Here is a 57,671-nt window from a genome sequence, read left to right as displayed (position 1 = left end):
GGCGACACGCGCGGTGGCTTTCATGCCGCCACCTGTGTCCCGACGAGCGAGCCGGCCTGCATCACCATCGTACGATCACACCAGCGAGCAACTTCGGCGTCGTGAGTGACGACGACCAACGCCGAACCGATCTGTTGAGCCGAATCACGCAACACCCTCATCACTTCCCAGCTTGTCTGTGCGTCGAGCGCACCGGTCGGCTCGTCTGCAAACAGGACTGCGGGTTTGGTCACCAACGCTCGGGCAATCGCGACACGTTGGGATTGCCCACCCGACATCTGACCCGGGCGACGGTCCTGCAGCCCGTCCAGGCCCAAAGGCGCGAAGAAACCGTGCGCCGTCCGCTTGGCTTCCGCGATGGACAACCCGTTGAGCACCAAGGGCAAAGCGACGTTCTCGATCGCCGGAAGCTCCGGCAGCAGCTGACCCGATTGAAAGACGAAACCGTAGGATTCTCGCCGAAGTCGACTCCGATCGTTCTCCCCGAGGTTCTCGATATGCCTACCGCTCAACAGGATCGCGCCCGAATCAGGCTTCACGATTCCCGACATGCAGTGCAGCAGAGTCGACTTCCCCGATCCTGACGGACCCATGATCGCCGTGGCCGTGCCCGCACGGACTTCCAGCGACACACCGCGGAGCACTGGAACGTCGCCGTACGACTTGCCCAGCGAGTGGACCGACAGGACTGCGGGTGATTGTGCGTTGTTCATGAGTACAGCCTCTCGCGTACCCCTCGCATACACATCGGCCCAGCGCACGATCTTCGAACTCACCTCGGTCCTACCGGAGGATGACCGGACCCCGAGCTCTGTCAGGGTCGTCACTATCATCGCTGACATGACCTGGCCCGGCGCCGTCCACATGCAGCCCGGAATTCTCATGTTCACCGGCGCCGTCGGATCGGCGCACACGCATGCTCACGCCGCTGTTCAGATCTTGATCGTCGACGACGGGTCAGTCACGGTCACCGACGGAGAGGGCCACAGTGAAATCGTGGGAGCCGTGATCGTTCCCTCCGGAGCAGTGCACTCGTTGTCCGCCTCAGAGGTCGCGCGGGGGCGGGCGATCTATGTCGATTCTGCCACCGGAATGGGGCGGCGCATCAGGCCGCCTGAATCCGATCACTGCGGTGTGCCCGAATGGTCAACTCGTGGACGGACTGCCGTCGCGATGACGGTCCGTGGCGTTGAGTCGGATCTGGAATACGCAGCGAGGCTGATCGATTCACTGTCCGAAAGTAAGCAGCCGTCGAGCGTACGCGCTCTTCACCCTGCACTCGAGCATGCTCTGACGATACTGCCCGAGCGAATCTCGGGGCCGGTAACGCTGACGGACACCGCCGCGCTGGTCTCCATCTCGCCCGGCCGATTGGGAAGAATCTTCAACGATCAACTGCAGATGAGCTTTTCGACCTACATCCGTTGGCTACGGCTACGACGTGCCATGGAAGTGATGAGCAGCGGCGCAAGCCTGACAACCAGTGCCCACGAGGCCGGCTTCACCGACAGCGCCCATCTCAACCGTATCTGCCACAGTATGTTCGGGCTCACGCCCAGCGCCGCGACCGGTGATCTCACCTGGAATTGACGCTGCTACTCAACTGACGCTGTCCATCGCCGACCTCGCCAGTAGCGACAGACGACTGTAGAGGCGCGCCAACCCGGCCACGTCCCGAAGACTGCCCGCAACGTCCTCCACACCGGCAGCGGCATACACCGTCAGTCGCGCATCGACGTCGTAGAGAACATCGACGACATTTCCGAAACGGCGAAGGGCAAATTCCGAAGCTTCGGCGAGCACCGGTACTCCGAAGATCACCCAGTCGTCGAAGCGGGAGGCGAGCGCGAGATAGTCGGCAGCCGAGGTCGAACCAGCGCACAGCACCTCGAAGTCGAACCAGACGACCCCGTCTCGAATCGCCGAGCATGCCAATGTTCGTGTGCCGATCGTCAATTCGACGTCCTCACCCGAAGGCCTCACGATTTCCGAGTCGACGAGGAATTCCCCTGTCGCAAACCGGTAGTCCCCGGCACTTGGTTGTCCCGCTGTCCGGTAGTCGACGGAGCCACCCAACTCGATCACCTCGAGCCTCTGCTCCATCAACTCGATGGACGGCACGAACTGTTCGTGAAAGAGCGGATTCGGAAGAAGCTCGGTCGGCGGGACATTGGACGTGGCAACAACAGTCACACCTTTCACGACGATCGTATCGAGAACCCTTGCCATGAACATCGCGTCGGCGACGTCGTCGATGTGGAACTCGTCGAAACAGAGCACGCGGATTCCGTCCACCACGTGGTCCAGCGCCGAACCCATCGATCCGAGTTCATGCGCCCGGGCGTGCAGGTTTGCAAAGAACCGATGAAAGTGAATGCGCCGCTTGCCGACCGGGAGCTCGTCGTAGAACTCGTCCATGAGCATCGTCTTCCCGCGACCGACGCTTCCCCAGAGATAGATCCCACCCCCGACCTCACCGTCGGAGATCCGAACCCGCAGTGCATCGAGGGCTTCACGTGCCGCCAACTGCTCTTCGTCCAGTAACATGAGGCTCCTCTACATCTGTAGAGCCGAGGCTAATGACCGAAGACAAATCGAGTCAATGTGACCCTCACGACGCACCATCAGCAACATTCAACTCCGGCAGCATGCAACATCGACAGCAAGGAACGACATGAAGCCCGATCGCAGAGCCCTCATCGCGGCATCCGCCGTCACGATCATCGCCGAGCAGGGCCCGCGTGCACTCACCCATCGGGCGGTTGATCAGTCCCTGGAACTTCCTGCCGGTTCGACGTCGTACTATTTCCGCACTCGCGAGGCACTTCTCGAAGCAACTGCATTGCACATCGTGCACCGGTCACGTTCGACTTTCGACGAACTCCGAGAAGGGCCCGGAAATCCTGCCGCCCTGACGGCCGAGTATCTCGACGATCTTCTCTCGCACCGCAGAAACGAATTGATCGCTCGATACGCACTGCTCGTGGAAACTCCCCGAGATTCGGCATTGCACCAACTCCTCGAAGGCAGCCTGTTTTCACAGGAGAAGGCAAGACCTATCTTCGACACCATTGGCGTTGACGATCCTGACGTCGCCGCCGCAAATTTCCTGAGCCTTCTGGAGGGCTTGATCTTCGACTACTGCCTCGGAGCACGTAGCCGAGATCCTCGCTCCTCCGAAACCGTTCGGCAACTTCGGATCCCGATCGACATCTTTCTGCGCGGAGTTGGCGCCACCTGAAAGACAGTGGTCAGCAGAGGCTTCCGGTGCAGGGCCTTTGACCAGAGAACAGTGCCGCGACAAACGGGGTGCTATCTGGAACCGAAGCCGGGACGGTTCCCAGATGATCAGTGGGATAGGTATGGAATGCAAAATCCACACCGTTGGCAGCGAGGTCAGCCGCGAACTTCAGTGTCAGCGGTGCCGGAACATCGATGTCCGAGAGTCCCTGACCGATGAAGAACGGGCGGTTGTATCCCGAGGTCGGTACCGTGAGCAGCTCGCGCGCAGCGTCCATGAACGTTGGATTGTCCAGCGACTTCGACAGCACCTGACCGAGCGTGACGGTTCCGTATTTGGTGCGCGCCTCGGTGTAACACATGTTGTTCTCGACGTCCTCGAGGATGGTCTTGCCGAGCGGGGTCAGGTACGAGTCGATGTCGATGTCCGGCCGCGAAGCACGCAATCCGTCAAGAACATTCGCAATGTAGACCGTCGTACCCTTGAGTGGAAGTGCCGGGAATGCGGGGCCACCGAGCGGTAGGAGATTTTCGATGTTCGAGGGAACACCAGTGGCGACGGCGCCGCGGTAGTCCAACTCCGGCGCGTAATCGGTGGCAAGAGAAGCAGTGAACATAGTCGCCTGTCCACCCTGTGACTGCCCCATCGCTACCCAGGCGCTCGACAGGTCGTCGTCGACCGCACGAGCGGCACGCACCATGTCGACAACGCTGTGCGCAGCGGAACGACCGTCGAGATACGGATGAACACCGGGTGTTCCGAGCCCCACGTAGTCGGTGGTCACCACCGCATATCCCTGCTCCAGCCAATGCCGGAGATGCGTCGCGGTCCGCTCGAGCGGAACGCTACTGCTCGGCGCACACTGATCCGCGACACCCACCGTTCCGTGCGCGTAGGAAATGACTGGCCAACCACCCTCGGGCGGAGCCCCCTCGGGGCGGTACACCACACCGGTACTCGTCATCGGCGCATCCTTCGGGCCCGTCGACCAGTACGTCACCTTTGTTGCGCTCACAGCGCCGGGGATCACCCGATCGGGGCCGAGCGACTCGTGGCTCACCACGGAGCCCGGAAGATCGTTCTCTTCCGCCGTGGCCGGCACTGTGACGGCCAACGCCACCAATGCGCTCGCACCCAATCCGACGAGCGTCCTACAGAGCCGCTTGCTCACGTGCCTTCTCCTACCGATTGCGTTGACAGCGCCGTATGTGGTGATCAGCCCCACATCAGCCGATCGAGTTCAGACCCTAGAACAGCCCTACCAATTGGTCAACCTAGATTCCCGCTGCACATTCCCCGTCGTCACGCGCCTGCTCCGGTAAGGTGGCGGTGTTCTATACATGCAGGTCCCCCGCGAGATCAGGAGGCCGAAAGGCTCTCTCATGTCAGCGCCTGATCTCCCGACCTCTCCCCCTTCGCAGCAGAATTCGGTGGCCGCGATCCTCCGGGCAGCAGGTTGCGTGTTCGCCGAGGACGAAGCTCGCTTACTCCTCCACGCCGCACGCTCGCGCGACGAACTCGACGCGATGATCTATCGACGAGTTGCCGGCGAGCCACTCGAGCCTGTCATCGGGTGGGCCGAATTTTGTGGCTTGCGCATCCACATCGACCCTGGAGTATTTGTCCCCCGCCGACGCACCGAGCTCCTCGCTCGACAGGCCTGCACACTCGTCGACTCGGGAAGCGTCGTCATCGACATGTGTTGTGGTTCAGGAGCTGTCGGGGCTGTTGTGCAGGCGAAGATCGATACTGTCGATCTCTACGCGGTGGACATCGAACCGGCAGCGATTCGGTGCGCTCGCCAGAACATCGCACCGCCCGAGCGTGTACTCGAAGGCGATCTGTACGGCCCACTGCCGACGAAGTTACGAGGTCATGTTGATGTCGTCGTCGCCAATGCACCTTACGTCCCCACCGATTCAATCCGACTCATGCCGCCCGAAGCGCGACTTCACGAACCGCGAGTCTCGTTGGACGGCGGCCCCGACGGCCTGGACCTGCAGCGTCGCATCATCGCCGATGCTGCGCCGTGGCTACGACCGGGCGGCCATCTACTCGTCGAGACGAGCACGGAGCAGGTCGAGATGACCGTCGAAACATTCACTCGGGGAGGGTTTCTCACTCGTGTGGCAGCCTACAATGAAACCGCATCAACCGTGGTGATCGGTCAGCGTTGACGGCGATCGAATCATGAAGGCACAGACCAGTTCCGAGCGTGGGCGGCAAAGCCGTCGACAAAAAGCCCGAACGCGCGATCGACGCGAGCCCGGTCCCCCGTGGCCAGAAGATCCATCGACAAACCCCGCATTTGCGAAAGCAACAAGGTAGCGACCGACGAAACATCCTCCTCGGGACAGCCCGCTTGCCGTAGTCCGGTTTCCAGAGCTTCGATCCAATCGCCCACGAAACGGTCCAAAAACCGTCCGTAGCGTTCGCGATCGCCGAGCGCGAGGGCGTAGATCTCGACCATCACTCGGAATCGGGGCAGGACCTCCGGTGTCGTACGTTCGGTCCACCACGCGGTCAGCACTGTCGCCGGATCGATCCCCGCTTCCATCGGGACCGCAAACGGAATGGACTCGCTACGCATGTTCTCGATTACCTCGGAGAGCAGATTCTCCTTGCTCTCGAAATGGTTGAGCAACGACGCATGCGACACACCTACGGCTTTGGCGAGCTGCCTCACCGTCAGTTCCCCGACACCGTTGTCGATGACATACCGGGTCAATGCGTCGAGCAACTCCTCACGTCGCCCGGCGTATCTCAGGCTGCGTTTGTCGATGCGTTCAGACTCCGGCACATACCTACCCTACCGACCGGAACCACCAGGTCAGCGGCTGACTGCCTTCTGATAGCGACGAATAGCGAACGGTACGAAGGCGATCAGCAAACCGAAAGTCCACAACAACGACGCGATGACCGGGTTCTGCAGTGGCCACGCATCCGGAACTGTCATCGCAGGGTTGGTGTTGCCGAACAATTCACGCACCGCCTGAGTCACCGCCGACACCGGATTCCATTCGGCGATCACTTTGAGCGGGCCGGGAAGATTGGTGGTCTCGACAAAAGTGTTCGCGATGAACGACAGCGGAAAGATGACGATGAAGCTCGCGTTGTTGAATACCTCCGGCGTCCGGATCCAAAGCCCGACAACAGCCATGACCCATGACAACGCGTACGCGAAGAACAGAAGTAGCGCATAACCCGCCACCGCTTCGAGGAAGCTGGAATGGATACGCCACCCCACCAGAAGACCGGTCAACGACATGACCACCAAACTGATGACGTTGATCAACACGTCACTTGATGTTCGTCCGGTCAGCACGGCGGACGGAGCCATAGGGAGCGATCGAAATCTGTCGATGATTCCTTTCTGGATGTCTTCGACCATCCCCAAGCCAGTCCAGGTAGCACCGAATATGACTGTCTGGGTGAAGATTCCGGCAATCAGAAATTCTCGATACGACGTACCCGGGACGGAGATCGCGCTGCCGAAGACGTATGCGAACAAGAGCACGAACATGATCGGCGACAGAGTGGTGAACACCAGAAGATCCGGAACGCGCTTGATCTTGATCAAGTTTCGCCTGGCGATGGTCAAACCGTCTTCGAGCGCCATCTGCACGGTCATTTCTGATCCTCCAGTTCAGCCTGGTGCCCGGTCAGTGTAAGGAAGACATCGTCGAGAGTAGGTCTGCGCAGACCGACGTCGAACACCCGGATGCCTCGTGCCGACAGAAGATTCAGCGCTGCGACCAACGCATCGGTGCCGTCGTCGACAGGAACGGTGACGCGACGAACATTCTCTTGAACCTGAATGTCCCCGACGGCAAGCGAGCGCAATTCCTCTCGGACGATGTCGAGGTGCTCGACCTCGTGCACGCTCAATTCGATGCGCTCTCCCCCGACCCGCGCCTTCAACTGATCTGCAGTACCGCGTGCGATGACCGAACCGCGGTCGATGACGGCGATCTGGTCGGCCAATCTCTCGGCTTCTTCCATGTATTGCGTCGTGAGCAACAGCGTGGTTCCCTGCGCCACCAACCCTTCGATGACATCCCAGAGACCGAGTCGCGCCCGAGGATCGAGGCCGGTGGTCGGCTCGTCGAGAAACAACACCTGCGGGCGAGCAACCAATGCGCCGGCGAGATCGAGACGGCGGCGCATTCCACCGGAGTAGCCCTTGACCGGCCGATCGCCGGCCTCCACCAGATCGAACTGCTCGAGCAATTCACGCGCTCGGGCCTTACTGCTTCGGGCGCCGAGGTGATACAGCCTCCCGACCATGTCCAGATTCTCGTAACCCGTCAGGTACTCGTCGACCGCGGCGTATTGACCCGAAGCTCCGATCTTGGATCGCAACGCCCGCGCATCCTTGACCACGTCCAGCCCGGCAACCTCGGCGCGACCACCGTCCGGAATGAGCAGCGTCGTGAATATCCTTACCGCAGTGGTTTTTCCGGCGCCGTTGGGACCCAACAAAGCCATCACCGAACCCTCGCGCACTTCCAGGTCGATGCCGTCCAATGCCGTGACCTCGCCGTACTTCTTGACCAGCCCCTCGGCCACAATCGCTTCGGTCATGAGCCCTCCCGCATCGGTAATCCGTCGGTAGTCCGTTCCCCAGTGTGACCCAGGAGGCCGACACATTCCAGGAAATTTCGTCAGTTGACGGGCTGCAATCACCTCGCCGGTTTCGCCGGTGGCTTTCGGTCACGAGGTACGGCACAAGCCGCACGTCCCCGTCCTGTCCAATACAGCCGGTAAACTTCACTAACCTTTCGACCGAAATACACCCGAAAGAAAAACTCGAAATTTCTCGAATAAAGATCATTTTCGGGTATTCACGACAGGCACGGCAGCGTTACACTCGTACCGCAAGTGACACTCGGCCCAATGGCAGCGGCTATCTGGTGTCGAATCTCGAAATGAACCAAGCAGAGGCCGAAAAGAATTGAATCACCGATTCAGTGCACGCGGGGAAGACTCACACTTCGGGGGATCGAGAAAGGCTGACTGCGCCATGAGCGTCCGAACTCCATGCACCAGAACTCAATGCATCCGAAGAACGGCGAAATATTCCTTCGAGACGATCTGCTTCACACTGGCCGTGATTGTCGTGGCCGCACTGATCTCCGCGTACGACACGCAACCACGCTCCGCGCCGACGTACACACCGACTTCGTTCTCTGCGAATCCCGAATCTGCAGCGTTGCCCTTCGACATACCGCCGAAGTCAGCACTCAACGGGAAGTTGGTTTTCGCTCACTACTTCCCGCCATATCCGGTATCGATCGACAATGCGAATCCATCCGGTGATTATTATGCGACACAATATCTTACGGTCAACGGCGAGAACAACAAGCACGTCCGCTACGGAGGATTCCTCCGCGATCGGCCGAGTCCGCGGCAACCCATCGCCGATGCACAGTGGCGCCAACGCGATCTCGAAAACGAGGTTCGTTCGGCGATCGCTGCGGGCATCGACGGATTCTCCGTCGACATCATCGCCAAGGCAACCGACACGAGTTGGTGGGGTTCCACTGTGCCCACTGCACTGATCAAAGCGGCGGCGTCGGTCGATCCGAATTTCAAGATCATGCTCATGCCTGATATGAACGGCGCGTTCAAAAACATGACCGCCGCCCAAATGGCAGCTGAGATGAAACCGTATTCGTCCATGGCTTCATCATTCAAATTGAACGACGGACGGCTCGTGATATCGCCATTTCTTGCCGAAAACAAGACTGCGGGCTGGTGGTCGGAATTCATGACTATAATGAAGAATTCTTACGGAATAAACGTGGCATTTGTTCCGGTTTTCCTCAACGCTGCAGCCAACCGGAATTCTTTTGCATCGATCAGCTACGGAATGTCGAATTGGGGTAATCGAAACCCGGCAGGAAATCCGCTCTCGGCCTCGAACCCGAACTCTCCGATGGGACTTGCCGCTGCCGCTCACTCCTTGGGGAAGATATGGATGCAGCCAGTCGCCTTCCAAGACGTTCGTCCTAGTCAGTCGATCTACGACGAGGCACAGAATTCACAGAATCTGCAGAACATGTGGCAGATCGCGATTGCGTCCAACAGCGAATGGGTACAGCTCGTCACCTGGAACGACTACAGCGAGGGAACGTCGTTCGCACCCAGTGCCGGTCATGGACGCGCGTTGCTCGACATGAGTTCCTACGGGTTGTACAGCTTCCGCACCGGCGCCTCACCCGCGATAGTTCGCGACACCGCCTATCTCATCTATCGCAATCAGTCGGTCTCCGCGGTCCCCACCAACCGTTCTGCCGCCCCTATGACACTGCGCCAATGGTCATCTCCCGCTCGCGATACCGTCGAAGTTCTTTCCTTCTTGACCGCGCCTGCGGTCGTCAAAGTGACAGTGGGAAGCACAACAACCACCTGTAATGCTCCGGCCGGGATGAGCAGCTGCATCGCACCGTTGAAGGTAGGTGCTATCAAAGCCACAGTCGTTCGCGGCTCGACCGAGGTGTCCCGGGTGAGTTCACACGCTGCGGTAACGGCCACACCGTACAACCAGAATCTCGAGTACCTGGTCGATTCCAGTAGGAGATAACGGTGACGAGGATCGGGTGAGTCCCTCGGCTCACCCGATCCTCGTTACGCCGTCGGTTTCTGCTGCAGTAGGCAACTCGGACACAGATACCGCACCCGTCCGATCCACTCTCACTGCCAACGTCACGGCTGCGGCCAATGCCGATACACCCGCTCCGATCCAGTACAAAACCGCGAACGAATGCAGGGTCGGTACAGCGGTCGCACCGATCACCACCGTCGAACTGGCCAATACCGCTGCCGCAACAGCGCTTCCGGTGGAGGTACCGACCGAGCGGAGCAAGCTGTTGAATCCGTTGGCCGACGCAGTCTGATGGATCGGTGCAGATTCGGTGATCAGCGTCGGCATGGCTGCCAGGGAAAATGCAACACCGGCGGACACCACGGCGGCGCCGATCACGATATTGACCAACGTCGGCGTCAACAGCACACGCAAGACGTACCCGATTGCAATGACGATCGCACCTGACGCCAACGTGGCCTTCGCTCCCCATCGCCTCGTCACCTTCGACGACACCGGCGCCAACCCGATCATCAGAACTCCGCCCGGCATCATCGCCAATCCCGCTTCGGCGGCTGAGAGTCCGAGACCGTCAGCCGACGCCAGGGGCAACTGAAGTTCCTGCGTTGCCGCCAACGCACTGATGAACATGGCAAATCCGAGCAACACCGCGCAGACGTTCGAGACGAGAATCGGGGCGCGAAGGGAAGTTCGCAGATCTACCAACGGTGCCGGCGTGTGCAGTTCCCACGGGATCCATCCACAGAGCAAGACAACTCCGGACGCGACCAGAACGAGAACCTGGAGGCTTCCCCAGCCCCATTCGGTTCCCTTCGAAACGGCCAGCAGCAGTGCAGTCATGGCGAATGTGAGGACTGTGGCTCCCAGAAAGTCGAAGCGTCCTCGACTTTTCACAGCCGATTCCGGCACCACCAGCGGCAAGACGACTACCAGTACAACCCCGAACCCGCCGGTGACCCAGAAAAGCGCGGATAATCCCCAATGCGCCGAGATCACCCCCGCCATCGGCATGCCGAACATTCCGCCGATACCCAGCGTTGCGCTCATGAGAGCAACTGCACCACTGAGCTTTTCCGGGGGAAGGACATCGCGCATGATACTGATTCCGACGGGCAGAAGCGCCGTCGCGAACCCCTGCAACGAGCGCCCGAGGATCAGTAACCAGAAACTCTGGCTGAGCGCAGCAACCATGCAGCCGACGATCATCACGGCAAGACAGACGAGCATCATCGCGCGCTTGCCGAACATGTCGGCGAGTCTGCCGATGAGAGGGGTCGCGACGGCACCGGTCAGCAACGTCGAGGTCACCAGCCAGGAAGCGGTGGACGACGATACTCCCGATGCCGTCGCGAACGCAGGCAGGACCGGCACCACCAAGGTCTGTTGCAGCGCGACCACCACACCGCTCAGACTCAGGACGCCGACGACCCACCCGGTCCGCGCTTTCGCGCGAACAGTCTTGTCCGTCAAGCGTTCGAGCGAGCGGCTACTCCGGCGTCGACAGGAACCACGATGCCACTCATGTGGGCACTCGCGTCGGCGGCGAGGAACAGGACGACTCGGGTGACCTCGAAGGGATCCAGCCAACCGATCGGCTGCGCGTGCAAGGTTGCGTACACAGGTTCGACGTCGTCTGCCGTAGGCGATTCGAGGTCCGGCCGCATCATTGCGTACATCATGTCGTTGTGAATCATCGGAGTCGAGATATTGCCCGGTGCAATAGCATTCACGGTCACACCCGAGTTGGCCAGTTCGAGTGACACACTCTTCGTCAAACCGATGACACCCCACTTGGAGGCGCCGTACGCCGCCATCTGGGTGCCACCGGATCGACCCATCATCGAGGAGATCGTGATGATGCGACCGTATCCACGTTCCGCCATTCCGCCCGACACGGCTGCCACGGTGTTGAACACACCGGTCAGGTTCGACGAGATGACCTCGTTCCACTGTGCCGACGTCATCGACGTGATCGGAGCGGGCACGGACACACCGGCGTTCGCGACGGCGATGTCGACATGGCCGAACTCGGCTTCAGCGCGGGCAACCAGCGCATCCATCGCCTCCCGATCGGCTGTGTCAGCCTTAACGGCAATACACCGGCGGCCCGTGGCCTCCACCAACCGAACGGTTTCCTTCAGGTCCTCCTCGGTTGCGAGGGGGTAGGCGACGACATCACTGTTCTCGCACCGATCGCAGATCACGATGTCCGCGCCACGCTCCGCGAATGCGATAGCGTGGGCGCGCCCCTGACCGCGTGCGGCACCGGTGATCAGTGCAACTTTTCCTTCGAAGCTGCCTTCGAGGCTGTTCATGCCGTCTCCTAGTTCGTCGTATGCCAGCGTGCGCTGTACTGCATGCGTACTCCGAACCCACCCGAAAGAAACAGTCGATCCCGGACAGCGGGAATCTAGCCGATCATCGGTAAACGGCGGTCTCGAATTCCAGGTATCCGTTGATGGATCCAGCGTCCGCGAACGGCAGAATCTGCGTTGCCCAGAACCCGCCGACGCCGGTCTGCCGGTCGATCCAGTAATAGAGGTTGGCAAGACCCGCCCAAGCCAGCGATCCGGCCGGCCTACCGGTGGGTGCCACCTCTTCATTTGTCATGAAGGAGTATGCCCATCCCTTGGGTACACCGGGGAAGAATTCCGCATCGTTGGACAGCGTCGGAAGAACTCCGGGCAACAACCCGACGTGCTGGCCTTCGAGTCCGTTCCGTACGGCTGCAGCGACCGTCTCCGGCGCCAACACGCGGCCCGCAGTACCCGCGCCGTCGTTCAGCCACATACGGATGAACTTCATGTAGTCGCCGACAGTGCCGTGCAAACCGTGACCACCCATATGTACCTCGGGCTCAGCCGGAAGTTCGAATCCTATGAGCGGAGTGAGGCTTCCGTCGCTCTCGCGCTGATGGATCGGCGCAAGTCGATCCTTCATCGACGGGCTCATCGTGAATGCCGTATCCGCCATCTCGAGAGGTTCGAAGATGCGCTCGCGCATGACATCGCCGAGTCGCTGACCTCGAATCGACTCGACGACCTGACCTGCCCAGTCGATGTTGGTGCCGTACTCCCACTTCTCACCCGGATCGAAGAGAAGCGGCGTCGTGAGCGCGGCTTTGCTACACGTGATCACGCTGGGCTGCCCGTGCTCCTGCGAAAGCCGATTGTAGGACTCGTTGAAGAAGTCGTACCCGAACCCTGCGGTATGAAGAAGAAGCATTCGAGTGGTGATGTCTCGCTTGGGTTCCCGAAGAACAGGGTTTCCGCCGGCGTCGAAACCGTCCAGGACCTTCAGCTCACCAATTTCGGGAATATAGGTCGCAGCGGGCGCATCGAGATCGAGCAACCCCTCCTCCACACACTGCAGGACAGCGGTACCGGTGATCGCCTTGGTCGTGGAGAAGAGCGCAAAAGTTGTATCTAGGGTCATCGGTTCGCCGTGACCGAGAGTCCGCTCGCCGGCTGTACCCTCGTAGATGTCGCCTTCCCGATCCGTGATCATCGCGACGACACCCGGGACACGGTCAGCCCCCTGAGTTGCTCGCGCCAGCACGTCGTCGAGGCGGGGCTTCGAAAGAGGTTTCCGCGCAATATCTTCGATCGTCACTGCATTTCTCCATCCGACTCGCAACTTGTCTTGTCGAACAGAATGTAACGGCGATCACATACCCGGTTCTGCCTCGAAACGGCAGGAAAACTGTCTCGTTTCGGCAGAACCGGGCAGAGCCTGGAGTCAGCTCTGGGGCGCTCCGATATTCACCAGCCAGGAAATGCCGAATTTGTCTGTACAGGCGCCGAATTCGTCGCCCCACATCTGCTTCTCGAGTGGAACGCTCACCGTTCCCGTTCCCGACAACTGCTCCCAGTACCCGCGCAGCACGTCACCGTCGTCGCCGCTGAGGCTGACCGTGATGTTGTCGCCGGGGTTGTACGGCATGCCGGGCGGAGTGTCGGCACCCATCAGGGTGTATCCCTGATCGGTTTCGAGCATTCCGTGCATGATCTTGTCGCCGCCTTCACCGGGATTGCCGAACTCACCGAACGTGCTCAGCGCCAGCGTGCCACCGAAGATTTCTTTGTAGAACTCCAACGCCTCGCGGGCATTGCCGTTGAAGCTGATGTACGGATTGAGTCGAGTTGCCATGACGTACTCCTAGCTCGTGGGATTGCTGTCACGTTCGAATTCAATCCTTGCAGAACGCTCCGACACGAAACAACGGATCAAGGCAGTTCATCCACTGTGTAAACCGATCGTCATGACCGTTCAAACAGCTGTCCTCAGAACCGGTTCCGAGTCTCGGAAGGTAGCTCCCCGAACCGTTTCCGGTATGCCGCCGCAAACATACCCAGATTGACGTAACCCCAGGCGTTGGCGATTTCGGAGACGGTTCTCCCATCGGAACGCAACAGTTCGCTACGTACTCCCTCCAGTCGACGAGTGCGCAGTCGTTGACCCGGCGTGGTGTCTCGGTACCGTCGAAATCCCGCAGTGAGCGCTCGGACGCTGACGCCCACTGCAGCCGCGATCTCCGACGCCGTCGGCACCGAGCGCGCGAAGGTGTCGATGTACTCCTCTGCCGATCGCACGTAGGCCGGTTCGGCGGAGGCGACGTCGACTCCGAGTTGCAACCCGGCCTGCGTCGCCCACTCGTCGAGAAGCTGAGCCGTGACGAGTTCTTGAACCCTGACACCCAACCTTTCACCCGACATCGCGTCGGGTGACTCTGCAATTGCGCGAACAACGTAGTCCATCAATGCCAGCCAACTCGAGCCACGCCCACCGATCGTGCACTTGTGCCGCCACAGGCGGTCATCGGGAACCACCCCGTACCACTGTTGCGCGTGATCGGCGACAAGCTGATGCGGCACAGTGAGATTCAGCTGCAGATGATCCTCGTCGAATTCGACGAAGTAGTCGGTCCGGCTGCAGTCTGCGACAAAGGTCTCCCCCACTCCGGTATTCGCCGCAGCGCCCCGTCCGAGAGCATGTCGACCGTTGCCCCTGATCGTCGTCAGGACCAGAATGTTTCCGGCTTCAGGCGAACATTCACCGACGGAGACCGGAATCCCGTAACAGAATCTGGTGACGTCGATCTTGCCGACTGCCGCCGAGTACATGTCCGAAGCCGGCTTCAACCGACTTCCGATCGGCGTCACCGTATAGGGCATGTAGATGTTGTCGGACCACTCCTTGATGCGGTCCCAGTCCTGAGAAAAGGCCTGATGATGCTGCATGGTGGGCCGACCGGCCACATCGATGAGCAAGGCGTCCTCGAACATGGTTCGAGTATCGCACCAGGGCCGGGGAAGGTCACGCAAAGTCAGGTGGCGTGATCTCTGCTCGTACGGCGGCAAAAAGCAGCGAATCGACCGCGGCCCCCCGGATCACCATGTGCGCCCGCATCAGTCCCTCCTCCACCATGCCGATTTTGGCGAGCACCGACGCCGACGCCGAGTTCTCCGGACGACACGTTGCCTGCACTCGCTGCGCTCCAAGGCGGGAACAGGCGAGTTCCAGAACCGCGCGCGCTGCCTCGGACGCATAACCCTGCCCCTGAAACTTCGGGTTCACGACAAAACCGAGTTCGGCCCGACGGTGCGCGGCGGATACTTCCCAAGCAGCTACCGACCCGATCACTGCTCCGTCAGCTTTCGACGTGATCGCCAGGGTGAACGAGCGACGTTCGACGAGCGCAGCTTCGAGCGCCGCATCGGTAAGGAACGCCCTGGTCATCGCGGGAGTGTTCGGACCCCAATCAACATGTCTACAGACGGCGGGGTCGGACGCGTACTGATGGACGGCCTCTTCATCCTCGGGCGTGAAATCTCGCAGAACAAGGCGTTCCGTAGTCAACGTGAACATCCAGCGATCCTAGATTGGGTTCGAAATTTTCCTTGACTCGAACGTGTGTTCGAGTACACTTTGGGGAGGGGATCGGGGGATTCTATGAGTGTCTATCTGTCGGACGTGGTGTCAGGTTCTGCGGTGGGGTTACGCGGACGCCTGTGGCGATTGTCTGCCGCCGAGTTACGCGCTGCTGCTATCGAAGCGAGTGCGGAAATTCTGCGCCTGGAAGCCGTGCGGGTGGCGGTGGTAGACGGACTGGCGATGCGTCCGGATGATCAGGTGATCGCGTCCCGCGGGGTGGGTGCGTGGTTGGCGGCCAACACGATGCTGCAGGTTCGGGACGGGAAGAAGATCGCCGCATTGGGCGCCGCTTTGCGGCCGTTCCCGGCTGTGGCGGCTCGGTTCGATGTTGGGGATTGCTCGTTCGATCACGCCGTCTTGATCGTGGCGTTTTGTGAGTCCCCGCCGAAGGGGATGCCGGAGGAAGCGCTCCCTCGCTGCATCGATTTGTTGTTGGCGGCTGCGTCGGGTGTGGAAGCGACGACGACGAAGGTGCGGCATGTCATCGCGACTTTGGAGCGGTTGTTCGAATCGGATGAGATTCCGCCGGCCGAAGACGTGGATCGGAACGAGCTCCGGATCGCCTCGACCTTGAACGGTCGGGTGGTGGTGCGCGGTGATTTCGACGCCCTCACCGGCGAAATGCTGCTCTCGGCGTTGTCGAATCTGACGATGCCGACCCCGGCGCCGGACGGAACCCCCGATGCTCGGTCGGCAGCAAAGCGGACGGCAGACGGGTTCACCGAACTTATCCGCCGATACCTCGACTGCGCAAAAACCGGAACCGATGGTGGTCAGCGACCGCATGTGAACGTGCACATCAACGCGCGCGATTTGGCTGAGCATCGGGACTGCGCCGCCGCGCCTTCTGATGGTGGAGAGTCTCGGTCGGATCTTGATGTCGGACACATGCCATGGCTCGGGCCACTCTCGGTCTCGCAGACCAGGCTTCTCGGCTGTGATTGTTTCCTGTCGACTGTATTGCTCGATGATCACGGGGCGCCGTTGGATGCGAAACCCGGAAAACGGTTGGTCACCCCCGAGCAGAGAGTGGCGCTGATTGCCCGAGACAAAGGCTGCGCCTTTCCCGGCTGCACATGCGTGCCCGCGTGGACCGATGCGCACCACATTAAGCACTGGGCCAACGGCGGCCCGACGGTGATGAACAACCTGGTCCTGCTGTGCCGTTCACATCACCGCTTGATGCACAGGAAAGCGGGGTTCGTCGGAAAATGGGAAATCCGGATCGGCGTCGACAACAAACCGTGGTTCATCCCGCCACCCTCGATCGACCCGCAGCAGCACCCCAGGCCGGCGAACACCACCTTCAAAACGTGATGGTTCAAACCTCTTTGGCCACAACATAACACGGCCCGAGCACCGCATCGAAGGAGACCTCGATACGGTGCCAACAGGCCGTGACGCTTGATGAAGCCGTGCCCACGATCAATCAGCGTGATCAATCAGCGAGTCAGCACAAGCCCTGATGTCGGAACGCCCGTTCCCGCAGTCACCAGTACATTCTCGACGGAGTCGACCTGGTTGACCGAAGTACCGCGGATCTGCCGAACTCCCTCCGCGATACCGTTCATCCCGTGGATGTATGCCTCACCGAGCTGTCCGCCATGGGTGTTGATCGGAAGTTTACCGCCGAGTTCGATTGCGCCACCGGCGATGAAGTCTTTCGCTTCTCCCCTGCCACAGAATCCGAGTTCCTCGAGCTGCATCAATACGTAGGGCGTGAAGTGGTCGTAGAAGACCGCCGTCTGCATGTCCGACGGGCGCAGCCCACTTTGTGACCAGAGTTGATCGCCGACAAGGCCCATCTCTGGCAGGCCGGTCAAACCGTCACGGTAGTAGCTGGTCATGATGTATTGATCTGCCCCGCTGCCCTGTGCGGCGGCTGCGATAACGGCAGGGGTGTTCTTCAGATCCTTGGCTCGTTCTGCCGAGGTGACGACGATGGCGATGCCGCCGTCGGACTCCTGGCAGCAGTCGAGGAGATGCAAAGGTTCGGCGATGAATCGCGAATTCTGATGGTCCTCGAGGGTGATCGGTTTTCCGTAGAAAAATGCCTTCGGATTAGTGGCTGCATGCTTACGGTCCGCGACGGCGATTCGGCCGAAGTCCTCGCTGGACGCTCCGTAGACGTGCATGTATCGCTGCGCGACCATAGCGACAAACGATGCGGGCGTGCCCAATCCGTGCGGGTAGGAAAAAGCGTTATCCGTGCCCGACGAATTGACCTGCGCCACAAGACCGGAGTTCACCTGACCGAAACGCGCACCCGACCGCTCGTTGAACGCGCGATAGGCGACGACGACGTCCGCGACGCCAGTGGCAACAGCCATGGCGGCCTGCTGAATCGTCGCGGCAGCGGCACCGCCTCCGTAGTGAATGCGGCTGAAGAACTTGAGGTTCGGGATACCCACCGATCGAGCCACTGCCACTTCGGTGTTGGTGTCCATGGTGAACGAGGTAAGACCGTCGACGTCGGCGGGTGTCAGACCGGCGTCGTCCAACGCGGCTTGAACTGCCTCGGCGGCCAGTCGCAGTTCACTGCGACCGGAGTCCTTCGAGAAATCCGTGGCGCCGATTCCGACGATCGCCGCCTTGCCGGACAATGCGCTCATTCAATGTCTCCGTTTTCAATGTCTCCGTTCGAGCCTGACGCCGGGAATGCCAGTGTGACCTGCGCAGTGATGTGATCTCCCAGACTGTTCTTGCCGACCACCGCGAGCGACACGAGATCCTCGTCGTAAGAGGTCACCGTTCCGGAGAGAGTCAACGTGTCGTAGGCGTACCAGGGGACTCCGAGGCGGAGTTTGATCGACGTGAGTACGGCCCGCGGTCCTGCCCAGTCGGTCACGAATCGCTGCACCAGGCCGGTGTCGGTGAGGATGTTGACGAAGATATCCTTCGAGCCGCGTTTCTGTGCGAGGTCGCGGTCGTGGTGAACATCTTGAAAGTCTCGGGTAGCGAGCGCCGCCGAGACGACAAAAGTCGGGTCGCCGTAAATCGAGAGCTGCGGAAGAATCTCTCCCACAGTGATATCCGTCGTCGAAGTCATCATCACTCCTTCACCGCAGAAACCGCAGGAACCCCAGACACAGAAACCGGCTGCCAGGCGTACAGAGTCCAGGGAGTTCCCCCGGTCTCGTCGTCTCCGGGGAAGTCGAGGTAGACCGCCTCCACCTCCATCCCGATCGACACACTCGACGGATCGATGCCGCGCAATTCGCCGAGCATCCGCACACCCTCGGGCAGTTCGACCAGGGCCACGACGAACGGCAACGACCGACCAGGAACCTTGGGGGCGTGGTGAACGACAAAGCTGAAGACCGTTCCCCGACCTGACGCGACCACGTAGTCGGTCTGCTCCGACTTGTCCTTCCAGATCGCGGGCACCGGCGGGTGCTGCACCGAACCGTCCGCACGCAGTTGGATACGCAACTCGTGTGCGGCAACACCGTCCCAGAAGAACTGCGTGTCGAGAGATGCTGTCGGACGCAGCATCCGAGATGCGTCCAGGTCAGCCGGAACGTCAGTGGAGGGGCTCTCACTTGTTGGCGGCGCGAACTTCAAGATCCGGAACATCATCTCCGAGACCAGTTCTTCGCCGACCCGCCAGTAGCTGCGGGTAGTGAAGAACCAACCTTCACCGAGACCTGTCTTCTTCGGCCCCACAACATCTTCCAACACCGACGAGATGGTGACTTCTTCACCCGGCTTCAGATAGCGGTGGTAGATCTGATCGCAGTTGGTCGCGACGACCGACGTGAATCCGGCTTCGTCGAGTATGTCCGTCATCCGGCCCAACGGATCGTCAGCTTCTCGAATCGCGCCCAGACCGCGCATCGTCCATACCTGCGCCATCGCCGGCGGCGCGACTATGCCGTCGTGTCCGGCGGCGCGGGCAGCCGATTCGTCGACGTAGATCGGGTTCTCGTCTCCGATCGCCTCGACCCAGTTGCGGATCATCGGCAGGTTCACGGGGTCCCGGCCGGCGCGAGGAGCGCTTGGCCCGTCCTCTCGAACCCGCTCGGCAGCAGTGAGAATGGGATCTGACACGGTTTGTTTCCTATCTCGGAACGCGGGGAAGCTTCAGGCCGGCGGTCGCAATCAATTCGCGCATCACCTCGTTGACTCCACCGCCGAAGGTGATCACCAGGTTGCGCTTGATCTGCATGTCCAGCCATTCCATGAGATCAGCAGTTTCGGGATCGATCGGATTTCCGTACCGCCCGACGATCTCTTCTGCCAGTCTACCGACCCGCTGGATGCGCTCGGTCGCAAACACTTTGGTTGCCGAAGCGTCGGCGATATCCACCGACTCCGAATCACTCGACGCCACTTGCCAGTTGAGCAGTTCGTTGAGCCGGTACGTCGCATGAATTTCGCCGAGTGCGCGCCGTACATCAACGTGATCAAGCAGATTTTCACGCTTGGCCCAATCGAAGACGTGGTCGTAGATTCCTGCGACACGACCTGCCGGGCCGAGCATGACGCGCTCGTGGTTGAGCTGCGTCGTGATCAGGCGCCAACCTTGATTCTCTTCACCCACAAGCATGTTCGCCGGAACGCGAACGTCCTCGTAGTAGGTGGCGTTGACGTGATGCGCACCGTCGCAGGTGATGATCGGGGTCCAGGTGTAGCCGGGATCCTTGGTGTCCATGATCAGGATGGAGATACCGCGATGCCGTGAATCGGCAGACCCTGTCCGCACGGCGAGCCACACGTAATCCGCGTCGTGCCCGCCGGTCGTGAAGATCTTCTGGCCGTTGACGACGTACTCGTCACCATTGCGTGCCGCCGAGGTACGCAGTGCTGCAAGGTCCGTGCCCGCTTCCGGTTCGGTGTAGCCGATCGCGAAGTGCACTTCACCGGCCAGGATCGCAGGCAGGAATTTCTGCTTCTGCTCCTCGCTACCGTACTTCTGCAGAGTCGGACCGACGGTCTGCAGAGTGACCGAAGGCAGTGGGACATCCGCCCGCACAGCCTCGTTGACAAAAATCTGCTGCTCGACTTCTCCGAACCCACGTCCGCCGTACTCCACCGGCCAGCCGACGCCGAGCCAGCCGTCCTTGCCCATACGACGGATGACCTCGCGATAGGTAGGGCCATGCCGCTCCACACGCATGATCTTGGCCTCTTCGGGCGAAATCAACGTCGAGAAGTAGCGTCGAAGTTCAGCTTGCAATGCGCGCTGACTGTCGGTCAGATCGATGAACACCGGGCCCCCACGAGGTCGAGTCGCTGCGAAGCGCCGCCGAGCAGGCGCGCCAAGTCTTTTGCCGTCGAGTAGTAACGATGAAGCGGATAGGTGACGTCGACGCCCAGACCGCCGTGCAAGTGGTGAAGCACCTGCATCGTGGCAGGAACTTCCTGGGCGATCCAGTACGCCATGACGTCGAGGTCCGACTGGGCATCCAGGCCCTCCGACACGCGCCAGGACGCCGACAACGCCGCGACGTGAAGTGTCCGGGAGGTGACGTAGGCGTCGGCTATCTGCTGTGAGACTGCCTGGAACGTGGCGAGCGGCTTGCCGAATTGCTCACGCGAGCCGACGTGTGTGGCGGTGAGATCGACGGCGCCGGAAACCAAACCGTCGGCGACGGCTCCGATACTCGCCGTGGCGATCCGGTACAGCGTCTGGACGGCTTCCTGACCCGCTCCGAGAAGTTCACCGACTGCCTCGTCCATGGTGACTGCGAACTCCGGACTGCCGGACGCACTGGGAGTCGGTGTCAGTGCGACGCCGGCGGCAGTTGGATCGACGAGAACGACTCCGGCGTCGGTGGGCACAAGAATTCTGTGTGCGCTCGCCGCGAAGGGCACGGCAAGCACCGTCCCGCTGACGCGATACCAGTCGCCTGACTGCTGCGCGGTGGTCGACGGGCGCGCCGGGAACTGCTGACCCGGCTCACCGAGCGCCGCGGTGAACACCCGTCCGGCGCCGACTCCGGTGAGCAATTCGTCCTGTTGAGCATCGGTCCCCAGAGCGACTATTGGGAGTACACCGAAGCCGAGAGTTGCGAGAGCCGGAATGGGAGCGGCGGCCCGGCCGACCTCGACGAGAAGAGAGCCGACGTCGGTGACCGAGAGGCCCTCGCCGCCCAGACGCTCGGGCAGGGCCAACGTGAGCAGGTCGGCTTCGGCGAATGCCGCCCAGAGCGCGTCCGGCTCCAGTTCGCGGGCAAGGAGCGCGGTAGCCACCTCGGCTACCGCTTCCTGGGTTTCATCGGGAGTGAAGTCCACGCTGGCAATCCTGTCTCTGATGTAGAACGTGTTCTAGTTGTATCACCAACGTGGACATTTCTAAAGGCCTCTACTCACGCCGTCTAATCACGGGGCAAGCCCAGAATTCTCTCCGCGGCGACGGTCAACAGAATCTGCGTGGTTCCGCCGGCAATCGACAGGCATCGCGTGTTGAGGAACTCACGCGAGAGCGGACCCTCCACCCATCCGGCCGGGCCACCCAATTCCATGGCGAACTCTGCGACATTCTGACGCTGGCGCACGCCCACCAGCTTGCGGACGCTCGACGCCGGGCCCGGATCCTGACCATCCAATTGCCGCAGTGTCGTGCGCAATTCCAGCAGTGAGCCCACCATGGCGGTTCCGATCAGCCCACCGAGCTTGTCTGCAACCACAGGATCGGGATCGCCGGCCAGTTCGAGCAATTCCTCCATCGCACCGCCGAGTGAAGAGCCACCGCTCATCGCGACCCGCTCGTTGGCGAGGGTCGTGCGGGCCAGCTTCCAGCCTCCACCGAGTTGGCCGACGACGCACTCGTCCGGGACAAAGACGTCGTCAAGGAAGACTTCGTTGAACAGGGCGTCTCCGGTGATCTCGCGCAGCGGCGAGATCCGAATCCCAGCGGTCTTCATGTCGAGAAGGAAGTACGTGATGCCCTTGTGTTTGGGAACATCGCGATCGGTCCTGGCTAGGCAGATGGCCCAGTCAGCTTCACGCGCAAGCGAAGTCCAGACTTTCTGGCCGTTCAGCTTCCAACCGCCGTCGACCTTTTCCGCGGTCGTGCGCAGTGCCGCAAGATCCGAACCTGCACCAGGTTCGCTGAAGAGTTGACACCAGGTGATCTCGCCCTTGAGCGTCGGTGTCGCGAATCTTTCGATCTGCTCCGCACTGCCGTGCTCGAGGATGGTCGGCACTGCCCACCACCCGATCACCAGGTCGGGGCGGCCGATACCGACGGCCGCCAACTCTTCTTCGATGAGAATCTGTTGCGCGGCCTTGGCGCCCCGGCCGTACGGCTTGGGCCAGTGCGGTGCGAGGTAGCCCGATTCAGCCAACGCGTTGCGCTGTTCGGATTCGGGCAGCGCGACCAATTGCGCTACCTCTTCGCGAATTTCGGACCGGTCGGATTCGAGCTCACTCAAGTCGATCTGAAGGTGACGCCGTGCGCCGCCGATCGTCAATTCCGCGACGCGTGCGCGCCAGTGAGACGATCCGCCCAGAATCTGCCGGAGCGACAGTGCTCGACGAAGGTAGAAGTGCGCCTCGTGCTCCCAGGTGAATCCGATGCCGCCGAGCACTTGAATGCAGTCTTTTGCCGTGTCGACTGCGGCGTCCAGCGACACCGCGGCCGCCACTGCTGCGGCGATCGGAAGTTCATCGCCCGACTCGGCAGCGACCGCGGCGTCCCAGGCGACCGCTCCGGCATTCTCTACGCGACAAAGCATTTCGGCACAGATGTGTTTGATCGCCTGGAACGAACCGATGGGCTTTCCGAATTGTTCGCGAATCTTCGCGTACTCCACCGCAGTACGCAGACTCCACGCCGCAATTCCGGCTGCTTCCGCGGCCCCCAGTACCGCAGCGAGATCGGAAACCGATCCGGGCGCAATGTCATCGAGGATTCGGTCGGCGTCAACCGTCACTCGGTCGAACGAGACCCGTGCCAGTGGTCGCGACTTGTCGATCGTGTCGACGGCGTCGTAGGTCACGCCTTCGCTGTCGCCGTCGACGAGAGCCCAGACGACACGCGAGCCGTCACCTTCGGAATTCACGCCTGCCGACACGAGCACCGATACGCCCGAATCTCCACCCCAGGCGTAACCTCCTTCGCCATGAAGCTCGATGCCACCGGACGCGTTCGCCGTTGCCGCAACTGGACTTTCGTCCAATACAACGGCGCACGGCAACGCACCGTCGGCGAGCGTTTCGGACCAACGCTTGGCAGCGGGCGACGAACTACGCCCCACCACCAGAGCTGCGAGTGCAGTCGTGAGAACAGGACCCGGCACGAGTTCGATTGCCGCCTGTTCGAGCATTGCTGCGAGATCGACGATTTCGGCCCCGGCTCCGCCTACCGATTCGGGAACGGCGACCGAAAATATCCCGAGAGACGCGAACTCGGACCATTTCTCCCGCCACGAAACTGCTGGTCCACGGCGTACCATGTCCATCGGCGTGGCCGAGCGAGCCCAGGCCTCTATCGATTCCTGGACCGCTCGCTGTTCATCGGTCGTGGCGATTGTCACAACTGGTTCCCGCCTCTCGATAAGTGACACAATTGTTTAGAACGTGTTCTAATATGACACCTGGCCAAGAGTCAAGGCGCGAAGGAATTTGTCGATGACCACAACATCCCGATCCCGCTCCAACGCGGTTGCTTCTGCAACGCTCGGGGACGACGATCTCAGCTCCAACGCGCAACGCGAACGCCGCAAGCGGATTCTCGACGCAACCCTCGCCTTGGCGTCCAAGGGTGGCTACGAGGCTGTCCAGATGCGCGCCGTGGCCGAGCGCGCAGACGTCGCAGTCGGAACGCTCTATCGCTACTTCCCGTCCAAGGTTCACCTGTTGGTGTCCGCTCTGGCACGCGAATTCGAGAAGATCGATTCCAAGGGCAAGATCCCACCCGGAACCAGCCCGCTCGAGCGGATGCAGCTGATCCTCAGCCTCATCACCCGCGCGATGCAGCGTGATCCACTCCTCACCGAAGCGATGACTCGCGCGTTCATGTTCGCCGACGCCTCCGCAGCGGCCGAGGTCGATCAAGTGGGCCAGTTGATGGACCGCCTCTTCGCACGAGCGATGACCGAAGAGGAGCCAACCGAAGAGCAGTTGGCGATCGCGCGCGTGATCTCCGATGTGTGGCTGTCCAATTTGGTGGCATGGCTCACGCGACGTTCTTCGGCTACCGATGTCGCCAATCGACTGGAATTGACGGTTGAACTGCTGCTCGGTGACGGAACTCGGAAACCCGAATAGACGTCCCTTGTCGCATCTGTCATTTTTGCACTGATCGGCCGGAAACGTATCGAGCCAGGAGTCGCTGCATCACCTAGATTTGAAGAGGTGAGCGCACAAGACCTGTCCATCGAACTCCGCCGAGCACTGTCGGGCGTGGCACGCACCCCGCGTCTGCTCGTAGCCTCCGACTACGACGGGACGATGGCACCCATCGTCGCCAACCCGGACAAGGCGTATCCCCGTGCGGAAACGGTGCGTGCGCTCCGCTCCCTCGCCAGCCTGGCTTCGACGACGGCTGCCGTGATCTCCGGTCGCGCCCTCAAGGATCTGGCTGCGCTGTCCCGACTTCCCGCCGAAGTGCAGTTGGTCGGCAGCCACGGCTCCGAGTTCGATATCGGATTCGTTCACGCGATCGACGCCGACGCCAGGAAGCTGCTCGACGAGATCGTCACCGAGCTGGGCCGAATCGCCGCCGACACCCCTGGGGCAACGGTGGAGAAGAAGCCCGCCAGCGTCGCCCTGCACGTACGCAACACCAGCGCCGACGACGCCGAGAAGGCACTCATCGCCGTTCGCACCGAATCGGCGCTCTGGCCGGGTGTTCAGGTCACCGAGGGCAAATCGGTGGTCGAATTGGCCGTCATCGCCACCGACAAGGGCCACGCACTCGACTTGATTCGCCATCAGGACGGCGCTACCGCAGCCGTCTTCATCGGGGACGACGTGACCGACGAAAAGGCGTTCAGCAGGCTTCAGGGGCCGGACATCGGAATCAAGGTCGGCAGTGGGGACACCGTCGCCGACTATCGCGTCGACAGCACCGAGGACGTCGCTGCCGCTCTGGCGTTCCTGCTCGACGAGCGTCGTACGTGGCTTTCCGGTGCCGACGCTCCGCCCATCGAGCGGCTCTCTATGCTCGCCAGTCCGCGGACCGTCGCTTTGGTGACCCCGGATGCGACGCTGACCTGGTTGTGTCACCCGGAACCGGATTCCGCAGCAGTCTTCGCACACCTTCTCGGCGGAACCGGGGCGGGCCATTTCACGGTCGGCCCTCGCCGCACAGCCTTGCCGCTGAGCCAGAAGTACATCGACAGCACGATGACCGTTCAGACCCGCTGGGCGAGCCTGTCCGTCACCGACTACCTCCCCCACGACGTCCCGCAGGGACGAACCGACCTGACTCGCATCATTTCCGGCCAGGCCGACGCGATCGTCTCGTTTGCACCCCGTCCCGAGTTCGGCCAAGGTCAGGTCACCCTCGAGGTCGTCGACGAGGGCATTCGGGTCCTCGGCACCAACGAGCCATACGTGCTCCGCTCCCCCGGCGTGCTGTGGAACATCGCCACCGACGGAAACCAGCAGACCGCGCACGCCATCGTCGAGCCGTCCAAGGGTGACGTCGTCCTCGAATTGCGCTGCGGAACAGAAGAAATCGGCCCCTCGGAGATTCCGGAGATCGAACGCCGAGCGACTTCGGAGGCATACTGGTCCGATTGGGCCAAGACGCTCGAACTGCCGAAGCTGAAGCCGGACTTGATGAAACGCTCTGCGCTGACCTTGCGCGGGCTGGTTCACGCCGATTCCGGTTCCATCATGGCCGCCGCTACGACATCTCTGCCGGAAGAGATCGGCGGAGTCCGCAACTGGGACTACCGCTATTGCTGGTTGCGCGACGCCGCCCTCACCGCAACAGCTCTCGTCAGCGTCGGATCCACCGACGAGGCCGAGAACTACCTCGACTGGGTCCACCGCGTGCTCGAAACGCTGCCGGGACCCGAGCGCCTGCATCCCCTCTATACGCTGTACGGGACTTCACTACCGCCCGAAGCCGTCATCGACTCACTGCCCGGGTACGCCGGGTCCAGGCCGGTCCGCATCGGAAACGCCGCGAATCAGCAGGTTCAACTGGACGTGTTCGGCCCGATCGTCGAGCTGATCGTCGAACTGGCGAATGCACGCGAAAAGGCCGGTGCTCCCGATCCTTTGAGCGACCGCGACTGGGAACTGGTGTGCGCCATGGTCGAAGCAGTGCAGCGACGCTGGTTCGAACCCGACCACGGTATCTGGGAAATTCGCGACAACCCTCGCCACCACGTCTATTCCAAGGTGATGGGTTGGGTCACCGTCGACCGCGCTGTCGATCTTGCTGCCCGCTTTTCTCGTGAGGCTCTGCCCGAGTGGGTGGAACTACGTGACCAGATCGCCGACGAAGTACGCCACAAGGGATGGAAGGACGACGTCCAGTCGTACACCGCTGCCTACGACGGTACCGATCTCGACGCCGCTACTCTGCACATCGGACTGTCGGGACTGATCGATCCCACGGATCCACGCTTCGCCGCAACCGTCGTAGCCACAGAGGCCGAACTACGCAGCGGCTCAACGGTATACCGCTACCACCACGACGACGGCCTGCCCGGCATCGAAGGTGGATTCCATCTCTGCGCAGCCTGGCTCGTCGAGGCCTACCTACTGATCGGGCAACGCCTGCAAGCAGAGGCACTGTTCGACCAGTTGGTCGCGGCAGCGGGTCCCACCGGACTGCTCGCGGAGGAGTACGACCCCATCGCGGAACGCTCACTGGGCAACCACCCCCAGGCATACAGCCATCTGGGTTTGTTGCGCTGCGCCCAACTCCTGGCGTGACAACTACACCCTGACACCTACCCCTGTGACAGTTACCCCTTGATCCGACCTGATGTTCGCCCGGCCAGTAGCTCGGTGTCGAGCATCTCGACTATCGGAACGCCGGATCCCGACGGCGACATCAGGAGCGCACCGGCGCGCCGGCCCTTCTCTTCCTGGGGCTGGCGCACCGTTGTCAGTGATTCACGCAGCGCCTCGTCGACGCCGTCGAATCCGGTGATCGACAGTTGGCCAGGTACATCTATGCCCTGCCAGCGCGCCCAGTCCAAGGCGCCGAGGGCCAGCACGTCGGTGGTGCAGACCAGTGCGGTGATCTCAGGGTTGGTCGCGAGAGCTTCCGCCGCGGCCGAGTGGCCGGACTGCGAGGTGTGGACGTACCGCTCGATCACCGTGAGTGAGAGTGGGTCCATGTCCGCCGCCACCATCGCGTCGCGCACTCCTTCGATCCGCTCACGCTGGACGTGGAAGTGCGGGGACTTGAGCCGTTCCTGGCTGACCACGCCGTCCATCCGGTCGCGCCCCAGCCTCATGCAGAGCACGCCGATGTCACGGTGGCCGAGCCCGATGAGGTAGTCGGCGACCTTGCGCATGGCAGCGCGGTCGTCGATGCCCACGAGGGATGCACCGGGGATCTCGCGCGGCTGGTCGCACACCACGATCGGAATGTGACGCTCGAGCACGGCAGCGAGATACGGATCGTCGTCGGCCACGGAGTAGACGACAAATCCGTCGACGCCCGCCTGTTGGACCACGGCCGCCGCGTCCACCTCGTCGCGTCCGGGACCGGCCGGGATGAGCAGCAAGCCCTGACCGGCGTCCTCACACGATTCCGAGAGACCGGCCAGAAAGCTCATGGCGGCCGGGTCACGGAACGAATAACTGAGCGCTTCGGTGAGCAGGAGACCGACGGCGCCGGCTTTGCGAGTTCGCAAGGAGCGGGCGACCGGATCAGGTCCGGGATATCCGCGTCGCTTGGCCGCTTGGAGCACTCGATCCCGCAGCTCGACGGAGAGCTGATCGGGTCGGTTATACGCGTTCGAGACTGTAGTTCTCGACACATTGAGCTCGGCGGCAAGCGACGCCAAAGTGGCTTGACGGCGTGGCTGACGGGACCGGGGCATAAACGGACGTTAGCCGTAGTACCCGCAGACGGCGCGTTGGGGCTGAACCGAAGGTGAACTACCAGCGACTATGCGCTAATGTGTAACGGTAACGGTTTCCAATAGCATTTAGCCCAGCCTTTGTTCAGGAGAAAAGCACGTGCGTTCGTCGTCGAAATTCCGCACCGCCACCGCCCTCGCGGCCGTCTCGGTCGCCGCAGCCTTCGCGCTCACCGCGTGCAGCTCCACCTCTTCGAAAGACGAAGGCATCACCGTCGTCGCATCGACGAACGTGTGGGGCGACGTCGCGCAGGCCGTCGCAGGCGACAAGCTGACCGTGACGTCGATCATCAACGAGCCGTCCGCGGACCCACACTCGTTCGAGGCGACTCCCGCCGATGCCGCCAAGATCACCGACGCATCGCTCGTCGTCTACAACGGCGGCGGCTACGACCAGTTCATCACCGACGTCCTCGACGCAGGCAAGGGTGAGCAGAAGACTGTCAACGCCTACAACCTGCTCGACGGCGGCATCCATGCCGGCGAAACCGCGGGCGAATCGCATGACGGTCACACCCACGGCGCAGTCAACGAACACGTCTGGTTCGACATCCCGACCGTCGACGCCGTCGCACATTCGGTTGCCGATCAACTGAGCGCACTCGATCCTGACAACGCGGCAACCTATGAGGACAACGCGAAGGCATACAGCCAGAAGCTCGCCGGCGTCACAGCGATCACCGATTCCATCGCCGCTGCCCACGCGGGCGCACCGGTGGCTCAGACCGAACCGATCGCGCACTACCTCCTGGTCGCAGCTGAACTGAAGGACGCAACTCCCGAAGAGTTCACCAGCGCCATCGAAGACGGCAACGATCCTTCACCGGCCGCAATCGCCGCAACGCGCCAGCTCCTCTCGGAGAAGCAGGCCCGCGCACTGGTCTACAACATCCAGACGCAGGACAAAGTGACCCAGGACATGCGCACCACCGCCGAAACCGCCGGAGTGCCCGTCGTCGAGGTTACGGAGACTCTCCCCGAGGGCCTGGACTACATTCAGTGGCAGACGCAGACCGCGGAGTCGCTCGCAAACGCCCTCTCTGCCCAGTAATTTTTGCCCCACCATTTCCGAGAAGAACCGATCGGCTTGTGACAGAAACTTCCGCGAATACTCCTGTGCCTTCTGGTGACTCCGTGCCTTCAGGAAACACCGTGCCCTCTGGTAACACCGCGCCTTCGGGAAACACCGTGCCCGCCGTGACGCTGAAGGATGCTCGACTGTCCTTCGGCACCCGCACCCTCTGGGACGGACTCGACCTCGAGGTACAGCCAGGTGAGTTCATCGCCGTACTCGGACCGAACGGGTCTGGCAAGACCTCGCTCCTGAAGATTCTTCTGGGTCAACTGCAACTCAGCGGTGGTAGTGCTCAGATCGTCGGCACGCCGGCGCGCGCCGGGAACTCACATGTCGGGTACATCCCGCAGCAGAAGTCGATCGACGACGGCCTCCCCCTCCGCGGCCGCGACCTGGTCGGCCTCGGCGTCGACGGTCACCAGTGGGGCACGGGGCTACTGCGCCGGGGTCGTCGACGCAAGATCGTCGACGACGCCATCGCGCAGGTCAGCGCCCAGTCGTTTGCCGACGCCCCCATCGGCTCCATGTCCGGCGGCGAGCAGCAGCGACTGCGGATCGCTCAGGCTTTGGTCGGCGACCCACGGATCCTGCTGTGCGACGAGCCGCTGCTCAGCCTCGACCTAGCCAACCAGCACCTGGTCTCGACGCTGATCGACAAGCGTCGACGCAGCCATGACACGGCGGTGCTGTTCGTGACGCACGAGATCAATCCGATCCTGCCGTTGGTGGATCGAGTGCTCTATCTGGTGGACGGCAAATTCCGGATCGGGACGCCGGCCGAAGTGATGACGTCCGAGGTTCTCTCGGATCTGTACAACACCGACGTCGAGGTGCTGCAGGTTCGTGGTCGCCTCGTCGTGATCGGCACCGGAGATGCCATCGACGCACTCGGCAGCGCCGGCGGTCTGCGTCCAGGCGAAGGCGTTCACCATTCTGATGAGGATCACCACCAGTGAGTAACAAGTTCACCGACGCGATGTCGCGGATGTTCGACGTGTCCGCCACCGTCGATCTACTTCAGTACGACTTCGTCCAACAGGCGTTGATCGCCGGCGCCATCCTCGGATTGCTGGCGGGCATCATCGGGCCGCTGATCGTGAGCCGTCAGATGTCGTTCTCGGTGCACGGTACGAGTGAGCTGTCGCTGACCGGTGCATCCGCCGCACTTCTTGTCGGCGTGGGCGTCGGCTTCGGCGCCATCGTCGGATCCGTGGTCGCCGCGGTTCTGTTCGGGCTACTCGGAGCCAAAGCGCGGGACCGGGATTCGGTGATCGGCGTGATCATGGCTTTCGGCCTCGGCCTGTCGGTGTTGTTCCTCTGGGCGTACGACGGTCGCACAGGAACCAGCTTCTCGTTGTTGGTCGGACAGATCGTGGCGCCGGGAAACAGCGGTCTCGAACTTCTGCTGCTGTGCGCGGTCATCGTGATCGGCACACTCGGATTCATCTACCGCCCTTTGTTGTTCGCGAGCACCGATCCCGAAGTTGCTGCAGCTCGCGGTGTTCCGGTGCGGGCACTGTCGATAGTGTTCGCAGTGTTGGTCGGAATCACCGCCGCGCTCGGCGTGCAGATCGTCGGCGCCCTGCTGGTGATGTCGCTGCTGATCACTCCCGCAGCGGCCGCCGCGTACGTCACGGCAAGCCCACTCAAGGCCACGATTCTCTCCGTCGTGTTCGCCGAACTGGCAGCCGTCGGCGGCATCCTTCTCTCGCTGGCCCCCGGTGTTCCCGTCTCGAGTTTCGTCACCTCGGTCTCGTTCGTGATTTACCTGATATGCCGACTCTTCGGATCCGCACGCCGCAAGAATGCCGGACGGATTCCGGCGCACGCCTGAACACCGAGAGCCCATACCTACCTAGAATCGAGGTATGGGCTACAGCGTTGATCTGAACAGCGACCTCGGCGAGGGCTTCGGAGCCTGGACCCTGGGCGACGACGACGCCATGCTCGAACTTGTCACAAGCGCGAACATCGCCTGCGGATTCCATGCGGGCGACCCGACGACGCTGTTGGCGACTTGCGAATCCGCCGCCACCCGCGGCGTCCGGATCGGCGCGCAGGTGGGGTACCGAGACCTCGCCGGTTTCGGCAGACGCTTCATCGACGTCTCTCCGAAGGACCTGACCGCTGACGTCATTTATCAAATAGGGGCGCTCGACGGTTTGGCTCGTGTCGCCGGATCGCGGGTCACGTACGTCAAACCCCACGGCGCGCTCTACAACGCGATAGTTCATCACCGTCGGCAAGCACGGGCCGTGGTCGCCGCTGTCGTCGCCTACGACAGTTCGCTCCCTGTTCTCGGACTGCCGGGTTCGGTGTTTCTGGAAGAGGCTCGCGAGGCCGGACTCGACATCGTCGCCGAGGCTTTTGCCGATCGCGCGTACACGGCAGAAGGCACCCTGGTCCCCCGAACCGAACCGGGGTCGGTGCTGCACGACCCGACGCTTGTTGCAGAACGGGTTCGCAGCATGATCGTCGACGGCGTATTCGACGCAGTCGACGGGAGCACCCTCGAGATCGCCGCAGCCTCGGTGTGCGTGCACGGTGACAGTCCGGCGGCCGTCGACATGGCCGCGGCGATCCGCGCACTCCTCGAATCCTCCGACGTCGAGATCACGCCGTTCACATGATCACGATCCTGCCCGCCGGTGAATCCGCAGTCCTCGTCGAGTACGACGAACTGCTGAACGTGTTGGGCAACTTCAGGGCCCTCGACGCCAGTCGGATCCCTGGGGTGATCGACTTGATTCCTGCGGCGCGAACCATCTTGATCGAGTACGACAACACGATCACCGGGCACCAACTCGTGGAGAAATGGGTGCGCGGTGCCGTACCGATCGAACTGACGGCCGACGAGAGCGGACCTGCAGTCGAGATTCCGGTCAGCTACGACGGCGCCGACCTTGCCGAAGTGGGCAAGCTGACCGGACTCGGGGTCGGCGGTGTGATTGACGCTCACACGTCTGCGTCGTGGACCGTCGCGTTCATCGGTTTCGCCCCGGGTTTCGCGTACCTGACCAGCACCGAGACAAGGCTGGAGGTTCCCCGCCGATCGGACCCGCGCAGGCAGGTCTCGGCCGGGGCAGTCGGATTGGCCGGCCCGTTCTCGGGCGTCTACCCACGTAGTTCCCCGGGCGGCTGGCAGTTGATCGGAACCACGGAACTGTCGGTGTGGGATGCCGAACGCCGCCCGCCGGCGTTGCTTCTACCCGGCACCACGGTCACCTTTGTCCGTGCGTGAATTTGATGCCCTCATGATTTCGGTGTCTTCACCGCGTTGTTGCGGGAGAATGGATTCATGGCCTGGCTCGAGGTAGTGCGTACCGGCCCGCTCGCCACAGTTCAAGACCGCGGGCGGACAGGCTACGGCGCCCTCGGGGTCGGCAGATCCGGCGCCGTCGACATGATCTCGCACGACAGCGCGAACAGACTTGTAGGCAACACTTTTCGAGCGGCAACCATCGAAGTCACCACTGGCGGTTTCGCTATGCGAGCCGCCGGATCGATGACGGTGGCCGTGACGGGCGCACGGGTACCGCTGACCGTCGACGGACAGCCGGTGCCTGACTACGCGAGCATGCACCTCGACGATGGCAGTATTCTCGAATTAGGTTACAGTACAACTGGTTTGAGAACGTACATCTCCGCACGCGGCGGCATCGACGTCCCGCAGGTACTCGGCAGCAGATCCACCGACACGCTCTCCGGACTCGGGCCGCCGCCGCTCACCGTCGGCGATCACCTCCTCCTCGGGGCCGAGGAAGGGACGTGGCCCACCGAAGAGTTGATTCCACCGCCGGCCCCTCCACTCGGCGCAGTTCCACTCGAGATCACGCTCGGCCCACGAAATTCCTGGTTCACTGCCGCATCCGTTCAGGCACTGCTTCACACCACCTGGAAAGTCACCGAACACACCAACCGCGTCGGTGTCCGGTTACAGGGCCAAGGGCCTCTGCATCGCTCACGCACGGAGGAACTGCCGAGCGAAGGCGTCGTCGTGGGGTCCATCCAGGTGCCACCAGGCGGAGCGCCCGTCGTGTTTCTCGCCGACCATCCCGTGACCGGCGGATACCCCGTCATCGCCGTCGTCTCCGACGCGGGGATTGCGTCGCTGGCACAGCTGCGGCCCGGCAGCACCATTACCTTCAAGGCCACTACTCGGCCGTCGTAGCGCTGATAGTCTCAGCCGCGCCAGCAACGCTGCCGGCGGCGCTCGGCCGTCGCCAGAACCTGAAGGACTGTCACACTATGAGCCCTAAGAGCAGCACACTTGCTCTCGGAATAGCGTCACTGATCACTGCTGCACTCGTCCTGTCCGGATGCAGCAGTTCGGAAAGCGGCGACGCCGTCTCCAGTGATACCAACACCAGTGAGACCACTGCTTCCGAAAATTCTGCATCCTCGCCGTCTGCCGCTCCCGCGACGCCGACCTTGCGGGACGGGACACCGTTCATCGGTGAGCGGACGACGATCGAAACCGGCGACGACCCCGAAGCGCCGAGCATCAGTGTCAGCCTCCCGCCGAGCTGGACTCACGGCGAGAACATCCCTGCCGGCGTTACGGATGCGTTGTCCAGCAACACCCGCGAACCCAGCGGCTTCATGCCGAACACCACCGTGACGGTCGAAAACCAAGGCACCGCAACAAAAGACGAAGTTCTTGCCGCCGCGCGTGAAACAATCGCGACTCTCGACGGGTGGACGGAGGTGAAGTACACCGAGATCGACGTCGACGGACAGCGGGGATTCCGCCTCTCCGGAACCTGGACCGCTCCAAATGTGGACGTTCCGCTGTACGCCGTCATGACAGTTGTCGCATACCAAGCCGACGACAACTCGCCGGTCTACTTGGTCAGCTTCGCAAACCAGTTCACCGATACGACAAACATGCAGACGTCCAACCAGGTGGAGGAAATCAACACTTCCATCGAATTCGGATGAGCACCTGATGGTTTGAATACCTGATCACCGAACAACAGCGGCGGGCCGAGACTTCGACAGTCTCGGCCCGCCGTTTCACAACTCTCGACTAGCTCGAGCCGAACAGGCCGCTGAGGGAACCGAGACCACCACTCAACGAGCCGAGTGATCCGCTTCCTCCACCGGTTCCGGGGCCAGTGGGATCAACGGGATCGACGGGATCGACCGGATCGACCGGATCGACCGGGTCAACCGGATCGACCGGGTCAACCGGATCGACCGCATCCGCGGCGCGGACAGTGATGGACGGTCCCACGTTGGCGAAATTCGCACTCGACTGGAATCCGTTGCCCATCACCGTGGCACCTACCGCCAATCCACTTCCGTAGACGGTTCCCGGCGCACACGAAGCAGTGACCGTGTAGCTGGTCTTCATGGTCACCGGCTTGCTTCCGTTGTTGATCCAGCCGGCACTGGTCACTTGGAGCGTCGTGGCTGTCAGTTCCGGTGTTTCCGTGGTTTCGGTCATCGTCCCGCCAACGTGAAACTTCGTGACCTTCGCCGAACCCGGGACAAAGGTCAAGCATGCGGCATGAGTCTCGGTGAACCTGCTGATATATCCGTCGATTCCGCTCTTCTTCGACACTGTCGTGTAGGTGATCGTGTCGCCGATCTTCGGGGACGCGTTGTCCACGGTGCGAGTAAATGTGTAGGCACCAGAAGTTGCAGTCTCGGCAGTCGCGACCCCAGCGCTAAAAGTGCTTGCACCCACAGCCAGAGCGATCGCCCCCAGCCCGACGCCGACAGTGGACAGATTCCGATTCCTGGATCCAACCTTCTTCACGAAACATCTCCGCTCTTTAGAGTTCCAGGACAACCGATTTCGTCGATTACTGGAACTTGTTACAACCCGACTCCCGAAGTACGATACAGGCGACCTGGACATTCGCCCAGCTTTTCGTCAAAATTGTCAGCACTCAGTTATCGACAGGCAACCTAGCCGAGAAAAAGCTTCTCAAACCGGACTTTTCCGTAAATTTTGCCCAACTTCTACATGAGCAAGCGTCCGATAGATTTCAATGGTTACCGCGGCGCAACCTTTGAAGAGTCACCACATCGCCGCCGCCGAACCCCTCGAACGGAGAACTTCATGTCACGTTTTTCAATGCGCAAAACACTCACCGGAGTAGCAATCGCTGCGTTGGCCACCAGCGGACTTTTCATGAGCGCAGGCACCGCAAGCGCTGATGCAGCCCACCCGGCCTCTGCGACCGTCAACTCCTCCAACGTCCGGATCACCAAGAGCATTGTCGGCGACGGCGAAGTTGCACCCGGCGGCAAGGTCACCGTACGCACCGTGATCTCTACGACCGGCCACCCCGAGCGCTACGTCAATCAGTTCGTCGATCGCTACCCCGCCACGTTCAAATACATCCAGGACTCCGCGACGGTCAACGCATGGCATTTGGTCGGTGGCCAGAAGACCGAATCCGTCACGCCGTCTGTCGATACGACCAACCGCACCGTCAACATTCCGAGCACCGGTTGGCTGATTTCCCCCACCGGTAGCAAGACCGTGACGATCGAGGCACAGTACCTCGTCGCCGATGATGCACCGATCGGTTCGTACCAGGAACTCTCCAGCTCGATCGGTATCTCGCTGTTCAGCACCGATCAGAACATCAGCGGCGTCTACGCCAAGATCCGCGCCAAGAACCCCGGCGAGGCAGCCGCATCGGGCTCGGCAGATCTGGGCTTCGGCTCTTCTGACGGCGAGGGCGGAACCGGTTCGGCCGGCTCCTCCATCCTGGACAACCCGGCCGGCTTCATCTCCGACATCATCAGCGGTGTCCTGGCCAACGGCAGCTGATTCGCCCGCTCCACCTGTAAACACTCCGTCGGGGATTGTGTTCGAGGGTGGCATCGAGTCTTCGGACTCGATGCCACCCTCGATCTTTTGTGGCGATCACACTCCGTCGCGCCCGCATCAAAGAACCAAATAGGAAAGCATTACCTAAGTCATCCGCGGTATGATCCAGCGATGAGTTCCACAGGATTTCCGTACTGGGCTGTGCCGGCAGGCCGGTACGTTCCGCTCCCTTTCTCCATGACCACGTCCACCATCGGGCGCGATCAGAAGCGGGCGTGGCGTGAGATCCGCCATCCCGAACACGAACTCCTCTGGGGCGCTTCCGGAGAGATGAGCGCCTACATCGACGACATTCGTTGGCAGATCCCACCGACGGTCGGCATGTGGATCCCGGCCGGAACTCCACGGCGCATCACGCTCGGCGCATCCACCGAGGCTCGTTTCACGTACTTCCGGCCCGAGTCGTTCCCCCACCCGTGGACAAAACCCGCAATCATCGGCATCGACGACGTGGTCAAGACGATGCTCATCCACCTGCACCAGCGAAATATGCCGACCGAGGCTCGCTTACGCGCCGAATCAGTAGTCTTCGACACGCTCGCGCCCATCGAGGCGGCCGATGTCGCGGTGCCGATGCCCGCCGATCCCCGGGCCCTCGCCGTCGCACGCCGCTTGATCGCCGACCCCGCCGATCAACGCGGGCTCGCCGATTGGGCCTACGTGGTCGGCGGAAGCCCCCGCACCCTGAGCCGCGTGTTCGCTCAGGGCACGGGGATGTCCTTCACCGAGTGGAGAATTCAAGTTCGCGTCCGCGCTGCGATGTCCTATCTCGCTGCGGGCGTTCCTGTTTCGACGGTCAGCCGCCGTGTCGGATACGAAACCCCCAGCGCCTTCACCAGCGTGTTCCGCAAGGTCACCGGACGGACACCGAAGAACTATTACTCGGATGCGTGCGAATTGTCGGCCTAGCTGGTCAGAATCATCAGCTGGGCAGAAGTATCAGTCGGTCAGAACCCGTTCATCTTCGAGACCAGTTCGGCGAAGGCATATTTCACGCTCAGCGACGTGGGTGAGGCCAGTGCCATGACTCGGGCCAGGCCGAGCTGCTGAATCAGCCTGCCCTCCTTGACCGCCGGCAGGTCGGCAAACAACTTGTCTCCCATCAATCCGGGGAGCCCCTGGCCACTCGCGTCGTTGAGCACGATAACGTCCGCGCCCAGTTCGTTGAACTGTTCGCGCGATGCGGTGACGGAACCCTGCGTGTCGCCGCACAGCCCTGCGCTTCCGGCCGACTGCTTCAGTCCGAGCTGGGTCATCAGGATGACTCGGCCGTCGTCGGCGCAGTAATTGGTGAGGCCGTCGATGTTTCCCGAGAGGAAGGTCAAGGTCTTCCCGTTCAGATTCGGGGAGCCCGCGGCGAGGTCGGCTATGGACTCGTCGGTTTCCTCGATCAGCTCAGCCGCCCGCTTCGGTTGACCGAGCACTGAACCGATGGTCGACAACTGTTCCTGCCACGTGGTCGCCCATGCAGTCTCCTTGAACGGAATCGTGGGTGCGATCTGAGTCAGACGTGCATAGTCGTCTTCGGTGATTCCGGAGACCACCGCGATGATCACGTCCGGCTCCAATGCCAGGATCTGCTCGAACGGCACACCGGACGTGCTGTCGAGCAACGTCGGTTCGGCATCGCCCAACAATTCTTCGTCCCACGGCAGGATTCCGCTCTCCAAGCCTGCCCCACTGAACGACTCCATGGCGACGGGCGTCTTACCCAGTGCAAGGACCGAATCCTGGCTGTTCCAACCGATGGTCACGATCCGCTGAGGTTCGGTCTCGATGGTGGTCGAGCCGTACGCGTGGTCGATGGTGGCCGGCAGCGCACCGGTCTCGGCCAACTGCGTCGTATCCTCCGACGCAGTTGACTCGGTGCTGCTCTGGCAGCCTGCGAGCAGGGCAATTGCGGCCAACGCAGCCACTATTCGGGTAGTGCTTTTCATCTTCTGTCAGCTCTCTTCGCAAACGTACTTGTTTCGACCAGGCAGGTATATCGAGACCTGATCCCGGTAATGGGGTCTCGATGCTCCATCTGTCCGCTGCCGCGTAGCCCTTGGCATCTACGAGCACTTTCCGTACCTCCACCGGCTCTACCGTAGAACTGCACAACGAGTGTTCGGATCTGGGCGAGGAGTTTCACGAGTGTCAGCGCTGCCCGAAACTCGTACCGGTCCGATGGAGATGATCAGAACCGGATCGTTCTCCTCCGGACGCGGCCCGCGACTGGTTGCAGCCGTCACCGGTCAGGCGTCGTACCAGGTCGCTCAAGCCCTCATTCCGGTGCTGATCGGCACCGTCGTCGATCGGGCAATCGGAAAGTCCGACAGCACAGCACTTCTCGTGTGGCTGGCGGTGCTGTGCGCTCTGTTCGTCGGACTCGCCCTGTCGTGGCGCGTCGCAGTTCGCCTGAACACACAGGTCTTCGTCTACGGCGAACACGACCTACGACTGAACGCTGCCAGACGGGTACTCGATGCCAGGGGTATGCAAGCTCAGCGTTCGACGGGTGAAGTTCTCACCATCTCCACTTCGGACGCCTCGCACGTCTCGGGCTTCTCTTGGGTTGTCGCCGAGCAGGGCTCAGCTTTCGCAGGGCTTGCCGCGGCAGTGATTTCGCTTGCATTCGTATCGTGGCCGCTGGCACTGATCGTCGTCCTCATCACGGCTGCGCAGCTCGTTTTCATCCACAAGATCAGCGGTCCACTGGACGAGCGTGTGTATGCAGAGCAGAAGAAGGCAGCCGAGGCAGGCATGCTCGCAACTGATTTCACGCTCGGACTGCGAGTGCTCAAAGGCTTCGGAGCCGAGCCCACTGCTCTCTCCCGATACGTCCATGCCAGCCGGGAGTCGATGAACGCAGCGATCCGGACGGTCAGGGCAATGTCCAGTCTGACCGCGCTCAACTCAGGGGTCTCCGCGTTGGTACTGGCGTCAGTCGCATTGGGTGCCGCGTGGATGGCGCATCAAGGCACGATCACCGTGGGTAACTTCGTCACCGTGGTCGGCCTGAGCAGAGTGATTGCCGGTCCGATGGAAACGCTGGGGTTCTTCGGTGCCGAACTCGCCGCCAAGCGGGGCTCCGCGCGCAGACTGTCCGAACTCCTGGCCGAACCGCACCTGATCGATTCGCTGCTCTCCACGGCCTCGGCCAACTCCGACAGAAGTGAAGACGCCCTGCTGATTTCGGCAGACAACGGAACCGTCGTCTCAGCTCGCCGCGGAGAAGTGGTGGGCGTGCGCGCTGACGATTCCGCTGACCGGCTGGCACGACAACTCGCCTACCAGACCCCGCTCGTCCCCGACTGCTACTTCGTATTCGGCACCGATGCAACCGAACTCGGTCCGGACGGAGTTCGCGATCAGGTGTTCGTCTCCGCTCATGAAGGAACCGTGTTCACCGGTACCGTCTTCGACAATCTGGCTGCACCGAGCGTCGACTCGTCGGCAATGACGTCATCTGCACTCGACGACGTGTTGACGCATCTGCCCGACGGCCATCTCTCCGAGGTAGGTGAGCAAGGAAAGAAGCTCTCCGGGGGTCAACGCCAACGTCTTCTCCTTGCCCGGGCTCTGCATCAACCCCAGCCGATCCTGGTCCTTCACGAACCCACCACTTCTGTGGATTCTGTCACCGAACATCGAATTGCACACTCACTGAGAAACTTTCCCGACAAGGCCATTGTGGTGATCACCTCGAGTCCGACCTTGCTCCATTCGTGCGACCGCGTCGTGACGATCGACGACGCGCGGGACGGAGACTCGCTGTGACCGAAACTCTTCCGGATGCATCTGCTGTTCCGGTTGTATCTGCCCTACCGATCGCGTCGACCAAGCAGACCGTCCGCGCATTGATCGCACTGCTTCGGCCACACAAGCGAGCACTCGCACTCACGACCGTCGTACTTCTCTCCGCTACGGCCTGCGGCCTGTCCACCCCCGCGCTGCTCGGACTCATGGTCGATGCGGTCACGGAGGGCAAGCCGTTTGTCTCACTTCTACGTATCACCGCGTTCATGCTCGGCGCAGCGGCCGCAGGAGTCGCGCTGACATGGTGGAGCACACAGCTTCTCGCGAAGGTCGCGCAGAACGTGCTGGCCGATCTTCGTGAGGACGTGTTCGCCGCTACGCTCGCGCAGCCGTCGTCGCTGGTCGAGGATGCCGGAACGGGTGATCTGATTTCCCGGGTCTCGGGTGACGTCGAAGCGGTCAACACCGTCATCGCTCGGGTGCTACCCGCAACGGTATCGGCCCTGTTCATGATTTCGCTGACGCTTGTCGGTGTGGGAGTGATCGATTGGCGCTTCACCCTGGCCATCGTTGCGGTCGCGCCGATCCACTATTTTGCTCTTCGTCATTTCCTCCGACGCTCCGGACCCGTCTACCGACGCTCCCGCGCTGCGCAGGCCAGGCGGGGACAGCAGCTCATCGAAACTCTCGGTGGCGCAGGCACTGTCACTGCCCTACGGAGAACTGACGAGCACATCGGCCGAATCGCCGCGACCTCCGAGCATGCCATCAGCTTCGACATGCAGGCGGTTCGACTGCGTACCAACTTCTTCGCGCAACTGAACGGCGCCGAACTACTCGGATTGGCCGCCGTCCTGAGCGTCGGCTACTGGCTCGTGACCACGGGATCGGTGTCCATCGGCGCTGCTACAGCTGCCGCGCTCTACTTCCACAGTCTGTTCAGCCCGATTGCGGTATTTCTCTCCAACATCGACGAATTGCAGGATGCTGGTGCCAGCTTGGCTCGCCTGATCGGTGTCACCGCGATGCCCGGGCGTCCTTCGACCATTCCTGCCCCGGCTCGGTCCGAACCCATCGGCGTCGAGGTGGACCGGGTTTCTTACTCGTACAACAACTCCACTCCGGTCATCGATTCGATCTCGATCGCCATCGCACCGGGGGAACGAATCGCCGTCGTCGGAAGCAGCGGCGCCGGAAAGACCACGCTCGCCAAACTGATTGCCGGCATCATTCCCGTCGGAGACGGGCGAATCACCGTCGACGGCATACCGATTGACGACCTCAGTGATGCCGAACTTCGGCACAAAATCGTCCTGGTCAGCCAGGAAGTTCACGTGTTCGTCGGGACGATCGCCGATGATCTCCGGTTGTGCGCACCCGATTCGGACGATGCGAAGATCGCCGAAGTCGTCGAAACGATGAAAGCTCAATGGATTCACGAGCTTCCGGAAGGGATCGAGACCCGAGTGGGCGCCGGCGGGTACCAGTTGACTGCGGCTCAAGCACAGCACATCGCCCTCGTCCGACTGGCTCTGCTCGATCCACCCGTCGTCATCCTCGACGAGGCCACTGCCGAAGCCGGAACCACCGCAGCAGGTCTGCTCGATCAGGCGGCCGAGCTCGCGGTCAGCGCCAGGACTGCTGTGGTGATAGCGCACCGCCTGAGCCAAGCAGTCCGCGCCGATCGAATACTCGTCATGAGCGGTGGCCGCGTAGTCGAGAGCGGGGCACATGACGAACTGATCGGCGCGGACGGCTCCTACGCTGCATTGTGGGAAGCCTGGTCGGTACGGAGCTAGATCCCGCCAGGCTCACCTGCAAGCCGTTACAACTCAGCTGCTACGACGCCTGCGGGCGATGTCCGCCAGGACAACTCCGGCGGCAACCGACGCGTTGAGCGACTCGACCGGACCGGCCATCGGAATCGAGAGGATCGCGTCGCAGTTCTCGCGGACGAGACGTGAAAGACCCTTGCCCTCGGAACCGACCACGATCACCACGGGACCGCTGCCGTCGAATTCGTCGAGAGTGGTGTCGCCACCGGCGTCGAGACCGACGACCTGAACACCCTTCGACGCCCAGTCCTTGAGCGTGCGAGTGAGGTTGGTGGCCCGCGCAATCGGCAGACGAGCGGCAGCGCCGGCGCTGGTACGCCAAGCAACAGCACTCACGCTCGCGCTACGACGCTCCGGAATCACGACGCCGTGTCCACCGAAAGCTGCGACCGAGCGCACAACGGCGCCCAGGTTGCGGGGATCGGTGATGTTGTCCAGCGCGACGAGCAGCGGCGGCTCGGCGTGCTTACGTGCCTCGGACAGAAGATCGTCCGGGTGCGCGTAGCGGTACGGCGGAACCTGCAGAGCGACGCCTTGGTGAAGACCGTTGGCGCTGAGGCGATCGAGATCCGAGCGCGGCACCTCGAGGATGGAGATACCGGCGTCGGCAGCCCGCTGAACAGATTCCTTCAGCCGGTCGTCGCTCTCGGTACCGACAGCCACCCACAGCGCCGTCGCCGGAACACCCGCGCGCAGGCACTCCACCACCGGGTTGCGACCGAGCACGGTCTCGGGACCGTCGAGAACCTTGCGGCCCGGACCCGGACGGCCACCGCGGCCCTGGTTCTGCTTCTCGTCGGCCCGGGCGGCGCGCGCTGCACGCTTCGCCGCGGGGTGCTTGGTGCGTGCCTCGGCGGGAGGCGTAGCACCGCGGCCGGCGAGACCACGCTTGTGCTGGCCACCGGAACCGGCAACCTGGCCCTTCTTGGTGCCGCCCTTACGGACTGCGCCGCGCCTGCTCGAGTTTCCAGCCATTGTTACTGCCCTGCCTTAAGGGACCATTCGGGTCCGTCGGGAGTATCGGTTACTTCGATACCCGCCTTGATGAGGCGATCACGGACCTCGTCCGCCACCGCCCAGTTCTTTTCCGTACGTGCCTGCTGCCGACGATCGAGATCGGCCCGCACCAACACGTCCAAAGCTTCCATTGCCGTCTCGGTGTCGCCACCGGACTGCGTCCAATGCTCGTCGAGTGGGTCGACGCCCAGGATCGCGAGCATGGCCCGCACCTGGCCGGCAGCCACCCGAGCCGCGTCGAGATCACCGGCAGCAAGCGCGGAATTACCCTCGCTCGCCTTGCCGTGGATCTCGGCCAACGCGATCGGCACCGACAAGTCGTTGTCGAGAGCCGCCGCGAAACCTTCGGTCCACGTGCCGAGTTCGACGCCACCTGCGCGCTTGTGTGTGCGCAGGACAAACGACTCGAGCCCCTGGTAGGACTTCGCACTTTCGTCCAATGCCTCGTCGGAGTACTCGAGGTTGGAACGGTAGTGCGCACTACCGAGGTAATACCGAAGTTCTTGCGGGCGAACCTTCTTGAGCACGTTCGGCACCGAGAGAACATTGCCCAACGACTTGGACATCTTCTCGCCACTCATCGTGACCCAACCGTTGTGCAGCCAGTACTGAGCGAAATCGTCGCCGGCGCACTTGGCCTGAGCGATTTCGTTCTCGTGGTGAGGGAAGACGAGATCGCGTCCACCGCAATGGATGTCGAATGCCGCGCCGAGGTAGAACTCCGCCATGGCCGAGCACTCGAGGTGCCAGCCCGGACGGCCGGGTCCCCACGGTGTCGGCCACGAGGGCTCACCGGGCTTGACGGCCTTCCAGAGAGTGAAGTCGCGGGGATCGCGCTTTCCCTCGGCGGCACTCTCGCCCTGATGGACGTCGTCGAGTTTGTGACCGGACAGCGCGCCGTACTCGGGGTAGCTCTGTACGTCGAAGTAGACGTCACCGCCCGCCGCGTACGCGTGGCCGTTCGCGATCAGGCGTTCCATCATCTCGACCATCTGCGTCACGTGACCGGTGGCCCGCGGCTCGATGGACGGGGGAAGCACACCCAATTGGTCGTACGCCCACGTGAACGAACGCTCGAACGTCGTCGCCCACTCCCACCAAGGTCGGCCGGCGTCGGCGGCCTTGTTGAGGATCTTGTCGTCGATGTCCGTCACGTTGCGCACGAAGGCAACGTCGTTGCCGTGCGCCAACAGCCAGCGTCGCAGCACGTCGAAAGCGACGCCGCTGCGAACGTGTCCGATGTGAGGGTCGCCCTGAACTGTCGCCCCACACAGGTACACCGATGCATGTCCGGGGGCCAACGGAACAAAATCCCGAAGGGCCCGCGTACCGGTGTCGTATAGGCGCAGGGTCACGACCAGCGATCTTACCTGTCGTGTTCGGTTGTCATGACCAACGCGGTGGCCATGGCGGCGATCCCCTCGCCGCGACCGGTCAAGCCGAGGCCGTCCGTGGTGGTCGCAGACACCGAAACCGGGGCGCCGAGGATGTCCGAGAGCACCCTCTGTGCCTCGTCGCGTCGCGGCCCGATCTTCGGGCGGTTACCGATGACCTGCACTGCTGCGTTGCCGACGGTGAACTGGTTCTCCTCGAGCAGTCGGCGAACCTCGGCCAACATTCGAGCGCCGCTCACGCCGTCCCATTCGGGCCTGCCGGTGCCGAAAACCGAACCGAGATCACCGAGGCCCGCCGCGGAGAGCAACGCGTCACAGAGCGCGTGGACGGCGACGTCGCCGTCCGAATGCCCTGAGCACCCGTCTGCTTCCTCGAACAGCAACCCCGCTATCCAGCAAGGTCGGCCCACCTCGATGGGGTGGACATCCGTGCCGAGACCGACGCGCATCTAATTTCCGTTCCGTGAGTCCGCACTCAACTCTGTCTCCGAGATCAGGAGCGCCCGTGCAAGGACGAGGTCGAGCGGAGTGGTGATCTTGAAGGCGAGAGCGTCGCCGGGAATCGTCTGGACCGAAACACCGAGACGCTCGACCAGAGCGGCATCGTCGGTCGCGGCGACATCACCGGCCTCGTACGCACTCCGCAGGACGTCGGTGGAGAAGCCCTGAGGAGTTTGAACCGCACGCAACTCCGAACGAAGAGGCGTACCGGTGACTGCGCCGAGTATGTCGACCGACTTGATCGTGTCGGTAACCGGAAGTACCGGAATGACCGCGGAGCTGCCGGCCTGGAGAGTTTCGACGACACGTGCGATCAGCGCCGGCGGCGTCAATGCCCGCGCGGCGTCGTGCACGAGTACAAAATCCGCGTCACCGGCAGCACTGAGGCCGGCTCGAACCGAATCGGTTCTTTCGGCGCCACCACCGACGACGTCGACGTCCGCTGCGAGACCGAGGTCGGCCACGACGGATTCGACCAGCTCAGGCGGCACAATGACAACAACGCGGTCGATCGCTCCGGATTTCCGGAGTCCATCGACCGCGCGTGCAAGCATGGTGCACCCACCGAGTTCGACGAATGCCTTGGGCAATTTCTCGCCCAAACGCACTCCCCGACCTGCAGCAGGTACCAGGGCTACTACTGCCACTGTCAGCTTTGTTGTATTACCGTCAGGACGCGGCCGCGAGGACCTCGTCGAGAATGGTCTCTGCCTTCTCGGTGTCAGTGCCCTCGGCGAGCGCGAGCTCTCCGACGAGAATCTGACGAGCCTTGGCGAGCATGCGCTTCTCACCAGCGGAAAGTCCACGGTCCTGCTCACGACGCCACAGGTCACGAACAACTTCTGCAACCTTGTTCACGTCACCTGAGGCAAGCTTCTCGAGATTTGCCTTGTATCGACGAGACCAGTTGGTGGGCTCTTCGGTGTGCGGTGCTCGCAGAACCTGGAAAACCTTGTCGAGGCCTTCTTGGCCGACCACGTCACGAACTCCGACGTACTCTGCGTTGTCTGCAGGAACCCGAACTGTGAGATCGCCTTGAGCGACCTTCAGAACCAGGTACTCCTTCTGCTCACCCTTGATGGTGCGGGTTTCGATAGCTTCGATCAGCGCCGCACCGTGATGGGGGTATACGACGGTGTCTCCGACCTTGAAAATCATGTGTCCCGTGCCCCTTTCGATTCCACTAGTTTAACACGTGAAAGAACCGACCACTCATCAACTGTGCAGGTCAGGGGCATCCTTGCTCGAGCGTAGGGGTTGACAGGGCTTGTTGTACGTGCATTCAACTGGTCTGGAGCACCCCTGTGTAACCGACTGAAAGCCCACGCAGACAACCGTTGTGGCGACCCGACGGCCAGCCTGCAGGACCTTATCTACTACTCTGCCTAGTGGAGTGCGAACCTGACGCCGTGGAGGACAAATCGTGACTGCTATCCGTAAGCCGACTCGTCGAGTCGCTACCGCCATTGCACTGGCTGCAGGCGCAGCCATCGCGCTGTCCGCTTGCGGTTCCGGACAGGTGAGCCAGACCGCCGTCCAGCAGGCCGCCGTGAACGGCAACAGCGCCAACCTCGGTGAGATCGCACTGCGCAACGTGCACATCGCTTACCCCTCGTCCGAGGAATACAGCATCGAGCCGGGCGGCAACGCCGTGCTCGCGTTCACCGTCGTGAACGACAGCGCCGAGACCACGGACAAGCTCGTCAGCATCACCACCGATTACGCAGCACGCGTCATCGCAGGTGAAGAGGTCGGCGGCTTGACGATCAAGCCGCAGACGTCACTGCAGGCCGGTCAGTTGCCCGCCGGCGAGGGCGCCGCAACCGAGGCCGAGACCCAGATCAAGAACAACGAAGAGAACGACGACGCACCCGCTGCGCTCACTCTCGTCGTTCTGCAGGACATCAAGGCAGGCGTTCGCCCGGGCTTGACCGTCCCGATCACGTTCAAGTTCGAGAAGGCCGGTTCGGTCACCGTCGACGTGCCTGTCGATGCCGGCCCGCAGCTCGAGCGCAACGAGTCGGACAAGTCGCCCGACGTTGCAGAAGCTGGGCACTGAGCCCCGAATCACCAAGGCGCACACTGCGCCTCGCAGAACAATTTCAGCATCGCACTAGAGGCGGGGTCCATGTCGGACCCCGCCTCTAGTCTGTCCCGGTGGCCAAAGTGAAATCGAACTACCGATGCTCCGAATGCCAGTCGGTAGTGCCCAAGTGGGTCGGTAGATGTCCGGACTGCGACTCGTGGGGCTCGATGACCGAGGTCGCCGTCGTCGCACCCGTCGCCAGTCGCGCCGGCGCTTCACTCGCGAAAGCGGGGTCAAGCGCCGTACTACCAACGACGCCGGCCACCCCGTTGACACAGATCGACAGCACCTCGACGCAGGCCAAGCCCACCGGAATCGGCGAGCTGGACCGCGTCCTCGGCGGTGGTGTCGTTCCGGGTTCCGTAGTTCTGCTCGCGGGAGAGCCCGGTGTCGGAAAATCGACGCTACTTCTCGAGGTCGTCTACCGCTGGGCGATGCGCAGTGCCGAAGATCGAGCGTTGTACGTCACGGGCGAGGAGTCTGCCGGTCAGGTTCGACTACGAGCAGATCGCACCAACTCGGTCCACGAGCGGATGTACCTGGCAGCAGAATCCGATCTCGCGACAATCCTCGGCCACGTCGAGCAGGTCAAGCCGACCCTGGTCATCGTCGACTCGGTGCAGACAATGCTTGCTGCCGACGTCGACGGCGTCGTCGGCGGCGTGACCCAGGTCAAGGCCGTCACCAGCGCCCTGACCTCCTTGGCCAAGGCAAGTGGCATCCCGGTGCTTCTGATCGGCCACGTCACCAAGGACGGCGCCGTCGCCGGCCCTCGCTCGCTCGAACATCTCGTGGACGTGGTCCTGCACTTCGAAGGTGACAAGCACTCCACCCTGCGCATGGTCCGTGGCGTAAAGAACAGGTTCGGCGCAGCCGACGAAGTGGGATGCTTCGAGCTGAGCGAGCAGGGCATCAACGAGATCAGCGATCCGTCCGGGCTTTTCCTGCATCACCGTGAAGAAGCCGTGGAAGGCACTGCCGTCACCGTGATGATGGACGGTAAGCGTCCTCTGCTCGGCGAAGTTCAAGCCCTCGTTGCCACCACACCCCTGCCGACACCTCGCCGTGCCGTCAGCGGGCTGGACACCGCCCGTGTGGCCATGGTTTTGGCCGTGTTGGAGCGCCGCGTCGGCGTGTCGATCTCGAAGGCCGACGTCTACGCCGCGACCGTGGGCGGAATGCGGATGACCGAGCCGGGTGCCGATCTGGCTCTCGCCATTGCAGTCGCTTCCGCCGTGAAAGCCAAACCCGTCCCCAAGGGGCTCGTCATCCTCGGCGAGGTCGGACTCGCCGGAGAGGTTCGACGAGTTGCCGGCGTGAACCGACGGCTGATCGAAGCTGCCCGATTGGGATTCACCAGCGCGATAGTGCCAGTCGATTCCGGCCCGAACATTCCCGGCATGCGCGTCAACGAAGTGGCGAATCTGGCCGAGGCGCTGGCCTACGCCGGATTGATGGGCGGCAAACAAGCCCCGTCTCGCCCCAAGCTCACACCGGTGAAGTGATCGGCGTGCGGCCGACTACCTCGTCAGACCGACGAGGTGCCGAACGGGGAAGTCGGTTCGCCGTCCACGAACTCCTTGGTCTTGGCGAAGTGTTCCGAGGTGATGGTCAGGAACAGTCCCCGGGATGTTCCCACCACCGTGTCCGGATCCGCTGTCGGACCTTCGACGATCACCGCTTCTGCACTGGTGTAGACCTTGCGGCGCACAACGCCGTCGATGCGGGCCCGGAATTCGAGCACCGATCCCAACGGGATCGGTCTGGCGAAGTCGATCTCGAGGTGCCCGGTCACCACCGGCGAGCCGAGAGCCATGCATGCCATACCTTGAGCCTCGTCGAATGCCGTCGACAGAATGCCGCCGTGAATAACTCCCGGACCGCCCTGATACTTCTTGGCGACCTCCAAACGACCGGTCACTTCCAGCCCGTCACCGGCCCTGAAACTCATCGCCATTCCCGCAGGCTGGTCGTCGCCGCAGCCGAAGCATTTCGACCAGTGCTGAGGCAGCTTCTCGCCGGCGGCCGGAAAGAATTCGGTCGGCTCCGGGAGGGTCAGGTCGTCAGGCAGGGTCCAGGTACTACTCATGGATAGGTAATCTAAACGGGGATCAGTCCGGCACAGGCATCGGGCCCGACCGAAGTGACATCGACCTCAGCAGGGAGTTTCTCAATGATCAGTGCGATGGCGGACACTCAGTCGTCGTCGGCATTGCGAGAGACCATCGCCAGGTTGGCGCCGGGTACCGCGTTGCGAGACGGGCTCGAGCGCATTCTTCGCGGTCGTACCGGCGCGCTGATCGTCCTCGGATACGACGAAGAGATGGAAGCGCTGTGTGACGGCGGATTCAATCTCGACGTGGAGTTCGCCCCGACCCGATTGCGCGAGCTGTCGAAGATGGACGGCGCGGTTGTCCTCTCGACGGACGGCACACGCATCGTGCGCGCCAACGTCCAACTCGTTCCCGATCACAAGATTCCCACCGTCGAATCCGGCACCAGGCACCGTGCCGCCGAGCGCACGGCGATTCAAACCGGCTATCCCGTGGTGTCGGTCAGTCAGTCGATGTCGATCGTCAGTGTGTACGTCGGAGGTATCCGGCACGTCATCGACGGCTCGGCCACCATACTTTCGCGCGCCAACCAGGCCGTCGCGACGCTCGAACGATACAAAGCGCGCCTCGACGAAGTGACACGGCAACTGTCGGTCGTCGAAATCGAGGATTTTGTGACCCTGCGCGACGCGTTGACCGTCGTACAGCGACTCGAAATGGTTCGCCGTGTGTCGATCGAGATCGAGCAGGACGTCCTCGAGCTCGGCACCGATGGTCGCCAGCTGGCACTGCAGCTCGAAGAACTGGTCGGCGACAACGACATTGCACGTCAACTGATCGTTCGGGATTACCTTGCCGCCCCCGAACCCATCGGTACCGCGGCGATGGACAACGTCCTCGTCGCACTCGATCGCGTCACCGACGCCGACCTACTCGATCTCACGACGCTTGCGCGTGTGCTCGGTTATCCGGGCACTATCGAAGCCCTCGATACTCCGATGACTCCTCGCGGATATCGCGTACTGATGCGTGTGCCTCGATTGCAGTTCCATCAGATCCACCGCTTGGTCGGATCGTTCGGCACTCTCCAGTCGCTACTGGCCGCTACGGCTGCCGATCTGCAGTCGGTCGAGGGCATCGGTGGGCTGTGGGCCCGTCACATCCGTGAGGGACTGTCCCGGCTCGCCGAGACGTCGATCACCGGATCGTTCAACTAGGCCAACCCGTTCGCCGCTTGCTCGCTCTCACGCGATGTTGAACGGCTCCGGGGAGCTTCGCAATGCGCCGAGCTGACCGACAACCGTGTAGGCGCCTGCGCCCACCGGATTGCGCTCGGGGTTCTGCGCGGTCGCGCACTCGGGGTTCGAGGTCGTGGCCGACCAGGCGACCTTGAACGCGGCTTGCTCACCCGGAGCGAGGTTGCGCACGTCGGCAGCGGGCTGCGGGTAGCAGTCGACGTTGGACCACAGACGGGTCTTGCCGTCGATGCTGTAGACGAGCACCTGCTGAAGGCCGCCCGCCAGATCTCGATCACAGGGTGCCGAACCGATATTGGTGATGACGATCGTGAACGACGGCTCTTCGCCGGGAGCGAAGGTCGCCTTGTCAGCGGTTGCCTTGACTGCCAGCGACGAGTCGGCGCACTGACCGGCCGGAACCGGGGCGCCGGTGGTCGACGAAGACGACGCCGATGTCGACGATCCCGAAGCTTGCGTGCCCGAGCCGCCCGATCCACCGGCAGCGCCCCCACCCGAACCACCGTCACCCGACGGCGCGTTGGATCCGGAAGGGTTGGGAGTGAACGAGACGTCTGTTGTCAGCGAGGAACTCGCAGCGGCCGAATCGGCCTCCGGGGTATCACTTCCACCGCCGAACAGGGCAGACGCCGCCCAGATGATCAACGCCAGTGCAATGACGGCGGCACCAATGGCCAGCGCCCGGCGACGCCAGTAGATCTCGGGGGGCAGTGGTCCATTAGGTTCCAACACGGACTCAACGGTAGTTGGCGCAGGGTCCACTAACCGTCAGCTGAGGCGGCGTGTCGGTACCCATTGTCTGCTGCCAGGTACCACTGCCCCGGAAGATCTAACCTTCGACGGTCTCGACGCTCTCGCCGATGTCGCCGACTGCGCCTTGAACTCGCATGTGACCGTCGGACAACGTGTACGTGACGCCGACGATCGCGCACGCACCCTTGTCCACCTTGTCGGCGATGATCCGGGACCTCTGCATGATCAGAGAGCCGGTCTCCACGACGTGACGGCCTTCGAGTTCGTCGACGGTGGACAAGCCTTCGTTGCGGCCCATCAGGATGGACGGGGCAACACGCTCGACCACACTGCGGATGAATCCATCGGGAACTGCGCCCTTGTCCAGGGCGTCGAGCGTTGCCTTCACAGCACCGCAACCGTCGTGCCCGAGGACGACGATGAGCGGCACGTTGAGCACGTGAACGGCGTACTCGATCGAACCGAGAACCGAATCGTCGAGTACATGACCGGCCGTACGCACGACGAACATGTCGCCGAGGCCCTGGTCGAAGATGATCTCTGCGGCTACGCGCGAATCACCGCAACCGAACAGAACCGCTGTGGGGTGCTGCCCGTCGACGAGTTTCGCGCGGTCGGCGATTCCCTGGCTGGGATGGATGGATGCGTCGTTGACAAATCGCTCGTTGCCTTCGCGAAGAGACTTCCAAGCGGAAATGGGGCTTGATCGTGGCATTCACTCATTGTGCACCCGCCGCATTTCGGGCTCTCGCCGGGAAGGTTGCGTAGACGCAAACGAAAGATCCGCGTCGGCTTTCACACCTTGTGATGAAGCACCCGAATTGGAACTTACTTCAGAGTCAGTTTCCTGATACCGTCTCCCAACGTGACCTGGAGCACTTCGAGCATCCGAGTGTGATCGAAGAAACCCGACCAGCACGATTCGGCCGGAAAGGGGGATGGCGTGAGCACCGAAGTTGAAACAACCGGAGACAACCCCGAAGTTGGAACAAGCGGGGACGCAACACCTGCCTCCCCGGCCAAGACGAATATGTTCTCGAACCTGCTGTCCGAGATCGGACTGCTGTTCACCTTCACCGTGCGTGTGTGCGTTGCCGCGGTCACGACCCTGCGACGCCGGCGCCTCGCCTGGCGTGAAGCGCTCGACCAGATGTGGTTTCTCGCCCACGTCACCTCGGTCGCGTCTGCTCTGGTGATGATTCCCCTCGGTGTGGGAGTAGCACTGCAGATCGGTGCGCTGGCAGATCAAATCGGCGCGGGTGCGTACAGCGGTGCCGTCGTCGCGTTCCTCATCATCGGACAGGCCGGACCGCTGGTGTGCGCCCTGATCATCGCCGGCGTCGGCGGTTCCGCGATCTGCGCAGACTTGGGAGCGCGCACGATCCGTGAAGAAATCGACGCACTCGAAGTGCTGGGCCTACCCGTGCTCGAACGCCTGGTCGTGCCCCGGATGATCGCGATCGCGATCGTCTGCCTCCTACTGAATTCGATAGTTCTCGTAATCGGTTTGGGCGCAAGCCTCTTCGTTCACGTCCTGATACTCGACGGCAACGCACAGAGCTTCCTACGCAATCTCGTTCAATTCAGTCAACCCAGCGACTTCGTCGTCTCCGGCATCAAAGCCGTTGCCTTTGCTCTCATCTCGGGAATCGTGGCCTGCTACAAGGGCTTGACCGTCAAGCGTGGAGCCCAAGGCGTCGGCGATGCCGTCAACGAGACCGTGGTGCTCTCGTTTGTCCTCGTGTTCGTCGCGAACCTCGCGATCACCCAGTTCTACCCGCTGTTCGTGTCGGTGAAAGGTGCCTACTGATGCACCTTCCCATCGCAATTCGTGCCAAGCGGGTCAGTTCGCGAACCGTCGACGGGTTGAGTCGACTCGGCGATCAGTTCACCTTCCACGCGCGCGTGATCACCTCGATTCCGGCAACCCTGCAGCGATACTGGCGTGAAGTGGCCCGTCTGGTCGCGCAGGTGGCATTCGGTTCGGGCACCCTCCTCGCCGGCGGCGGCAGCGTCGTCGTCATCTTCGCGATCTCGTTCTTCGCCGGTTCCCAGATCGGACTCGAGGGCTACCGCGGGCTCAACCTCGTCGGCCTCGCTCCACTGTCGGGGGTGATGTCCGCCATCGCGAACACTCGCGAGGTCGCACCGCTCGTCGCCGCAATCACCTTGGCAGCCAAAGTCGGAACCGGATTCACCGCGCAACTCGGCGCCATGAGGATCTCCGAGGAAATCGACGCACTCGAGGTCATGGCGATTCCCTCACTGCGGTATCTGGTCACCACCCGAATGATCGCGGCACTGATCGCGGTGGTCCCGCTGTACCTCGTCGGCCTGTTCGCCTCGTACATGGCAACGGCGCTTGCCGTGATCCGGGTCAAGGGACAGTCCGAGGGAACGTACGGGTACTACTTCAGTCTTTTCCTCTCCCCCAACGACATCTGGCTGTCACTGATAAAAGTCATGGTGTTCGCGGTCGTGGTGACCCTCGTGCACTGCTACTACGGTTACACCGCCACCGGTGGCCCCGAAGGCGTCGGACGAGCCGCCGGGCGAGCCTTGCGCACCAGCATCGTCTTCCTTGCTTTCACCGACGTCGCGATGACCATTGCGCTGTGGGGACTCAAACCTCAAGTACCCGGGTTGACCGGATGATCGTCACGAATACCAGTCGAATCACGCTGGCACTGCGGGGTTTACTTGCCGTTGTCTTGCTGATCATCGCCTATGTCTTCCTGTTCAGCAGGGGAACGGACACCTTCGGTTCCACACCTCAGGTCAGCGCTGTCGTCCCCGCCGCCGCCGGTGCGCTACGCGTCGGGTCGTCTGTTCAGTACCGCGGCGTCGTAGTCGGAACGGTAGCCGACATCGAGCCGGGCACCACCGCGTCCACCGTCTCACTCGCAATCGACGAGGGTGCGTTCGAGGACATACCGTCGACGAGTCAGGTGAGGCTGATGCCCCGCAACATCTTCGGCGACTTCTTCGTAGACCTGATTCAACCCGCCGGACTCTCCCGTGGCCCTGCTCTCGCGCCGGGTACGGAGTTGGTATCGGATCAGTCCGAGGTCGCGGTCCAGCTCTACCAATCGATCTCGCGGATCTACTCGCTCGTTTCTTCCCTCGACCCCGCCGACATCAACGTCGCGCTCACGGCAGTCTCGGACGCGATGAGCGGCAAGGGAAACCAGATCGGTGAATCTCTCGATTCGGTTCACCACGCGTTGGTCGGTGCGCAGCCCGTCATCGACGGGCTCGGTGACGACCTCGACGACATAGCCACCCTCGCCGACAGTCTCTCGTCGAGTGCGCCGGACATGCTCGCCGCATTCGAGAACTCCATCACCACATCCAAAACCGTCGTCGAGAAATCCGACGGGTTGGCGGCGCTTCTGCGAGCCGGTACCAGCACGGGTTCTGCTGCCGCGACTGTGATCGGTGACAATCGTGACCGCATGATCACCGTGATCGACGACGCCGATTCCCTCACCGGCGCAATCACTTCACGACCCGACCACATCACAACTTTCTACACCGGCCTGCGCAATCTCACGATCAAGCTTCCGCCGGCGTTGGCACACGGGCCATGGCTGAGCACCGACCTGCGACTGTCCGTCACAGATCTGTATCCGTACGGCAAAACCGACTGCCCACAATACGACGCGGCCCGCGGCCCCAACTGCCCTGCCGCCGCTGCCGCGTTGGGTGGAACCGTCGGACCGGTCGGCAGTCCCGTCGAACAGTCGCTGATCGCAGCTCTCACCCAGGGAGGTACAGCGTTGGACACTCTGGTGGCCGGACCGGTACTTCGTGGCACGACGGTGGTGGGCGAATGAGCGTGAAGAGGTCTCTGATCAGATTCGGAGTGTTTGCCGCACTGTCGATTCTCGCCACCGTGATCGTGGTGAGCACCCTGATCAACCCCGTCTCCGGGCCGAGTTCGCAGTACCAGGCCGTCTTCGTCAATGCCTCCGGTCTGGTCACGGGCAGTGACGTACAGATCGCCGGGGTCCGAGTCGGGCGCGTCGAGAGCGTCGAGTTGGTGAACAATCAAGCCGTCGTCGGTTTCGAACTCGAATCCACACAACGCATTCCGACCGACGGTCGAGCGGTGGTGAGGTATGCGGATCTGTTGGGGGCACGGACGATTTCGATCGAATCAGACCCACACGAACGAGCAACCGGCAACTACCTCTCCCCCGGGGCCACCATTCCGGTGGAACGGACTCAGCCGGCGATCGACCTCACCGACATCCTCGGCGGCTTCCGTCCACTGTTCGACGCACTCGACCCCGCAGAAGTCAACGAGCTTGCCGGACACGTCGTGCAGGTATTCCAAGGACAAGGTTCCACCATCGAAGGCCTGCTCGAGCGCACCGTTGCCGTCACCGAGAACTTGACGTCCCGCGACGCGATCCTGGACCAGCTACTGACCAACCTCGACCGGGTACTGACCGTCACCACGACGAATCGACCCAACTTCGTCGAGATGATCAACACCCTCGACACACTGGTCGGCGGTTTGGCACAGGACCGCCAACAGATCTCGGCCGCAGTGGATTCCGCAGGTGCCCTGACCTCTTCCCTTCAGGACTTGGTCACGCGGGTCGAGCCTGACTTGGCGGGCACACTGACCTCCATCGATCAGTCGGCCCGCGCCGTCGTCGACAATCGCGACTCGCTCGCGACAGGTATCACCGCCTTCGATCAACTGTTCACCCAGTTGGGAATCGCAATGAGCTACGGCAGTTGGGCGAACATCTACATCTGCAACTTTCGACTCAGTGCACTGGGTCAATCGGTGGCGCTGGGTGGTCCCGAGCGCTCGGCGGTGTGTCGATGAACTGGCTCACCGTCAAGAACCCGGTCCGCAACGGAATCATCTGCATTCTCGTCGGAGTCGGAGTCGTTCTGGCCGCACTTGTCGTCCCTCAACTGATCTTGAAGGTCAAGACCAACGAGTACCACGCCGTATTTGCCAACGCCACCGGGTTGACGCGAGACGATCCGGTCAACGTCGCAGGAGTTCCGAGCGGGGTAGTCACGTCGTTGGCGGTCAGCGGCAACTCCGTTGACGTCACCTTCCGACTCGACGACGGCGTCAGTCTCGGCGAAGACTCGCGTGCGGACATCAAGATCTCGACTCTGCTCGGCCGACGCTCGCTCGACATCACTCCGAACGGATCGCGCTCCTTGCCCGCAGGTTCGACCGTCCCCATCACGAACACCAGTGTTCCGTTCACTCTCGACGACCTCGGACGCAGCGCACAATCCACGTCGGAAAACCTTGACCTGCAACAACTGCGAAACATGCTGACCGTGGTCTCCGACAACTCACCGAACGATCCCGAACTCATCCGCCGCTCACTCGAGGGCATCGACGCACTCTCCGGGGTCGTCAACAACAACGACGATGCACTGCGCTCCCTTCTCACCGGGGCGCAGCAGACCACGACCACCCTGATCGAGCAGAAGGACACTCTGCAAACCCTTCTGGGAAATGCAGATCTGGTGATGGCCACGATCGCCGACCGGCGGGACGTGTTGAACGCCCTTGTACAAGACCTGAATCAGTTGAGTACCACCATTGCCCAGTTCCTCGGTGACAACCAGGCTTTGGTCGACTCGGTCATGGGAGACATCCACGAGGTGACGGGAGTTCTGTCCGAGAACGAACAATCGCTGACCACGCTGCTCGACAACTTCGCGCCCAGCGTCCGCTACGTCACCAACGCGACCGGCAACGGCAACTGGCTCGATCTCAACTCACCCTCCACGCTCATCCCGGACAACTGGTTGTGCGTCGTAGGGCTTGTGCAGGGGTGCCGATGACCACGACCGTCAAGAAACTTGCTGCTCTGGCCGCAATAGTGATCTGCGCGATCGGCGCGATCTTGTTCGTCACGCGTGACGAGCACCGACTCACTCTCACTGCCGAATTCGCTTCCACCGATGCCATCTTCACCGGCAACACGGTGACAATTCTGGGAGTTCCCAGCGGGAGAGTCGAGAGCGTCACACCGGACGGGCCCCGGGTGCGGGTGACACTGAGCCTGCCACCGGGAACACGCGTGCCAGCCGACGCGCAGGCCTGGGTCCTCTCTCCTTCGGTCATCAGTGACCGCACGATCGAACTCGGCCCCGGCTACGAAGACGGTGAGTTCCTCACCAACGGCGCGGTGATCCCTCTCGAACGCACTCACTCTCCTCTGACGTGGGACCAGCTCACTGCTTCGGTGAACGAACTGACGGTCGCGCTCGGCCCTGGCGCCGACGGCGGTGGGATCGGTGACCTCATCGGAGAAGGCGCCCACGCGGTGGAC

General features: G+C 62.1%; 57 protein-coding genes (2 of these 57 running past the window's edge). 27 read left to right on the top strand and 30 right to left on the bottom strand.

Features of this window, described 5'->3' with window-relative positions:
* Together ACFWAD_RS18650 and ACFWAD_RS18645 are read right to left on the bottom strand one after the other, a co-directional pair.
* A protein-coding gene (locus tag ACFWAD_RS18650; protein ID WP_378546433.1) for an FtsX-like permease family protein crosses the window boundary here: on the bottom strand, positions 1-24 show its start. 1,284 nt of this gene lie to the left of the window's left edge; only the first 24 of its 1,308 coding nucleotides appear in the window; its start codon is at positions 22-24; the stop codon falls past the left edge of the window.
* A complete protein-coding gene (locus ACFWAD_RS18645; RefSeq protein ID WP_378546430.1) occupies positions 21-866 on the bottom strand; it encodes an ABC transporter ATP-binding protein in 846 nt (281 codons plus the stop codon). Before ACFWAD_RS18645 ends, ACFWAD_RS18650 begins: the two co-directional genes overlap by 4 nt.
* Between ACFWAD_RS18645 and ACFWAD_RS18640 the strand changes: the two genes are divergently transcribed.
* Positions 841-1,590 (top strand): AraC family transcriptional regulator, encoded by a 750-nt coding sequence (locus ACFWAD_RS18640; RefSeq protein ID WP_378546427.1) that lies wholly within the window; start codon positions 841-843, stop codon positions 1,588-1,590. The genes ACFWAD_RS18645 and ACFWAD_RS18640 overlap by 26 nt on opposite strands.
* A gap of 9 nt (positions 1,591-1,599) precedes the next feature.
* Here the strand turns inward: ACFWAD_RS18640 and zapE are convergent, their stop codons facing one another.
* Positions 1,600-2,547, bottom strand: coding sequence for a cell division protein ZapE (gene zapE / locus ACFWAD_RS18635; protein ID WP_378546424.1), 948 nt, complete (start codon positions 2,545-2,547; stop codon positions 1,600-1,602).
* Positions 2,548-2,674: 127 nt separating this feature from the next.
* Here zapE and ACFWAD_RS18630 point away from each other — a divergent pair, with 127 nt between their 5' ends.
* The gene (locus tag ACFWAD_RS18630) at positions 2,675-3,241 is read left to right on the top strand and encodes a TetR/AcrR family transcriptional regulator (protein WP_378448237.1); all 567 of its coding nucleotides are present in this window, start codon (positions 2,675-2,677) and stop codon (positions 3,239-3,241) included.
* Positions 3,242-3,251: 10 nt separating this feature from the next.
* On the opposite strand, the gene ACFWAD_RS18625 is transcribed toward ACFWAD_RS18630, so the two are convergent.
* Complete coding sequence (locus ACFWAD_RS18625; protein WP_378546421.1) at positions 3,252-4,412, bottom strand: lipase family protein; 1,161 nt, start codon at positions 4,410-4,412, stop codon at positions 3,252-3,254.
* 211 nt (positions 4,413-4,623) lie between these two features.
* On the opposite strand from ACFWAD_RS18625, the gene ACFWAD_RS18620 reads away from it, so the two are divergent.
* Positions 4,624-5,418 (top strand): putative protein N(5)-glutamine methyltransferase, encoded by a 795-nt coding sequence (locus tag ACFWAD_RS18620; RefSeq protein WP_378546418.1) that lies wholly within the window; start codon positions 4,624-4,626, stop codon positions 5,416-5,418.
* Between the two features lie 11 nt (positions 5,419-5,429).
* Here the strand turns inward: ACFWAD_RS18620 and ACFWAD_RS18615 are convergent, their stop codons facing one another.
* From ACFWAD_RS18615 to ACFWAD_RS18605, 3 genes are read right to left on the bottom strand one after another with little or no spacing between them, the layout of a single operon-like run.
* Positions 5,430-6,041, bottom strand: a complete 612-nt coding sequence (locus tag ACFWAD_RS18615) for a TetR/AcrR family transcriptional regulator (RefSeq protein WP_378546415.1) — start codon at positions 6,039-6,041, stop codon at positions 5,430-5,432.
* A 30-nt stretch (positions 6,042-6,071) separates the two neighbouring features.
* Positions 6,072-6,872, bottom strand: a complete 801-nt coding sequence (locus ACFWAD_RS18610; protein ID WP_378546412.1) for an ABC transporter permease — start codon at positions 6,870-6,872, stop codon at positions 6,072-6,074.
* Positions 6,869-7,825, bottom strand: coding sequence for an ATP-binding cassette domain-containing protein (locus tag ACFWAD_RS18605; protein ID WP_378546409.1), 957 nt, complete (start codon positions 7,823-7,825; stop codon positions 6,869-6,871). The genes ACFWAD_RS18610 and ACFWAD_RS18605 overlap by 4 nt, the downstream gene beginning before the upstream one ends.
* A 526-nt stretch (positions 7,826-8,351) precedes the next feature.
* On the opposite strand from ACFWAD_RS18605, the gene ACFWAD_RS18600 reads away from it, so the two are divergent.
* Positions 8,352-9,827 (top strand): glycoside hydrolase family 71 protein, encoded by a 1,476-nt coding sequence (locus ACFWAD_RS18600; RefSeq protein ID WP_378546406.1) that lies wholly within the window; start codon positions 8,352-8,354, stop codon positions 9,825-9,827.
* Positions 9,828-9,857: 30 nt separating this feature from the next.
* On the opposite strand, the gene ACFWAD_RS18595 is transcribed toward ACFWAD_RS18600, so the two are convergent.
* From ACFWAD_RS18595 to ACFWAD_RS18570, 6 genes are all read right to left on the bottom strand, one after another.
* Positions 9,858-11,318, bottom strand: coding sequence for an MFS transporter (locus tag ACFWAD_RS18595; protein ID WP_378546403.1), 1,461 nt, complete (start codon positions 11,316-11,318; stop codon positions 9,858-9,860).
* Positions 11,315-12,163, bottom strand: a complete 849-nt coding sequence (locus tag ACFWAD_RS18590) for a mycofactocin-coupled SDR family oxidoreductase (RefSeq protein WP_378546400.1) — start codon at positions 12,161-12,163, stop codon at positions 11,315-11,317. The genes ACFWAD_RS18595 and ACFWAD_RS18590 overlap by 4 nt, the downstream gene beginning before the upstream one ends.
* A gap of 103 nt (positions 12,164-12,266) precedes the next feature.
* Positions 12,267-13,406 (bottom strand): serine hydrolase domain-containing protein, encoded by a 1,140-nt coding sequence (locus tag ACFWAD_RS18585; protein ID WP_378546694.1) that lies wholly within the window; start codon positions 13,404-13,406, stop codon positions 12,267-12,269.
* A 180-nt stretch (positions 13,407-13,586) separates the two neighbouring features.
* Positions 13,587-13,997, bottom strand: coding sequence for a VOC family protein (locus tag ACFWAD_RS18580; protein WP_047269632.1), 411 nt, complete (start codon positions 13,995-13,997; stop codon positions 13,587-13,589).
* Between the two features lie 134 nt (positions 13,998-14,131).
* Positions 14,132-15,133 (bottom strand): helix-turn-helix domain-containing protein, encoded by a 1,002-nt coding sequence (locus tag ACFWAD_RS18575; protein ID WP_378448229.1) that lies wholly within the window; start codon positions 15,131-15,133, stop codon positions 14,132-14,134.
* 31 nt (positions 15,134-15,164) lie between these two features.
* On the bottom strand, positions 15,165-15,716 hold the full coding sequence (locus tag ACFWAD_RS18570) for a GNAT family N-acetyltransferase (RefSeq protein WP_378546397.1): 552 nt from the start codon (positions 15,714-15,716) through the stop codon (positions 15,165-15,167).
* Positions 15,717-15,800: 84 nt separating this feature from the next.
* Between ACFWAD_RS18570 and ACFWAD_RS18565 the strand changes: the two genes are divergently transcribed.
* The gene (locus tag ACFWAD_RS18565; protein ID WP_378546394.1) at positions 15,801-17,099 is read left to right on the top strand and encodes a DUF222 domain-containing protein; all 1,299 of its coding nucleotides are present in this window, start codon (positions 15,801-15,803) and stop codon (positions 17,097-17,099) included.
* 125 nt (positions 17,100-17,224) lie between these two features.
* Here the strand turns inward: ACFWAD_RS18565 and ACFWAD_RS18560 are convergent, their stop codons facing one another.
* From ACFWAD_RS18560 to ACFWAD_RS18535, 6 genes are all read right to left on the bottom strand, one after another.
* Entirely contained in the window at positions 17,225-18,394 is a 1,170-nt protein-coding gene (locus ACFWAD_RS18560) for a lipid-transfer protein (RefSeq protein ID WP_317551625.1), read from the bottom strand.
* Complete coding sequence (locus tag ACFWAD_RS18555) at positions 18,391-18,831, bottom strand: MaoC family dehydratase (RefSeq protein WP_378535008.1); 441 nt, start codon at positions 18,829-18,831, stop codon at positions 18,391-18,393. The genes ACFWAD_RS18560 and ACFWAD_RS18555 overlap by 4 nt, the downstream gene beginning before the upstream one ends.
* Positions 18,832-18,833: 2 nt before the next feature.
* Positions 18,834-19,832 (bottom strand): bifunctional MaoC family dehydratase N-terminal/OB-fold nucleic acid binding domain-containing protein, encoded by a 999-nt coding sequence (locus ACFWAD_RS18550; protein ID WP_378535006.1) that lies wholly within the window; start codon positions 19,830-19,832, stop codon positions 18,834-18,836.
* Between the two features lie 10 nt (positions 19,833-19,842).
* Complete coding sequence (locus ACFWAD_RS18545; protein ID WP_084326786.1) at positions 19,843-20,994, bottom strand: acyl-CoA dehydrogenase family protein; 1,152 nt, start codon at positions 20,992-20,994, stop codon at positions 19,843-19,845.
* Positions 20,979-22,019, bottom strand: coding sequence for an acyl-CoA dehydrogenase family protein (locus ACFWAD_RS18540; RefSeq protein ID WP_378535002.1), 1,041 nt, complete (start codon positions 22,017-22,019; stop codon positions 20,979-20,981). The genes ACFWAD_RS18545 and ACFWAD_RS18540 overlap by 16 nt, the downstream gene beginning before the upstream one ends.
* A gap of 83 nt (positions 22,020-22,102) precedes the next feature.
* Complete coding sequence (locus ACFWAD_RS18535; RefSeq protein ID WP_378546391.1) at positions 22,103-24,265, bottom strand: acyl-CoA dehydrogenase; 2,163 nt, start codon at positions 24,263-24,265, stop codon at positions 22,103-22,105.
* 94 nt (positions 24,266-24,359) lie between these two features.
* Here ACFWAD_RS18535 and kstR point away from each other — a divergent pair, with 94 nt between their 5' ends.
* Together kstR and otsB are read left to right on the top strand one after the other, a co-directional pair.
* Positions 24,360-24,998, top strand: a complete 639-nt coding sequence (gene kstR, locus ACFWAD_RS18530) for a cholesterol catabolism transcriptional regulator KstR (protein ID WP_003945752.1) — start codon at positions 24,360-24,362, stop codon at positions 24,996-24,998.
* An 87-nt stretch (positions 24,999-25,085) separates the two neighbouring features.
* Positions 25,086-27,626, top strand: a complete 2,541-nt coding sequence (gene otsB, locus ACFWAD_RS18525; protein ID WP_378546388.1) for a trehalose-phosphatase — start codon at positions 25,086-25,088, stop codon at positions 27,624-27,626.
* 32 nt (positions 27,627-27,658) lie between these two features.
* Here the strand turns inward: otsB and ACFWAD_RS18520 are convergent, their stop codons facing one another.
* Positions 27,659-28,747 carry a LacI family DNA-binding transcriptional regulator gene (locus tag ACFWAD_RS18520; protein ID WP_003945452.1) on the bottom strand — a complete coding sequence of 363 codons (1,089 nt, stop codon included), beginning with the start codon at positions 28,745-28,747 and terminating at the stop codon, positions 27,659-27,661.
* Positions 28,748-28,886: 139 nt separating this feature from the next.
* On the opposite strand from ACFWAD_RS18520, the gene ACFWAD_RS18515 reads away from it, so the two are divergent.
* The 7 genes from ACFWAD_RS18515 (at position 28,887) to ACFWAD_RS18485 (ending at position 34,802) form a co-directional block, all read left to right on the top strand.
* Positions 28,887-29,837 carry a metal ABC transporter solute-binding protein, Zn/Mn family gene (locus tag ACFWAD_RS18515; RefSeq protein ID WP_317551632.1) on the top strand — a complete coding sequence of 317 codons (951 nt, stop codon included), beginning with the start codon at positions 28,887-28,889 and terminating at the stop codon, positions 29,835-29,837.
* Between the two features lie 101 nt (positions 29,838-29,938).
* The gene (locus ACFWAD_RS18510) at positions 29,939-30,817 is read left to right on the top strand and encodes a metal ABC transporter ATP-binding protein (protein ID WP_378546383.1); all 879 of its coding nucleotides are present in this window, start codon (positions 29,939-29,941) and stop codon (positions 30,815-30,817) included.
* A complete protein-coding gene (locus ACFWAD_RS18505; protein ID WP_003945811.1) occupies positions 30,814-31,695 on the top strand; it encodes a metal ABC transporter permease in 882 nt (293 codons plus the stop codon). The genes ACFWAD_RS18510 and ACFWAD_RS18505 overlap by 4 nt, the downstream gene beginning before the upstream one ends.
* Positions 31,696-31,729: 34 nt before the next feature.
* Positions 31,730-32,491: a LamB/YcsF family protein gene (locus ACFWAD_RS18500; RefSeq protein ID WP_378546379.1), complete on the top strand. Its 762-nt coding sequence runs from the start codon at positions 31,730-31,732 to the stop codon at positions 32,489-32,491.
* Positions 32,488-33,102 carry a 5-oxoprolinase subunit PxpB gene (gene pxpB, locus ACFWAD_RS18495; RefSeq protein WP_378546376.1) on the top strand — a complete coding sequence of 205 codons (615 nt, stop codon included), beginning with the start codon at positions 32,488-32,490 and terminating at the stop codon, positions 33,100-33,102. Before ACFWAD_RS18500 ends, pxpB begins: the two co-directional genes overlap by 4 nt.
* A gap of 57 nt (positions 33,103-33,159) precedes the next feature.
* Positions 33,160-34,032 carry a biotin-dependent carboxyltransferase family protein gene (locus ACFWAD_RS18490; RefSeq protein WP_378546373.1) on the top strand — a complete coding sequence of 291 codons (873 nt, stop codon included), beginning with the start codon at positions 33,160-33,162 and terminating at the stop codon, positions 34,030-34,032.
* 77 nt (positions 34,033-34,109) lie between these two features.
* A complete protein-coding gene (locus ACFWAD_RS18485) occupies positions 34,110-34,802 on the top strand; it encodes an LpqN/LpqT family lipoprotein (protein WP_378546370.1) in 693 nt (230 codons plus the stop codon).
* 88 nt (positions 34,803-34,890) lie between these two features.
* Here ACFWAD_RS18485 and ACFWAD_RS18480 read toward each other — a convergent pair whose 3' ends face one another.
* Positions 34,891-35,475 (bottom strand): hypothetical protein, encoded by a 585-nt coding sequence (locus tag ACFWAD_RS18480; RefSeq protein WP_378546367.1) that lies wholly within the window; start codon positions 35,473-35,475, stop codon positions 34,891-34,893.
* A 456-nt stretch (positions 35,476-35,931) separates the two neighbouring features.
* Between ACFWAD_RS18480 and ACFWAD_RS18475 the strand changes: the two genes are divergently transcribed.
* A complete protein-coding gene (locus ACFWAD_RS18475) occupies positions 35,932-36,651 on the top strand; it encodes a hypothetical protein (protein WP_378546364.1) in 720 nt (239 codons plus the stop codon).
* A gap of 171 nt (positions 36,652-36,822) precedes the next feature.
* The gene (locus ACFWAD_RS18470; protein ID WP_378546361.1) at positions 36,823-37,620 is read left to right on the top strand and encodes a helix-turn-helix domain-containing protein; all 798 of its coding nucleotides are present in this window, start codon (positions 36,823-36,825) and stop codon (positions 37,618-37,620) included.
* Between the two features lie 38 nt (positions 37,621-37,658).
* On the opposite strand, the gene ACFWAD_RS18465 is transcribed toward ACFWAD_RS18470, so the two are convergent.
* The gene (locus tag ACFWAD_RS18465; protein WP_378546358.1) at positions 37,659-38,648 is read right to left on the bottom strand and encodes an ABC transporter substrate-binding protein; all 990 of its coding nucleotides are present in this window, start codon (positions 38,646-38,648) and stop codon (positions 37,659-37,661) included.
* A gap of 199 nt (positions 38,649-38,847) precedes the next feature.
* Between ACFWAD_RS18465 and ACFWAD_RS18460 the strand changes: the two genes are divergently transcribed.
* Together ACFWAD_RS18460 and ACFWAD_RS18455 are read left to right on the top strand one after the other, a co-directional pair.
* Positions 38,848-40,473: an ABC transporter transmembrane domain-containing protein gene (locus ACFWAD_RS18460; RefSeq protein WP_378546356.1), complete on the top strand. Its 1,626-nt coding sequence runs from the start codon at positions 38,848-38,850 to the stop codon at positions 40,471-40,473.
* The gene (locus ACFWAD_RS18455; protein ID WP_378546353.1) at positions 40,470-42,251 is read left to right on the top strand and encodes an ABC transporter ATP-binding protein; all 1,782 of its coding nucleotides are present in this window, start codon (positions 40,470-40,472) and stop codon (positions 42,249-42,251) included. The genes ACFWAD_RS18460 and ACFWAD_RS18455 overlap by 4 nt, the downstream gene beginning before the upstream one ends.
* 33 nt (positions 42,252-42,284) lie before the next feature.
* Here the strand turns inward: ACFWAD_RS18455 and rlmB are convergent, their stop codons facing one another.
* From rlmB to carD, 5 genes are read right to left on the bottom strand one after another with little or no spacing between them, the layout of a single operon-like run.
* Positions 42,285-43,262: a 23S rRNA (guanosine(2251)-2'-O)-methyltransferase RlmB gene (gene rlmB / locus ACFWAD_RS18450; protein ID WP_378546350.1), complete on the bottom strand. Its 978-nt coding sequence runs from the start codon at positions 43,260-43,262 to the stop codon at positions 42,285-42,287.
* Between the two features lie 2 nt (positions 43,263-43,264).
* A complete protein-coding gene (gene cysS, locus ACFWAD_RS18445) occupies positions 43,265-44,659 on the bottom strand; it encodes a cysteine--tRNA ligase (RefSeq protein WP_378546347.1) in 1,395 nt (464 codons plus the stop codon).
* 11 nt (positions 44,660-44,670) lie between these two features.
* Positions 44,671-45,147: a 2-C-methyl-D-erythritol 2,4-cyclodiphosphate synthase gene (gene ispF / locus ACFWAD_RS18440; RefSeq protein ID WP_378546344.1), complete on the bottom strand. Its 477-nt coding sequence runs from the start codon at positions 45,145-45,147 to the stop codon at positions 44,671-44,673.
* Entirely contained in the window at positions 45,148-45,846 is a 699-nt protein-coding gene (ispD, locus tag ACFWAD_RS18435) for a 2-C-methyl-D-erythritol 4-phosphate cytidylyltransferase (protein ID WP_378546341.1), read from the bottom strand. It lies immediately after the preceding gene.
* 22 nt (positions 45,847-45,868) lie between these two features.
* Positions 45,869-46,357, bottom strand: coding sequence for an RNA polymerase-binding transcription factor CarD (gene carD / locus ACFWAD_RS18430; RefSeq protein ID WP_003945666.1), 489 nt, complete (start codon positions 46,355-46,357; stop codon positions 45,869-45,871).
* Between the two features lie 265 nt (positions 46,358-46,622).
* Between carD and ACFWAD_RS18425 the strand changes: the two genes are divergently transcribed.
* Together ACFWAD_RS18425 and radA are read left to right on the top strand one after the other, a co-directional pair.
* Entirely contained in the window at positions 46,623-47,258 is a 636-nt protein-coding gene (locus ACFWAD_RS18425; protein WP_021342814.1) for a copper chaperone PCu(A)C, read from the top strand.
* 98 nt (positions 47,259-47,356) lie between these two features.
* Positions 47,357-48,790 carry a DNA repair protein RadA gene (gene radA / locus ACFWAD_RS18420; RefSeq protein ID WP_276116490.1) on the top strand — a complete coding sequence of 478 codons (1,434 nt, stop codon included), beginning with the start codon at positions 47,357-47,359 and terminating at the stop codon, positions 48,788-48,790.
* Between the two features lie 23 nt (positions 48,791-48,813).
* On the opposite strand, the gene ACFWAD_RS18415 is transcribed toward radA, so the two are convergent.
* A complete protein-coding gene (locus tag ACFWAD_RS18415) occupies positions 48,814-49,374 on the bottom strand; it encodes a PaaI family thioesterase (RefSeq protein WP_378534968.1) in 561 nt (186 codons plus the stop codon).
* 96 nt (positions 49,375-49,470) lie between these two features.
* Between ACFWAD_RS18415 and disA the strand changes: the two genes are divergently transcribed.
* A complete protein-coding gene (disA, locus tag ACFWAD_RS18410; RefSeq protein WP_378546691.1) occupies positions 49,471-50,556 on the top strand; it encodes a DNA integrity scanning diadenylate cyclase DisA in 1,086 nt (361 codons plus the stop codon).
* A gap of 27 nt (positions 50,557-50,583) precedes the next feature.
* Here the strand turns inward: disA and ACFWAD_RS18405 are convergent, their stop codons facing one another.
* Positions 50,584-51,327, bottom strand: a complete 744-nt coding sequence (locus tag ACFWAD_RS18405; protein ID WP_378534964.1) for a DUF4232 domain-containing protein — start codon at positions 51,325-51,327, stop codon at positions 50,584-50,586.
* A 97-nt stretch (positions 51,328-51,424) separates the two neighbouring features.
* Positions 51,425-52,063 carry a carbonic anhydrase gene (locus ACFWAD_RS18400; protein ID WP_007726896.1) on the bottom strand — a complete coding sequence of 213 codons (639 nt, stop codon included), beginning with the start codon at positions 52,061-52,063 and terminating at the stop codon, positions 51,425-51,427.
* 228 nt (positions 52,064-52,291) lie between these two features.
* Here ACFWAD_RS18400 and ACFWAD_RS18395 point away from each other — a divergent pair, with 228 nt between their 5' ends.
* The 6 genes in view from ACFWAD_RS18395 to ACFWAD_RS18370 are tightly spaced (each overlapping or abutting the next) and all read left to right on the top strand, a layout consistent with a single transcriptional unit that may run on beyond the window.
* Positions 52,292-53,158 (top strand): MlaE family ABC transporter permease, encoded by an 867-nt coding sequence (locus ACFWAD_RS18395; protein WP_378546338.1) that lies wholly within the window; start codon positions 52,292-52,294, stop codon positions 53,156-53,158.
* Positions 53,158-54,003, top strand: a complete 846-nt coding sequence (locus ACFWAD_RS18390; RefSeq protein WP_378448203.1) for an MlaE family ABC transporter permease — start codon at positions 53,158-53,160, stop codon at positions 54,001-54,003. Before ACFWAD_RS18395 ends, ACFWAD_RS18390 begins: the two co-directional genes overlap by 1 nt.
* Positions 54,000-55,184, top strand: a complete 1,185-nt coding sequence (locus tag ACFWAD_RS18385; RefSeq protein WP_378546335.1) for an MCE family protein — start codon at positions 54,000-54,002, stop codon at positions 55,182-55,184. The genes ACFWAD_RS18390 and ACFWAD_RS18385 overlap by 4 nt, the downstream gene beginning before the upstream one ends.
* Positions 55,181-56,191 (top strand): MCE family protein, encoded by a 1,011-nt coding sequence (locus tag ACFWAD_RS18380; RefSeq protein WP_378546332.1) that lies wholly within the window; start codon positions 55,181-55,183, stop codon positions 56,189-56,191. The genes ACFWAD_RS18385 and ACFWAD_RS18380 overlap by 4 nt, the downstream gene beginning before the upstream one ends.
* Complete coding sequence (locus ACFWAD_RS18375; RefSeq protein ID WP_378546329.1) at positions 56,188-57,180, top strand: MCE family protein; 993 nt, start codon at positions 56,188-56,190, stop codon at positions 57,178-57,180. The genes ACFWAD_RS18380 and ACFWAD_RS18375 overlap by 4 nt, the downstream gene beginning before the upstream one ends.
* Positions 57,177-57,671 carry the 5' portion of an MCE family protein gene (locus ACFWAD_RS18370; RefSeq protein ID WP_378546326.1) on the top strand. It continues 585 nt past the right edge of the window, so 495 of the gene's 1,080 nt are visible here — the first part of the coding sequence; it begins with the start codon at positions 57,177-57,179; its stop codon lies off the right edge, out of view. Before ACFWAD_RS18375 ends, ACFWAD_RS18370 begins: the two co-directional genes overlap by 4 nt.

The organism is Rhodococcus sp. NPDC059969 (assembly GCF_042738325.1).
GTDB lineage: Bacteria > Actinomycetota > Actinomycetes > Mycobacteriales > Mycobacteriaceae > Rhodococcus_F.
This window is presented reverse-complemented; position numbering and strand designations above follow the sequence as displayed.

Bases quoted from the DNA above. Each gene is read 5' to 3' on its own strand.
- ACFWAD_RS18640 (WP_378546427.1), top strand. From the start codon at position 841: ATGACCTGGCCCGGCGCCGTCCACATGCAGCCCGGAATTCTCATGTTC.
- ACFWAD_RS18645 (WP_378546430.1), bottom strand. From the start codon at position 866: ATGTGGACGGCGCCGGGCCAGGTCATGTCAGCGATGATAGTGACGACC.
- zapE (WP_378546424.1), bottom strand. From the start codon at position 2,547: ATGTTACTGGACGAAGAGCAGTTGGCGGCACGTGAAGCCCTCGATGCA.
- ACFWAD_RS18630 (WP_378448237.1), top strand. From the start codon at position 2,675: ATGAAGCCCGATCGCAGAGCCCTCATCGCGGCATCCGCCGTCACGATC.
- ACFWAD_RS18620 (WP_378546418.1), top strand. From the start codon at position 4,624: ATGTCAGCGCCTGATCTCCCGACCTCTCCCCCTTCGCAGCAGAATTCG.
- ACFWAD_RS18610 (WP_378546412.1), bottom strand. From the start codon at position 6,872: ATGACCGTGCAGATGGCGCTCGAAGACGGTTTGACCATCGCCAGGCGA.
- ACFWAD_RS18605 (WP_378546409.1), bottom strand. From the start codon at position 7,825: ATGACCGAAGCGATTGTGGCCGAGGGGCTGGTCAAGAAGTACGGCGAG.
- ACFWAD_RS18590 (WP_378546400.1), bottom strand. From the start codon at position 12,163: ATGAACAGCCTCGAAGGCAGCTTCGAAGGAAAAGTTGCACTGATCACC.
- ACFWAD_RS18580 (WP_047269632.1), bottom strand. From the start codon at position 13,997: ATGGCAACTCGACTCAATCCGTACATCAGCTTCAACGGCAATGCCCGC.
- ACFWAD_RS18575 (WP_378448229.1), bottom strand. From the start codon at position 15,133: ATGTTCGAGGACGCCTTGCTCATCGATGTGGCCGGTCGGCCCACCATG.
- ACFWAD_RS18570 (WP_378546397.1), bottom strand. From the start codon at position 15,716: ATGTTCACGTTGACTACGGAACGCCTTGTTCTGCGAGATTTCACGCCC.
- ACFWAD_RS18565 (WP_378546394.1), top strand. From the start codon at position 15,801: ATGAGTGTCTATCTGTCGGACGTGGTGTCAGGTTCTGCGGTGGGGTTA.
- ACFWAD_RS18560 (WP_317551625.1), bottom strand. From the start codon at position 18,394: ATGAGCGCATTGTCCGGCAAGGCGGCGATCGTCGGAATCGGCGCCACG.
- ACFWAD_RS18555 (WP_378535008.1), bottom strand. From the start codon at position 18,831: ATGACTTCGACGACGGATATCACTGTGGGAGAGATTCTTCCGCAGCTC.
- kstR (WP_003945752.1), top strand. From the start codon at position 24,360: ATGACCACAACATCCCGATCCCGCTCCAACGCGGTTGCTTCTGCAACG.
- ACFWAD_RS18520 (WP_003945452.1), bottom strand. From the start codon at position 28,747: ATGCCCCGGTCCCGTCAGCCACGCCGTCAAGCCACTTTGGCGTCGCTT.
- ACFWAD_RS18500 (WP_378546379.1), top strand. From the start codon at position 31,730: ATGGGCTACAGCGTTGATCTGAACAGCGACCTCGGCGAGGGCTTCGGA.
- pxpB (WP_378546376.1), top strand. From the start codon at position 32,488: ATGATCACGATCCTGCCCGCCGGTGAATCCGCAGTCCTCGTCGAGTAC.
- ACFWAD_RS18490 (WP_378546373.1), top strand. From the start codon at position 33,160: ATGGCCTGGCTCGAGGTAGTGCGTACCGGCCCGCTCGCCACAGTTCAA.
- ACFWAD_RS18485 (WP_378546370.1), top strand. From the start codon at position 34,110: ATGAGCCCTAAGAGCAGCACACTTGCTCTCGGAATAGCGTCACTGATC.
- ACFWAD_RS18475 (WP_378546364.1), top strand. From the start codon at position 35,932: ATGTCACGTTTTTCAATGCGCAAAACACTCACCGGAGTAGCAATCGCT.
- ACFWAD_RS18470 (WP_378546361.1), top strand. From the start codon at position 36,823: ATGAGTTCCACAGGATTTCCGTACTGGGCTGTGCCGGCAGGCCGGTAC.
- ACFWAD_RS18465 (WP_378546358.1), bottom strand. From the start codon at position 38,648: ATGAAAAGCACTACCCGAATAGTGGCTGCGTTGGCCGCAATTGCCCTG.
- rlmB (WP_378546350.1), bottom strand. From the start codon at position 43,262: ATGGCTGGAAACTCGAGCAGGCGCGGCGCAGTCCGTAAGGGCGGCACC.
- ispF (WP_378546344.1), bottom strand. From the start codon at position 45,147: ATGCGCGTCGGTCTCGGCACGGATGTCCACCCCATCGAGGTGGGCCGA.
- carD (WP_003945666.1), bottom strand. From the start codon at position 46,357: ATGATTTTCAAGGTCGGAGACACCGTCGTATACCCCCATCACGGTGCG.
- ACFWAD_RS18415 (WP_378534968.1), bottom strand. From the start codon at position 49,374: ATGAGTAGTACCTGGACCCTGCCTGACGACCTGACCCTCCCGGAGCCG.
- disA (WP_378546691.1), top strand. From the start codon at position 49,471: ATGGCGGACACTCAGTCGTCGTCGGCATTGCGAGAGACCATCGCCAGG.
- ACFWAD_RS18400 (WP_007726896.1), bottom strand. From the start codon at position 52,063: ATGCCACGATCAAGCCCCATTTCCGCTTGGAAGTCTCTTCGCGAAGGC.
- ACFWAD_RS18390 (WP_378448203.1), top strand. From the start codon at position 53,158: ATGCACCTTCCCATCGCAATTCGTGCCAAGCGGGTCAGTTCGCGAACC.
- ACFWAD_RS18385 (WP_378546335.1), top strand. From the start codon at position 54,000: ATGATCGTCACGAATACCAGTCGAATCACGCTGGCACTGCGGGGTTTA.
- ACFWAD_RS18380 (WP_378546332.1), top strand. From the start codon at position 55,181: ATGAGCGTGAAGAGGTCTCTGATCAGATTCGGAGTGTTTGCCGCACTG.
- ACFWAD_RS18375 (WP_378546329.1), top strand. From the start codon at position 56,188: ATGAACTGGCTCACCGTCAAGAACCCGGTCCGCAACGGAATCATCTGC.